The organism is Roseivivax sp. CAU 1761 (assembly GCF_054482755.1).
This window is the reverse complement of sequence record NZ_JBTLRM010000006.1, coordinates 77071-130424: the sequence shown is the minus strand read 5'-3', so window position 1 is coordinate 130424 and position 53354 is coordinate 77071. Positions and strand designations below refer to the sequence as shown.

Annotated in this window: 55 protein-coding genes, 1 tRNA gene and 1 pseudogene; 20 read left to right on the top strand and 37 right to left on the bottom strand. The window is 72.9% G+C overall.

Annotated elements, in window-relative coordinates; genetic code table 11:
- On the top strand, window positions 1-1761 hold the full coding sequence (locus ACXYMW_RS06180) for a peptidoglycan-binding protein (protein ID WP_459034418.1): 1761 nt from the start codon (window positions 1-3) through the stop codon (window positions 1759-1761).
- A 242-nt stretch (window positions 1762-2003) separates the two neighbouring features.
- Here the strand turns inward: ACXYMW_RS06180 and ykgO are convergent, their stop codons facing one another.
- Together ykgO and ACXYMW_RS06170 are read right to left on the bottom strand one after the other, a co-directional pair.
- Window positions 2004-2129, bottom strand: a complete 126-nt coding sequence (gene ykgO / locus ACXYMW_RS06175) for a type B 50S ribosomal protein L36 (RefSeq protein WP_028287243.1) — start codon at window positions 2127-2129, stop codon at window positions 2004-2006.
- A gap of 89 nt (window positions 2130-2218) precedes the next feature.
- Window positions 2219-2293, bottom strand: a tRNA-Val gene (locus tag ACXYMW_RS06170).
- Between the two features lie 160 nt (window positions 2294-2453).
- Between ACXYMW_RS06170 and ACXYMW_RS06165 the strand changes: the two genes are divergently transcribed.
- Entirely contained in the window at window positions 2454-3317 is an 864-nt protein-coding gene (locus ACXYMW_RS06165; protein ID WP_459034417.1) for an N-formylglutamate amidohydrolase, read from the top strand.
- Here ACXYMW_RS06165 and lpxK read toward each other — a convergent pair whose 3' ends face one another.
- From lpxK to ACXYMW_RS06145, 4 genes are all read right to left on the bottom strand, one after another.
- Entirely contained in the window at window positions 3318-4322 is a 1005-nt protein-coding gene (lpxK, locus tag ACXYMW_RS06160) for a tetraacyldisaccharide 4'-kinase (RefSeq protein WP_459034416.1), read from the bottom strand. It lies immediately after the preceding gene.
- Window positions 4322-5542, bottom strand: a complete 1221-nt coding sequence (locus ACXYMW_RS06155; RefSeq protein WP_459034415.1) for a 3-deoxy-D-manno-octulosonic acid transferase — start codon at window positions 5540-5542, stop codon at window positions 4322-4324. The genes lpxK and ACXYMW_RS06155 overlap by 1 nt, the downstream gene beginning before the upstream one ends.
- 4 nt (window positions 5543-5546) lie before the next feature.
- Window positions 5547-5786 carry a DUF4170 domain-containing protein gene (locus tag ACXYMW_RS06150; protein ID WP_459034414.1) on the bottom strand — a complete coding sequence of 80 codons (240 nt, stop codon included), beginning with the start codon at window positions 5784-5786 and terminating at the stop codon, window positions 5547-5549.
- Between the two features lie 101 nt (window positions 5787-5887).
- A complete protein-coding gene (locus ACXYMW_RS06145) occupies window positions 5888-6556 on the bottom strand; it encodes a DUF2270 domain-containing protein (RefSeq protein WP_459034413.1) in 669 nt (222 codons plus the stop codon).
- A gap of 200 nt (window positions 6557-6756) precedes the next feature.
- On the opposite strand from ACXYMW_RS06145, the gene ACXYMW_RS06140 reads away from it, so the two are divergent.
- Window positions 6757-7050 carry an antibiotic biosynthesis monooxygenase family protein gene (locus tag ACXYMW_RS06140; RefSeq protein WP_459034412.1) on the top strand — a complete coding sequence of 98 codons (294 nt, stop codon included), beginning with the start codon at window positions 6757-6759 and terminating at the stop codon, window positions 7048-7050.
- A 108-nt stretch (window positions 7051-7158) separates the two neighbouring features.
- Here the strand turns inward: ACXYMW_RS06140 and ACXYMW_RS06135 are convergent, their stop codons facing one another.
- Complete coding sequence (locus ACXYMW_RS06135; RefSeq protein WP_459034411.1) at window positions 7159-7947, bottom strand: inositol monophosphatase family protein; 789 nt, start codon at window positions 7945-7947, stop codon at window positions 7159-7161.
- Window positions 7934-9280 (bottom strand): TldD/PmbA family protein, encoded by a 1347-nt coding sequence (locus ACXYMW_RS06130; protein WP_459034410.1) that lies wholly within the window; start codon window positions 9278-9280, stop codon window positions 7934-7936. The genes ACXYMW_RS06135 and ACXYMW_RS06130 overlap by 14 nt, the downstream gene beginning before the upstream one ends.
- 197 nt (window positions 9281-9477) lie before the next feature.
- On the opposite strand from ACXYMW_RS06130, the gene ACXYMW_RS06125 reads away from it, so the two are divergent.
- Complete coding sequence (locus ACXYMW_RS06125) at window positions 9478-10095, top strand: class I SAM-dependent methyltransferase (RefSeq protein ID WP_459034409.1); 618 nt, start codon at window positions 9478-9480, stop codon at window positions 10093-10095.
- Between the two features lie 117 nt (window positions 10096-10212).
- Here the strand turns inward: ACXYMW_RS06125 and ACXYMW_RS06120 are convergent, their stop codons facing one another.
- Both ACXYMW_RS06120 and rsmD read right to left on the bottom strand, forming a co-directional pair.
- Window positions 10213-11706: a hypothetical protein gene (locus ACXYMW_RS06120; RefSeq protein ID WP_459034408.1), complete on the bottom strand. Its 1494-nt coding sequence runs from the start codon at window positions 11704-11706 to the stop codon at window positions 10213-10215.
- A gap of 122 nt (window positions 11707-11828) precedes the next feature.
- Window positions 11829-12392 carry a 16S rRNA (guanine(966)-N(2))-methyltransferase RsmD gene (rsmD, locus tag ACXYMW_RS06115; protein WP_459034407.1) on the bottom strand — a complete coding sequence of 188 codons (564 nt, stop codon included), beginning with the start codon at window positions 12390-12392 and terminating at the stop codon, window positions 11829-11831.
- A 187-nt stretch (window positions 12393-12579) separates the two neighbouring features.
- Between rsmD and ACXYMW_RS06110 the strand changes: the two genes are divergently transcribed.
- Window positions 12580-13077: a redoxin family protein gene (locus ACXYMW_RS06110; protein WP_459034406.1), complete on the top strand. Its 498-nt coding sequence runs from the start codon at window positions 12580-12582 to the stop codon at window positions 13075-13077.
- Between the two features lie 46 nt (window positions 13078-13123).
- On the opposite strand, the gene ACXYMW_RS06105 is transcribed toward ACXYMW_RS06110, so the two are convergent.
- From ACXYMW_RS06105 to ACXYMW_RS06070, 8 genes are all read right to left on the bottom strand, one after another.
- Complete coding sequence (locus ACXYMW_RS06105; RefSeq protein WP_459034405.1) at window positions 13124-14002, bottom strand: DUF2189 domain-containing protein; 879 nt, start codon at window positions 14000-14002, stop codon at window positions 13124-13126.
- A 148-nt stretch (window positions 14003-14150) separates the two neighbouring features.
- Window positions 14151-14441 carry a 4a-hydroxytetrahydrobiopterin dehydratase gene (locus ACXYMW_RS06100; protein WP_459034404.1) on the bottom strand — a complete coding sequence of 97 codons (291 nt, stop codon included), beginning with the start codon at window positions 14439-14441 and terminating at the stop codon, window positions 14151-14153.
- Complete coding sequence (locus ACXYMW_RS06095; protein WP_459034403.1) at window positions 14438-15637, bottom strand: GNAT family N-acetyltransferase; 1200 nt, start codon at window positions 15635-15637, stop codon at window positions 14438-14440. Before ACXYMW_RS06095 ends, ACXYMW_RS06100 begins: the two co-directional genes overlap by 4 nt.
- A 46-nt stretch (window positions 15638-15683) precedes the next feature.
- On the bottom strand, window positions 15684-16466 hold the full coding sequence (locus tag ACXYMW_RS06090; protein ID WP_459034402.1) for a glycerophosphodiester phosphodiesterase family protein: 783 nt from the start codon (window positions 16464-16466) through the stop codon (window positions 15684-15686).
- Window positions 16463-16930: a RidA family protein gene (locus ACXYMW_RS06085; protein ID WP_459034401.1), complete on the bottom strand. Its 468-nt coding sequence runs from the start codon at window positions 16928-16930 to the stop codon at window positions 16463-16465. Before ACXYMW_RS06085 ends, ACXYMW_RS06090 begins: the two co-directional genes overlap by 4 nt.
- A 145-nt stretch (window positions 16931-17075) precedes the next feature.
- Complete coding sequence (locus ACXYMW_RS06080) at window positions 17076-18386, bottom strand: HlyD family type I secretion periplasmic adaptor subunit (protein WP_459034400.1); 1311 nt, start codon at window positions 18384-18386, stop codon at window positions 17076-17078.
- On the bottom strand, window positions 18383-20119 hold the full coding sequence (locus tag ACXYMW_RS06075) for a type I secretion system permease/ATPase (RefSeq protein ID WP_459034399.1): 1737 nt from the start codon (window positions 20117-20119) through the stop codon (window positions 18383-18385). Before ACXYMW_RS06075 ends, ACXYMW_RS06080 begins: the two co-directional genes overlap by 4 nt.
- Window positions 20120-20347: 228 nt before the next feature.
- On the bottom strand, window positions 20348-20938 hold the full coding sequence (locus ACXYMW_RS06070) for a transglycosylase SLT domain-containing protein (protein ID WP_459034398.1): 591 nt from the start codon (window positions 20936-20938) through the stop codon (window positions 20348-20350).
- Between the two features lie 249 nt (window positions 20939-21187).
- On the opposite strand from ACXYMW_RS06070, the gene hspQ reads away from it, so the two are divergent.
- On the top strand, window positions 21188-21514 hold the full coding sequence (gene hspQ / locus ACXYMW_RS06065) for a heat shock protein HspQ (RefSeq protein ID WP_459034397.1): 327 nt from the start codon (window positions 21188-21190) through the stop codon (window positions 21512-21514).
- Between the two features lie 61 nt (window positions 21515-21575).
- On the opposite strand, the gene ACXYMW_RS06060 is transcribed toward hspQ, so the two are convergent.
- The 10 genes from ACXYMW_RS06060 to ACXYMW_RS06015 form a co-directional block, all read right to left on the bottom strand.
- Entirely contained in the window at window positions 21576-22619 is a 1044-nt protein-coding gene (locus ACXYMW_RS06060) for a threonine aldolase family protein (RefSeq protein ID WP_459034396.1), read from the bottom strand.
- Window positions 22620-22634: 15 nt separating this feature from the next.
- Entirely contained in the window at window positions 22635-23108 is a 474-nt protein-coding gene (locus ACXYMW_RS06055; RefSeq protein ID WP_459034395.1) for a YcgN family cysteine cluster protein, read from the bottom strand.
- Window positions 23105-24067 (bottom strand): bifunctional riboflavin kinase/FAD synthetase, encoded by a 963-nt coding sequence (locus ACXYMW_RS06050; RefSeq protein WP_459034394.1) that lies wholly within the window; start codon window positions 24065-24067, stop codon window positions 23105-23107. Before ACXYMW_RS06050 ends, ACXYMW_RS06055 begins: the two co-directional genes overlap by 4 nt.
- Before the next feature lie 148 nt (window positions 24068-24215).
- Window positions 24216-24659 carry a MaoC family dehydratase gene (locus ACXYMW_RS06045; RefSeq protein ID WP_459034393.1) on the bottom strand — a complete coding sequence of 148 codons (444 nt, stop codon included), beginning with the start codon at window positions 24657-24659 and terminating at the stop codon, window positions 24216-24218.
- A gap of 183 nt (window positions 24660-24842) precedes the next feature.
- Window positions 24843-25715 carry a TIGR01459 family HAD-type hydrolase gene (locus tag ACXYMW_RS06040; RefSeq protein WP_459034444.1) on the bottom strand — a complete coding sequence of 291 codons (873 nt, stop codon included), beginning with the start codon at window positions 25713-25715 and terminating at the stop codon, window positions 24843-24845.
- 64 nt (window positions 25716-25779) lie between these two features.
- On the bottom strand, window positions 25780-26415 hold the full coding sequence (gene gph, locus ACXYMW_RS06035) for a phosphoglycolate phosphatase (RefSeq protein ID WP_459034392.1): 636 nt from the start codon (window positions 26413-26415) through the stop codon (window positions 25780-25782).
- Window positions 26416-26510: 95 nt separating this feature from the next.
- Window positions 26511-27434, bottom strand: a complete 924-nt coding sequence (locus tag ACXYMW_RS06030; protein WP_459034391.1) for a manganese-dependent inorganic pyrophosphatase — start codon at window positions 27432-27434, stop codon at window positions 26511-26513.
- Between the two features lie 97 nt (window positions 27435-27531).
- Window positions 27532-28185 carry a YggS family pyridoxal phosphate-dependent enzyme gene (locus ACXYMW_RS06025; protein WP_459034390.1) on the bottom strand — a complete coding sequence of 218 codons (654 nt, stop codon included), beginning with the start codon at window positions 28183-28185 and terminating at the stop codon, window positions 27532-27534.
- Window positions 28176-29645, bottom strand: a complete 1470-nt coding sequence (locus ACXYMW_RS06020; RefSeq protein WP_459034389.1) for a sulfotransferase family protein — start codon at window positions 29643-29645, stop codon at window positions 28176-28178. Before ACXYMW_RS06020 ends, ACXYMW_RS06025 begins: the two co-directional genes overlap by 10 nt.
- Before the next feature lie 103 nt (window positions 29646-29748).
- On the bottom strand, window positions 29749-30780 hold the full coding sequence (locus tag ACXYMW_RS06015; protein WP_459034388.1) for a porin: 1032 nt from the start codon (window positions 30778-30780) through the stop codon (window positions 29749-29751).
- 299 nt (window positions 30781-31079) lie between these two features.
- Here ACXYMW_RS06015 and ACXYMW_RS06010 point away from each other — a divergent pair, with 299 nt between their 5' ends.
- A complete protein-coding gene (locus tag ACXYMW_RS06010; RefSeq protein ID WP_459034443.1) occupies window positions 31080-31529 on the top strand; it encodes a DUF3576 domain-containing protein in 450 nt (149 codons plus the stop codon).
- Between the two features lie 44 nt (window positions 31530-31573).
- On the opposite strand, the gene ACXYMW_RS06005 is transcribed toward ACXYMW_RS06010, so the two are convergent.
- On the bottom strand, window positions 31574-32833 hold the full coding sequence (locus ACXYMW_RS06005; RefSeq protein ID WP_459034387.1) for a glycosyltransferase: 1260 nt from the start codon (window positions 32831-32833) through the stop codon (window positions 31574-31576).
- 171 nt (window positions 32834-33004) lie between these two features.
- On the opposite strand from ACXYMW_RS06005, the gene leuS reads away from it, so the two are divergent.
- The 4 genes from leuS to ACXYMW_RS05985 are packed head-to-tail and all read left to right on the top strand — an operon-like array spanning window position 33005 to window position 37707.
- Window positions 33005-35578: a leucine--tRNA ligase gene (leuS, locus tag ACXYMW_RS06000; RefSeq protein ID WP_459034386.1), complete on the top strand. Its 2574-nt coding sequence runs from the start codon at window positions 33005-33007 to the stop codon at window positions 35576-35578.
- Window positions 35565-36068, top strand: coding sequence for an LPS assembly lipoprotein LptE (gene lptE, locus ACXYMW_RS05995; RefSeq protein ID WP_459034385.1), 504 nt, complete (start codon window positions 35565-35567; stop codon window positions 36066-36068). The genes leuS and lptE overlap by 14 nt, the downstream gene beginning before the upstream one ends.
- Window positions 36065-37090 carry a DNA polymerase III subunit delta gene (gene holA, locus ACXYMW_RS05990; protein WP_459034384.1) on the top strand — a complete coding sequence of 342 codons (1026 nt, stop codon included), beginning with the start codon at window positions 36065-36067 and terminating at the stop codon, window positions 37088-37090. Before lptE ends, holA begins: the two co-directional genes overlap by 4 nt.
- Window positions 37091-37116: 26 nt before the next feature.
- Entirely contained in the window at window positions 37117-37707 is a 591-nt protein-coding gene (locus tag ACXYMW_RS05985; RefSeq protein WP_459034383.1) for a glutathione S-transferase family protein, read from the top strand.
- A gap of 88 nt (window positions 37708-37795) precedes the next feature.
- Here ACXYMW_RS05985 and ACXYMW_RS05980 read toward each other — a convergent pair whose 3' ends face one another.
- A complete protein-coding gene (locus ACXYMW_RS05980; RefSeq protein ID WP_459034382.1) occupies window positions 37796-39010 on the bottom strand; it encodes a TIGR03862 family flavoprotein in 1215 nt (404 codons plus the stop codon).
- 62 nt (window positions 39011-39072) lie between these two features.
- On the opposite strand from ACXYMW_RS05980, the gene ACXYMW_RS05975 reads away from it, so the two are divergent.
- A complete protein-coding gene (locus ACXYMW_RS05975; RefSeq protein WP_459034381.1) occupies window positions 39073-39378 on the top strand; it encodes an HNH endonuclease family protein in 306 nt (101 codons plus the stop codon).
- Here the strand turns inward: ACXYMW_RS05975 and cobD are convergent.
- The 4 genes from cobD to ACXYMW_RS05955 form a co-directional block, all read right to left on the bottom strand.
- Window positions 39375-40346, bottom strand: a complete 972-nt coding sequence (cobD, locus tag ACXYMW_RS05970) for a threonine-phosphate decarboxylase CobD (RefSeq protein ID WP_459034380.1) — start codon at window positions 40344-40346, stop codon at window positions 39375-39377. The genes ACXYMW_RS05975 and cobD overlap by 4 nt on opposite strands.
- A gap of 76 nt (window positions 40347-40422) precedes the next feature.
- On the bottom strand, window positions 40423-41364 hold the full coding sequence (gene cbiB / locus ACXYMW_RS05965; RefSeq protein WP_459034379.1) for an adenosylcobinamide-phosphate synthase CbiB: 942 nt from the start codon (window positions 41362-41364) through the stop codon (window positions 40423-40425).
- Complete coding sequence (locus tag ACXYMW_RS05960; protein ID WP_459034378.1) at window positions 41361-42212, bottom strand: propanediol utilization protein; 852 nt, start codon at window positions 42210-42212, stop codon at window positions 41361-41363. Before ACXYMW_RS05960 ends, cbiB begins: the two co-directional genes overlap by 4 nt.
- Window positions 42209-42787 (bottom strand): histidine phosphatase family protein, encoded by a 579-nt coding sequence (locus ACXYMW_RS05955; RefSeq protein WP_459034377.1) that lies wholly within the window; start codon window positions 42785-42787, stop codon window positions 42209-42211. The genes ACXYMW_RS05960 and ACXYMW_RS05955 overlap by 4 nt, the downstream gene beginning before the upstream one ends.
- A gap of 58 nt (window positions 42788-42845) precedes the next feature.
- Here ACXYMW_RS05955 and cobU point away from each other — a divergent pair, with 58 nt between their 5' ends.
- From cobU to cobS, 3 genes are read left to right on the top strand one after another with little or no spacing between them, the layout of a single operon-like run.
- Entirely contained in the window at window positions 42846-43400 is a 555-nt protein-coding gene (gene cobU, locus ACXYMW_RS05950; protein WP_459034376.1) for a bifunctional adenosylcobinamide kinase/adenosylcobinamide-phosphate guanylyltransferase, read from the top strand.
- Window positions 43397-44410, top strand: coding sequence for a nicotinate-nucleotide--dimethylbenzimidazole phosphoribosyltransferase (cobT, locus tag ACXYMW_RS05945; protein WP_459034375.1), 1014 nt, complete (start codon window positions 43397-43399; stop codon window positions 44408-44410). Before cobU ends, cobT begins: the two co-directional genes overlap by 4 nt.
- The gene (cobS, locus tag ACXYMW_RS05940) at window positions 44410-45153 is read left to right on the top strand and encodes an adenosylcobinamide-GDP ribazoletransferase (protein ID WP_459034374.1); all 744 of its coding nucleotides are present in this window, start codon (window positions 44410-44412) and stop codon (window positions 45151-45153) included. Before cobT ends, cobS begins: the two co-directional genes overlap by 1 nt.
- Window positions 45154-45166: 13 nt before the next feature.
- Here cobS and ACXYMW_RS05935 read toward each other — a convergent pair whose 3' ends face one another.
- Window positions 45167-46222: a hypothetical protein gene (locus ACXYMW_RS05935; protein WP_459034373.1), complete on the bottom strand. Its 1056-nt coding sequence runs from the start codon at window positions 46220-46222 to the stop codon at window positions 45167-45169.
- 28 nt (window positions 46223-46250) lie between these two features.
- Window positions 46251-46721, bottom strand: a complete 471-nt coding sequence (gene greA / locus ACXYMW_RS05930; RefSeq protein WP_459034372.1) for a transcription elongation factor GreA — start codon at window positions 46719-46721, stop codon at window positions 46251-46253.
- Window positions 46722-47027: 306 nt separating this feature from the next.
- On the opposite strand from greA, the gene ACXYMW_RS05925 reads away from it, so the two are divergent.
- The 3 genes from ACXYMW_RS05925 to ACXYMW_RS05915 all read left to right on the top strand — a co-directional run bounded on the left by ACXYMW_RS05925 (window position 47028) and on the right by ACXYMW_RS05915 (window position 51370).
- On the top strand, window positions 47028-48680 hold the full coding sequence (locus ACXYMW_RS05925) for an electron transfer flavoprotein-ubiquinone oxidoreductase (RefSeq protein ID WP_459034371.1): 1653 nt from the start codon (window positions 47028-47030) through the stop codon (window positions 48678-48680).
- Between the two features lie 124 nt (window positions 48681-48804).
- Complete coding sequence (locus ACXYMW_RS05920) at window positions 48805-50529, top strand: tetratricopeptide repeat protein (RefSeq protein ID WP_459034370.1); 1725 nt, start codon at window positions 48805-48807, stop codon at window positions 50527-50529.
- Window positions 50522-51370 (top strand): 4-(cytidine 5'-diphospho)-2-C-methyl-D-erythritol kinase, encoded by an 849-nt coding sequence (locus ACXYMW_RS05915; protein ID WP_459034369.1) that lies wholly within the window; start codon window positions 50522-50524, stop codon window positions 51368-51370. The genes ACXYMW_RS05920 and ACXYMW_RS05915 overlap by 8 nt, the downstream gene beginning before the upstream one ends.
- 34 nt (window positions 51371-51404) lie before the next feature.
- On the opposite strand, the gene ACXYMW_RS05910 is transcribed toward ACXYMW_RS05915, so the two are convergent.
- Window positions 51405-52406 carry a polyprenyl synthetase family protein gene (locus ACXYMW_RS05910; RefSeq protein WP_459034368.1) on the bottom strand — a complete coding sequence of 334 codons (1002 nt, stop codon included), beginning with the start codon at window positions 52404-52406 and terminating at the stop codon, window positions 51405-51407.
- A 58-nt stretch (window positions 52407-52464) separates the two neighbouring features.
- On the opposite strand from ACXYMW_RS05910, the gene ACXYMW_RS05905 reads away from it, so the two are divergent.
- The gene (locus ACXYMW_RS05905) at window positions 52465-52677 is read left to right on the top strand and encodes a putative signal transducing protein (RefSeq protein ID WP_459034367.1); all 213 of its coding nucleotides are present in this window, start codon (window positions 52465-52467) and stop codon (window positions 52675-52677) included.
- Window positions 52677-53354 (top strand): annotated as a pseudogene (locus tag ACXYMW_RS05900) (tRNA1(Val) (adenine(37)-N6)-methyltransferase); the annotation flags it as partial. The gene ACXYMW_RS05905 and the pseudogene ACXYMW_RS05900, both read left to right, overlap by 1 nt.

Sequence of the window (53354 nt, the reverse complement as noted above, 5' to 3'; positions counted from 1 at the left end):
ATGCTTCGAACGACCCTGACCAGCCTGCTGGCGCTGACCATGGCGGCCGGTGCGGCCCTGGCCGAGGGCGATGCCCTGATCGTGGGCAACGCCGATTACACGGTGCTCGACCGGTTGCGCGGCGCCGAGCGCGTGGTCTCGGCCGCCGAGCCGCTGGAAGAAGCCGGGCTGCGCGTGGTGTCGGTGGCCGAGGCCGATGCCGAGGCGGTGCGCAAGGCGCTGGTGCAGTTCGTCGACGGCATCGACGCCGAGACCGACCGCGTGGCGGTGATCCTGTCGGGACGCTTCGCGCACAATGCCGGCGACGTCTACCTGATGCCGGTGGGGCTCAAGACGCCGCTCTCGGAGGCCACGGTGATGACCGGCTCGCTGCCGCTCTCGGTGGTGCTCGCGGTGCTCGCCGACTATCCCGGCCGCGCCGTGCTGATGCTGGCCGAGGGCGAGAGCGGGCCGCTCGGCGCGCGTTTCCTCGAGGCCGGGGCCGGGGCCATCGACCTGCCGCAGGGCGTCAGCCTGATCCGCGGCAAGCCCGACCTCGTCGCCGAGCTGGCGCGCACCGAGCTGGTCAAGAAGGACGGCCGCCTGATCGAGGCGGCCCGCGAGGCCGGGCTGGCGGTCGAGGGCTTCGCGCCGCGCGATTTCGCCTTCCTCGGCGCCGCGTCGGCCACGCCGCCCTTCCAGCGCCCGGGCCCCGAGCCGCGGATGGCGCCGGAGCCCGAGCCCGAGGAGATGGCCCCGCAGATCGCCGCCCGCCAGCGCGGCGAGACCGGCAGCACCGCGGCGCCGCGCCGCGACCCGGAGGAGGAGCGGCTCTGGACCCAGATCCTCGACCGCGACCAGATCGCCGGCTACGAGGCCTACCTCGCGGATTACCCCGACGGCCGCCATGCCGCCGAGGCGCGCCAGCGCATCGCCGAGATCCGCCGCGCCGCGCCGCCCGATCCGGAGACGGCCGAGGCCGATCTGAACCTGCGCCGCGACGCCCGGCGGGATATCCAGCGCGACCTGTCGCTGCTCGACTACAACACGCGGGGCATCGACGGCGTGTTCGGCCGCGGCACCCGCTCGGCGATCCGGCAATGGCAGGAGGCCAACGGCCAGCCCGCCACCGGCTACCTGACCCGGGCCCAGATCGACCGGCTCGACGCGCAGGCCGCGCGGCGCCAGACCGAGCTCGAGGCCGAGGCCCAGGAGCGCCGCACCGCGCAGGAGCGCCGCGACCGCATCTACTGGGAGGAGACCGGGGCCGCCGGGGACCGCGCCGGGCTGCGCGCCTATCTCGAGCAATTCCCGGACGGCGTCTATGCCGAGGAGGCGCAGGACCGGCTCGACGACATCGAGGCGGATCGCCGCGAGGCCGCCGAGGCGCGCGAGCGCGAGGCCTGGCAGGCGGCGCGCGACACCGGCACCATCGCCGGCTTCCGCAGCTACCTCGAATCCTATCCCGACGGTGCCTACGCCGCCGAGGCCGAGCGCGAGATCGCGGTGCGCCAGCAGACCGCCCAGGGCGGGCAGGGGGCATCGCGCGCCGAGGCCGAGGAGGCGGCGCTGAACCTGCCGCCGCCGGCCCGCCGCATCGCCGAGGACCGGCTGCAATCGCTGGGCCTGAAGCCGGGCAAGATCGACGGCGTCTTCGACGACAGCACCCGGCGGGCGATCCGGCGCTACCAGGATGCGCGGGCGCTCAACGTGACCGGCTATCTCGACCAGGCGACGGTGGTGCGGCTGCTGGCCGATTCGCTGCTCGGCTCGCTGCGCTGAGGCCGGCCCGGTCCCGGGCGCGGGGCCGGCCGCGCCGGCGCTCCGGGCGCCCGGAAACCGCGGATGGCAGGGAAAGATGCGGAGAGATCAGACGCGCGCCGTCCCGCCCGGGGCGGCGCTTTTGCGCCCGGGGGCGGGCGCAACAGCGCCACGGCATCGCCCGCCAGGCTGCCCGCAAACGCCGAAAAGGCCGCCCGAAGGCGGCCCGTTCCTGCAATCGCTCGGGCCCCGGAGGGCCGCAATCAGCCCTGGCGGGCCTTGAAGCGACGCTGGGTCTTGTTGATAACGTAGACGCGGCCCTTGCGGCGCACCACGCGGCAATCGCGATGGCGGCTCTTGAGCGAACGAAGCGAGTTGCGAACCTTCATCGGTCGTGTCCTCAATGTCGCGGCAGAGGCTCGCGCCTTGCCTTGTTGGCGGGCGCCCCGCGGCGCCGGGCGCCGTCGAAGCGGTGAAATGGTGGGCGGTACTGGGATCGAACCAGTGACCCCTACGATGTCAACGTAGTGCTCTACCGCTGAGCTAACCGCCCGTTTTACCGATGCAAAATGCCCCGCTTGCGCCCCGTTCAGACAAATGGGGCGCGGAAGCTCCGCGCCGGTGGAGCGGTCTATAAAAGGAGTCGTCAGGGGGATCAAGGGGCTTTTGGCAGATCATCGTTCCGGTCTATGTATGGCTCCAAGAGGGTCCGGATGCCGAAAGTCGCCTACCATCTGTTTCGCCCGGAGGCGCTGACCTCCTGCGTGGTCTTCGCCTCGCCGCATTCGGGGCGGGACTATCCGTGGTCGTTCCTGCGCCACACCCTGCTCGACGAACATTCGATCCGCTCCTCCGAGGACGCCTATGTCGACCGGCTCTTCGACTGCGCGCCGCGCTACGGCGCACCGTTCCTGAAGGCCGGGGCGCCGCGCGCCTATATCGACCTCAACCGCTCCGCCGAGGAGCTCGATCCGGCGCTGATCGAGGGCGTGCGCCGCTCCGGGCACAATCCCCGCGTCGCCTCGGGGCTGGGCGTGGTGCCGCGGGTCGTCGCCAACGGCCGGGCGATCTACCGCGGCAAGCTGCCTCTCGCCGAGGCCGACCGCCGGCTGCGCGGCTACTGGCACCCCTATCACCGCACCCTGCAGACCCTGCTCGACGAGGCCCGGGCGGGCTTCGGCGAGGCGGTGCTGGTCGATTGCCATTCGATGCCGCACGAGGCGGTGGACGGGGTGGCGCGGCAGGGCGGGCGGCGTCCCGACATCGTCATTGGCGACCGTTTCGGCGCCTCCGCCGGGGCCCATGTGGTCGACCGGATCGAAAGCGCCTTCGTCGCGGCGGGCTTCGCGGTGTCGCGCAACACGCCCTTCGCCGGCGCCTACATCACCCAGCATTACGGCCGGCCCTCGCGGCGCCAGCACGCGGTGCAGATCGAGATCGACCGCTCGATCTACATGGACGAGACGACGGTGCGCCCGAACCGGCATTTCCACGCCGTGCGCCAGACCCTGCGCAGCATCGTGTCCGACATCGCCGCCATCGGGCGCGACGGCGCGCAGCGCGTCGCAGCGGAGTGATCAGGCGGCGCTGCGCAGCGCCGCCAGTTTCGCCGCGAGCGGCGCCGCATCGGCGAGCTGCAGCCGCACCGGCAGGGTCAGCACCTTCTGGCGGAACTCCGCGGGCAGGCGCACGGCGTCCTTCTCGGTGGTGACGAGCTGCGCGCCGAGGAGCCGCGCCTCGGTCTCGAGCCGGGCCATCAGCGCCGGCGTCAGAGGCTGGTGATCCTCCAGCGCCTCGGCCCGCAGCAGCCGGGCGCCCAGTCCCTCGAGCGTGGCGAAGAACTTTTCGGGATGGCCGATCCCGGCAAAGGCCAGCGCCGGCAGGCCGGCCCAGTCCATGCCGGTCTCTAGCGGGCAGAGCGCGCCGGTGAGATGCGGCAGCCCGGCGGGCAGCGCCGCGCCCCAGGCGGCACGGAAGCGCCGCTGCGCCGGCTCCGGCCCGATCGACAAGAGCAGGTCGGCACGGGCCAGCCCGGCCGCCACCGGTTCCCGCAGCGGCCCGGCCGGCAGGCAGCGGCCATTGCCGAAGCCCTTGGCCGCGTCCACCACCACGATCGCGAGATCCTTGCCCAGGGCCGGGTTCTGGAAGCCGTCGTCGAGGATCAGCAGCTCGGCGCCGTCGGCCGCCGCCGCCCGCGCCCCGGCGGCGCGGTCGCGCGCCACCCAGACCGGGGCGAAGGCCGCGAGCAGCAGCGGCTCGTCGCCGACATCGGCGGCGCCGTGGCGCGCCGGGTCGACCCGCACCGGCCCCTCCAGCCGTCCGCCATGGCCGCGGCTGAGGATCTGCGGCTGCCGCCCGTGGGCGAGGAGCTGCTGCGCCAGATGCATCACCGTGGGCGTCTTGCCGGTGCCCCCGGCATTGAGGTTGCCGACGCAGATCACCGGCGGCCCGGACCCGGGCGCGGGGCTGCGGGCAACCCGGCGCGCGGTGGCGCGCGCGGTCAGCCCGCCCAAGGGGGCCAGAAGCCGGGCGCGCCAGTCCGGCGCGTCGGGCGGGGTGAACCAGAAGCCCGGCGCCCGCATCAGGCGCGCTCCGCCCGGGCGCGCGCGTCGAAGCTCTCGGCGATCTTGGCGATCACCGGGTCGGTGGCCGCGGCCCCCTGGCTCACCACGTCCCAGCCGGCATGCGCCATGGCCGCGGCGCGGTCCGGCGCCACCAGCTGCGAGACCGCCCCGGCCAGGGTGTCGACATCGCGCACGATCCGTGCCGCGCCCGCGCCGACCAGCGTGGTGTAGGCGTCGAGATGCTGGCCGACATTCGGGCCATAGAGGATCGCCGTGCCGAGCGCGGCGGCCTCCAGCGGGTCGGTGCCGCCGAAGCCCGAGACCAGCGAGCCGCCGAGAAAGGCGAGCGGCGCGAGCCGATACCACAGGCCAAGCTCCTCGGGCCCCTCGCAGAGCAAGATCTGGGTGAATTCGTCGAAGCTGTCGCCGGCATCCCAGTTGCAGAAGCGCAGGCCGCTTTCCTCGGCCGCGCGCCGCGCCTCTTCGGCATCCTCGGGCCCCTGCGGCACCAGAACCAGCAACAGGCGATGGGCGTAGCGGGTGGCGCGGCGATGCGCCTCGATCACGTAGGCCGCCTCGATCCCCCGGGTGCGCGCGCCGAGCCAGACCGGCCGGGCCGCGAGGTCGCCCAGCAGCCGCGACAGCAGCGTCTCGCTGCAATCGAGCGGCAGCGTCGTCTCGGTCAGCCGGCCGACCAGCGACACCCGCTCGGCCGGCAGGCTGGCCCGGGCGAGCCGGCGCTCGGCCTCGGCATCGGGCAGGAAGACGTGGTCGAAGAACTGCAGGGTCGCCGGCACGCTGTCGGGCAGCCAGCGCGGCGCCGGGCTGTCGAGCGGCCCGGTGCCGGGATCGGCGAGGATCAGCGTCACCCCCTGCCGCCGCGCCGCCGCGATCAGGGCGGGGCGCAGCTGGCGGCCGGCCCAGAGGCAGACATCGGGGGTCATGGCCTCGAGGAAGCGCCGGGCATCGGACATGGTTTCCTGCGGCAGCGCCACGGTGCCTTGGGCCCCGTCCCACTCGCCGGTCCGCACCACGGTCAGTTCCGGGCGCTGCTGCAACAGCCGCGCCGCCAGCGCGGCGAGGCTGCGCGAATGCAGACGGTCGTCGCCGTGGATCCACAGGCAGCCGCCCGGGCGCCGCGGCGTCTGGCCCTCGGGCGGGGTCCAGGCGACGGCGCCGGCGGCCCGGTTGCGCGCCAGGGCGAGGTAGGCCTGCATCGAGAAGGCGCGGCGGCTCACCGGGTCAGCCGAGTTCCTCCGTCGGCGAGGCCGGGACCTCCTCGTCGCGGAGGCGGTGCAGATGGGCGATGAAATAGCGCATATGGGCGTTGTCCACGGTCTTCTGCGCCCAGTCCTTCCAAGCCGCGTAGGCGGTCTCGTAGCTCGGGAAGATGCCGACGATGTGGATGTCGTCGACGTTGCGGAACTGGTTCTTCGCGGGATCGGTCAGCTCTCCGCCGAAAACGAGGTGAAGGCGTTGCATCTGGGCTCCTGTGGCTGGTCCTCCCCGGGTGGCGCGCAGCCTAGTCGCGCCGCCGGCGAGGTCAAGCCGCGCGGGCCCGGGGCCGGTCCCCGCGCGGCGCGTCAGCCCATGCCGGTCCGGGCGGCGCGGCGGCGCGCGCGGCGGGCGTCGTTCTGCCAGCTGAGCGCCGCGGCGATGCCCCAGGTCAGGCAGTAGAAGATGCCCAGCACCAGCACGATGACTCCGGGCACCGGGCCGATGCGGGCGCGCTCCACGAATTGCGCGAAGCTGATCACCGGCTCGGGATGCACCACCAGTTTGCCGATATAGGCGCCGGCCTGGATCAGCAGGATCCAGAAGTAGTTCCGGCGGATGCGCCGGCCGACCGCGACCCAGGTCGAGACGTGGTAGCGCGGCGACCAGTAATCCTCGGCGAGGGTGCGCTGCCAGCCATCCTCCATGTGCAGATCGCCATCCTGCAGCATCGGCGCGAAGAAATGCGTCTCCATCCAGCGGCAGCGGGCGCGCCAGACGTTGAAGTAGCGGTAGCGCCGGGATTCCAGCATCAGGAAGAAGAAGATCAGGATGCCGGTCAGGAGCAACGGCAGCGGCGAGGCCTGCGGCGAGGCGTAGGAGATCGACAGCGCGATGCCGAGCGTCACCACCGACCAGTTGGTCGTGGTGTCGAGCCGGGTCCGCCACAGGGTCGAGCGGTAGACCTCGGCGCGGTAGAGATGGGCGATGGCGCCGATTTCGGCGGAATCGAGCTTCTTGCGGTCGTCGTCAGGCACCCTGAACGTCTCCTCCCCGTGCCCCCGGGCGAATCTTGGCACGGCGATCGCCGATCCGGCAAGGTTGCCGGGGCCGGAGGCGTGCGGGCGGGGCACGGGGCCGGCGCAGCGGCGGCGCGCCTCAACGCCGGCGCGGCCGTGCTATGCTGGGGACGGGGCAGGCGGGGCATCCATCGCATGGCACGGGGGAGGGCGAAGAGATGATCATGCGCATTTTCCAGGTGACGACGAAACCGGGGAAGGAGGCGGAGTTCGAACGCTTCTTCACCGAGACGGCGATACCGCTGATGCGCGGCACTCCGGGGATCGCGCAGGTCCTGCCCGGCGCGCCGCGGCCCGAGACGCCGCGCGACTTCAGCTTCGTGATGATCTGGGACTCGCTCGAGGCGCTGCAGGCCTTTGTCGGCGAGGATTACACCACGCCGCATATCGATCCAGCGGAGGCCGAGCTGGTCGAGAGCCGCACCATCACGCATTACGACCTGGTGGACTAACGCAGCCTTGGCCATCTGGCGTCCCGGGCAGGCCGCGGCGGTCCGGCGGGCCGCCCGGCGGTCATGGCAGGCTCCGGCGGCGCGCCGCCCGCGCCGGGCCCGACGCCACTACAGCGGGGCCCGGCCCGCCACCGCGTCGCGCAGGTCGGCCCAGACGGGCTGCGGCCCCGCCAGCACCCCGTCGAGCCGCGCATGTTCGGAATTGAAGGCCAAAGCCGCGCCCTGGCGGTCGCTGATCCGGGCGCCGGCCTCCTCAATGATCAGGGCCCCGGCGGCGATGTCCCATTCCCAGGTGTCGCGGAAGGTGACCATGGCGTCGTAGCGGCCCTCGGCCACGAGGCAGAGCCTGTAGGCCAGCGACGGCCGGTAGCCGCGGTCGATCCGCGGCACGCCGCGGGGCCAGAATCGCGGCGCCATGTTGGGCTTGGTCGCCAGCATCCGCGCGCCGTGCAGGCGTTGCCGCGCCGAGGCGGCGATCGGCGCGCCATTGAGCTGCGCGCCGCGCCCGCGCTCGGCGGTGTAGAGCTTGTCGACCAGCGGCAGGTACACGCAGGCGGCGGTGATCGCCCCGGCCTCGCAGATGGCCAGCGAATGCGCCCAGATGCGGTCGCCGTCGATGAAGCTGCGGGTGCCGTCGATCGGGTCGATGATGAAGGCGGCCGGCGCCAGCCGGCGGGTCGGGTCGTGGGCGCTTTCCTCCGACAGCCAGCCATAGGCCGGGCGCTCGGAGAGCAGCAGATCGGCCAGCACCCGGTCGACGGCCAGGTCGGCGCTGGTCACCGGCCCCTGGCCGCCGGGCTTCTCGGCCACGTCGAGCGGCTTGCCGATATGGCGCGTGGCGGTCTCGGCGGCGGCCCGGGCGGCGCGGATCAGCAGGTCGAGATCACTCCCCGGCAAGCGTCAGACCCTCGACCAGCAGCGACGGCACGATGCGCCCGGTCCAGGGTCGGGCATCGTTGGCCGGGCGGAGGCTGCGCAGCATCTCCGGCAGCGCGCCGGCGATGGTCACGCCCGAGACCGGGTAGACCGGCGCGCCGTTCTCGATCCACATCCCCGCCGCGCCGCGGGAGTAATCGCCGGTATTCGCGTTGATGGTGGCGCCGATCATCGAGGTGACCAGGAGCCCGGTCCCCATCTCCGCCATCAGGTCGGCGCGGCTGCGCGCCGATTGCGTCAACTCCACCGTCCAGTTCGCCGGCGCCGGCCCCGAGGTGAGGCCGCGCGCGGCATTGGCGGTGGGCGCCCGGCCGAGCTTGCGGGCATTGGCCAGGTCGAGCGTCCAGCCGGTCAGCATGCCGTCCTCGACGATGGCGCGCGGCCGCGTCGCCAGGCCCTCGGCATCGAAGGGGCGGGAGGCCGAGGCCCGCGGCCGGTGCGGATCCTCGATCAGGCTGAGCCCGCGCGGCAGGACCTCGCGGCCCAGCGCGTCGCGCAGCCACGACCCGCCGCGCGCCACCGCGGCGCCGTTGGCGGCCGCCAGCAGGTGCCCGATCAGCGAATCCGCCACCCGCTCGTCGAACAGCACCGGGTAGGCGCCGGTCTTGGGGCGGCGGGGGGCGAGGCGGGCCAGGGCGCGTTCCGCCGCCACCCGGCCGATCTCCTCCGCCGTCCGGAGGTCGGACTGGAAGACGCGGAAATCGCCGTCGTAATCGCGCTCCATGCCGCTGCCCTCGCCGGCGATGGCGACGCAGGACAGCGATCGGCCGGTGCGGCTGTAGCCGCCGGAAAAGCCGTTGCTCGCGGCCAGGTGCAGGTGCTGGCGGGAATAGCCCGCGGAGGCGGAATCGATGCGCGTGATGCCCTGTTGCGCCATCGCGGCCGCCTCGGCGGCGCGGGCATCGGCCTCCAGCGCCTGCGGATCGGGCTCGGGCGCCGGGTCGGCCAGTTCCAGCGCCGCGGCGTCGCGGTCGCGGGCCAGATCCGCGGGGTCGGCGAGGCCGATATGCGGATCCTCGGGCGCCACCTGCGCCATCGCCACGGCGCGTTCGGCCATGGCGGCGATGCTGGCGCCGCGCAGGTCGGACCCGGCCACCGTGGCGCTGCGCTGACCGATCAGCACGCGCAGCCCGATCTCCACCGATTCCGACCGCTCGGCCTGTTCCAGCGCGCCACCGCGCACGTCCACCGAGAGCGACGTGCCCGCCCGGGCGAGCGCATCGGCGGCGTCGGCGCCGGCCGCGCGGGCGGCATCGAGAAGCTGGTCGGCGAGGGCGGCGAGGTCGTGATCCATGGGCGGTCCCGGCTGCGAGCGTTCCGCTCCGAGGTAGTCCCCGCCGCGGCGTGGCGCAAGGGCGGCGGCGGGGCGCGCCCTGTCGCTGCGTCAAGGGTCGCCCTTGCAACCGCCCGCCGGCGCCATATACCTCCACGGGACCGCCAAGCCCCCGACCACCCCAGGCGCGGCCCGTCCCGGATGCGAAAGGTGAGAGAGTGAGAAGCGAAGCCGTAACGACGTCCTATGCCCGCTGGGCGCCGATCTACGACAAGACCTTCGGGCGGATCACCCAGGCCGCGCGCCGATCCACCGTCGACTACATCAACGCCATTCCCGCCCATGACGTGCTCGAGGTCGGCGTGGGCACCGGGCTGGCGCTGCCGCATTACGCCCGCGACCGGGCGATCACCGGCATTGACTTCTCCGGCGAGATGCTGGCCAAGGCCCGCACCCGGGTGGCGCGCGAGGCGCTGAACCACGTCGCGGCGCTGCGCCAGATGGATGCCCGCAACCTCGACTTCCCCGACGCCAGCTTCGACGCCGTCGCCGCCATGCACATCATTTCCGTGGTGCCCGAGCCCCAGCGCGTGATGGCCGAGATGACGCGCGTGCTGCGGCCCGGCGGGCGGCTGGTGGTGACCAACCATTTCGCCAGCGAAAGCGGGCCGCTGGCGCATATCGAGCGCGGCATCGCGCGGTTTGCCGACGTCATCGGCTGGCATTCGGACTTCCCGCTCGAGATCGTCGTCGGGACGCCCGGCCTGCGCATGGTCGAGCAGCGCCGCGAGGCGCCGATCGGCATGATGACCATGGTGGTGCTGGAAAAGCTCTGAGCCCGCGGTCCTGCCCGACGCGTCCGGCGCGTCGCGGCGACCGCCCGGCAACGGCAAGGGGCCGGCCCGTTCGGGCCGGCCCCTGTCATTTGCGCGGGCGGCGCCGGCGCGGCCGGGTCAGCAGGACTGGCTGAGCTGGACGTGGCCGCGGTCGACGCTGTCCACCGACAGGCTGCAGCCGGTCTCGCCGATCTCGACCGCCTCGCCGGTCTTCAGGGTCTGGGTGCCGATGCCGTTCACCGCCAGCCGGGCGCCGTCCTCGGTCACGCCGGAGACGAAGACCCGCATGGCGCTGTCGCCCTCGCCGAGGATCACCGTCTCGCCGATGCCGTGGCCCTCGGGCGGCGCGGTCTCCGCGGTGGCCTCGGGCAGGTCCTCGCCGCATTCGGCGCTCATCTCGACGCCGCGATCGGCGACCCGGTCGAGCGTCACGCGGCAATTCACGTCGCCGGTCGAGATGCGCAGCGCGTCGCCGGTGGCGGCGGTGACCATCTTGCCGTTGACGTTGAGCCGGGCGCTGCCGGCCTCGTCATCGACGCGCGAGACGAAGATGCGCACCGCGTCGTCGGCGAGCCGCACCATGCTGCCGGCGCGCACCACGGTTTCGGTCGGGCCCTCCGCGGCCTGCTCCTCAGCCGGCTGTGCCTCCGCGGCCTCGCCCTCGGCCGGCTGCGTCTCGGCGGCCTCGCCTTCGGCCGGGGCGTCGGAGCCCGCGGCCTCCTGGCCTTCGGTCTGCTGCCCCTCAGCCGGCTCACCCTGGGCCTGCTCACCTTCGGCTTGCTGGGCCTGCTCGCCTTCGGCTTGCTGGTCCGGCGCGTCCTCGGCCGACTGGGCTTGCGCGCCGTCCGCCTGCTCGCCTTCGGGCTGCGCACCCTCGGCCTGCTGAGTTTGCGCCCCCTCGGCCTGCTCGCCCTCGGACTGCTCGCCTTCGGCCTGCTCGCCTTCGGTCTGCTCGTCCGCGGCCTGCTCGCCTTCGGGCAGGGCGGATTGCCGGGCGATCTCGGCCAGGTCCTCGCCCTCGCCCTCGGGGGCGCCTTCGGCGGCGCTGTCCTGCGCGCCGTCACCGGACGCGCCGGAGCCGCCCTCGGCCGGGGCGGCCGCGCCGTCCTGCGCCTGGCCTTGCGCCTGCTCCTCGCCCTGCGGCGCGGCGTCGGTGTTGCTCGGCGCCGGGGCCGGGCGGGCCGCGAGTTCGGCCAGCCGCTCCTCGAGCCCGGCGATCATCTCGCGCAGCTCGCCCTGCCCGGAGCGCGTCTCCTCGAGCGCCGAGGTCACCTCGCCCCGGAAGCCGTCCATGTTCTGCTGCATGCCCTGCATCATCTCGCCCTGGTCGGGCGCCTCGGCCATCGCGGCCTCGATGCCCTCGACCTGGCCGGCAAGGCCCGCCACGGTTTCCTGCAGGCCGCCGACGCTGTCCTGCAGCCCCGTCACCCGCTCGCTCAGGGTGCCGATCTCCGAGCCCACCGCCGTGCTGGCGGCGGTGGCCGGCGCGACCGCGTCGGTCACGCTGCCGCGGATCGTCTCGATGTCCGGACCGCTGGGCGCGACGATGGTGCCGACGAGCATGCCGACGACCAACCCGGCCAGCGAGCCGCCGATGACTTTCTGGTCCATGTGCGTGCGTTCCTCCGATGTTTGTCTGACTCGTGCCGGGCCGGCGCGCCGCGCAGGCGGACCCGGCTTCGACCCTGAGACTTGCATCAAGTCGGCCGTTTGGAAAGGGTCGGGCCCGGTTCTCAGGTCCCGGCGGCGGCGAGCAGGGTGATGTGGCTGTCGCCGTAGCGCCGCGCCTCGAGGGGCGAGAACCCCTCCGGCGCGGCCTGGGCGCCGCGTTCCTCCCAGACCACCAGCGCCCCCGGCGCGACCCAGCCCGCGGCGCGGGCGGCGGCCAGAGCCGGGGCACCTAGATCGCGGCCATAGGGCGGGTCGAGGAAGATCAGCGTCGCCGGCGCCGCCGCGGCGGGCAGGCGGCGGGCATCGACGGCGAGGATGCGCGCGGCCTCGCCGCAGCCCAGCCGCGCGACATTGTCCCGCAACAGCGCAAGGGCGCGCCGCCCGTTCTCCACGAAGGTCGCCTGCGCGGCGCCGCGCGACAGCGCCTCGAGCCCCAGCGCCCCGGTCCCGGCGAAGAGGTCGAGCACCCGGGCCCCGTCCAGCGGATCGCCGAACCGGCCGCCCTCGAGCACCGAGAACAGGCTCTCGCGCACCCGGTCGGTGGTCGGGCGCAGGGCGGCCGCGGGATCGCCCTTGCCGAGCGCCGCCAGCGGGCGGCCGCCATAGCGGCCCGCGACGATCCTCACGCCGTCCGCCCCCCGGCCGTGACGGCGGGATCGTGCCGTTCCGCCCCGTTGCGCGCGCCGTGCCTCGCACCGTTTTGCGCCCTGGGCCACGCTCTGCCCGCCTGCATTGCCGAACCTCGCCGTTGCATTCCCGGCGGCGACCCTACATTCCGGTGCGGATGAATGCCAATCGCGGGAGGAAACGCATATGGCCATTGCCGAAGGTGACAAACTGCCGGGCGCGACGCTGTTCCGGCTGGGCGCGGACGGGCCGGAGCCGGTCGAGTTCTCGGACCTCCTGGCCGGGCGCCGGGTGGTGATCTTCGCGGTGCCGGGCGCCTACACGCCGACCTGCCATTCCGCCCACCTGCCGTCCTTCGTGCGCACCCGCGACCGCTTCGCCGAGAAGGGCGTGGACAACATCTTCTGCCTTGCCACCAACGATGCCTTCGTGCTGTCGGCCTGGGCCCGCGAGACCGGCGCCGACGCGGCCGGGATCGGCATGCTCTCCGACCCCGAGGCCGCCTTCACCCGCGCCATCGGCATGGAGTTCAGCGCCCCGGCCCGCGGCATGGTCGCGCGCTCCAAGCGCTACGCCATGCTGGTCGAGGACGGCGTGGTGCGGGTGCTGCACGAGGAAGAGGGCCCCGGCGTCTGCGAGACCTCGGGCGGCGAGTCGATGCTGGCCGCGCTCGAGGCGGCCTGACGGTCACGGCGCGGCCCGGGGCGGGCTGCGCCGGTCCCTTAGCTGCCTAGTGCGGCGCCGGGCGCACCGCGCGGCGGTAGAGATGCCAGGTGGCGTGGCCGAGCAGCGGCAGCACCAGGGTCAGCCCGATCAGCGCCGGCAGGATGGCGAGGATCAGCAGCGTCGTCACGATCGCGCCCCAGCCCAGGATGACGCCGGGATTGCGCCGGGTCACCCGCAGCGAGGTCGCCACCGCGTTGGCCAGGCCCACCGGGCGGTCGAGCAGCAGCGGGAAGGCCACGACGCTGGTGGCCAGCACCAGGAGCGCGAAGCAGAAGCCCACGGCGCAGCCCACCAGGATCATCGTCCAGCCGGGTCCGGTGGTCAGCGTGGCGGTGGCGAAGGCGGCCAGCGAGGCCGGCGGCTGGGGCCCCAAGGTCAGCACGAAGATCCCATAGGCCACCGCCAGCCAGACGACCATCACCGCGATCAGGTAGAGACCGAGCGCCAAGACCGCGCCGAAGGCGGGCCGCGTGATGACGTTGAGCGCCGTGCCCCAGTTCGGCTGGCGCCCCATCTCGCGTTGCCGGCTCATCTCGTAGAGCCCGAGCGCCGCCAGCGGTCCGACCAGCGCGAAGCCCGAGAGCAGCGGGAAGATCAGCGGCACCAGCCCTTCCTGGCGGGCCATGCCGATCAGCACCAGACCGATCACCGGGTAGACCAGGACGATGAACAGCGCGTCGGTGCGGCTGGCCATCAGGTCGTCCCAGCCGGCCCGCAGCGCGGCGCCGAGATCGGCGTAATCGAGCCGGGCGATCTCGGCATCGGTGACGGGCGGCGCCGCGGCGTCGCCGACGAGCTCGCGGCGGGTGTCGGTGAGATGGGCCGAGCCGCGCAACGCCTGCCGCGCGGCCCAGGTGACGGGATTGCCTATGGTCTTGTCCATGATGCGGGTCTCCGGAACAGGGCGTCGCGCGACGCCGGGCATCCCCCGGCGCGGCACAGACGATCCACCCGGGGCCGGGGGAGTCCGATCATAGCACGCGGCGCGCCGTTCGCGCACAGGTTTGCAGGCGCGGGGCGGCCGCCCGGGCTCAGAGCGCGTCGAACTTGCGCGCCAGCTTGGCGTCCTGGGCCGACAATCCGTCCACATCGTGGGTGGTGAGCGTCACCTCCACGCGGTTGTAGACGTTGCGCCATTCCGGGTGGTGGTTCCACTTCTCGGCCCAGATCGCCGCGCGGGTCATCCAGCCGAAGGCGCCGACGAAATCGTCGAACTTGTAGGTCTTGGTGATCGCGTCGCGGCCCTCGACCATCTGCCAGCCGGCCTCGAAGAGCGGCTCCAGCATGGTCTTGCGGGCGGTCTCGCTCATTTTCTCGCTCATGGCTGCTCCTCGATCGCGGGGCGGCGGAACGGGCCGAAGCTGGTGAGGATCTCGATGTCCTCGTCGACCGCCCGCCGTTCTTCCTCAAGATATCGCGCCACCGCCTCGGCGAAACCCTTGTCGCCGATCCAGTGCAGGGAATGGGTTTCGGTCGGCATGTATCCGCGGGCCAGCTTGTGCTCGCCCTGCGCCCCGGCCTCCACGGTGGCGAGGCCCTGGGCGATGGCGAAGTCGATGGCGCGGTAGTAGCAGGCCTCGAAATGCAGGCAGTCGTGATGCTCCACGGCGCCCCAGTAGCGGCCATAGAGCGCGTCGCGCCCGATGAAGTTCAGCGCCCCGGCGACCCAGGCGCCGTCGCGGCGCGCCATCACCAGCGCGATGTCGTCGCGCAGCCGCTCCTGGGCCAGGTCGAAGAAGGCCCGGGTCAGGTAGGGCCGGCCCCATTTGCGCGCCCCGGTATCCTGGTAGAAGCGCCAGAAGGCGTCCCAGTGCTCGGGCCGCAGAGCGTCGCCGGTCAGGGTCACGATCTCGCCGCCGAACTGGTTGGCGATGCGGCGCTCGCGGCGGATGGTCTTGCGCTTGCGCGACGAGAGATCGGCCAGGAAGGCGTCGAAATCGGCGTAGCCGCGGTTGCGCCAGTGGAATTGCTGGGTGGTGCGCCGCAGCAGCCCGATGCGTTCCCCGGCGATCGCCTCGGCCTCGGTGCAGAAGGTGACGTGGAGCGAGGACAGCCGGTTCTCGGCGGCGATCTGCACCGCGCCCTGGAGCAGAGCCGAGAGCCCCGCAGCCTCGGCCCCGGGGCGGGTCAGGAAGCGCCGCCCGGTGGCCGGCGTGAAGGGCACGGCGATCTGCAGCTTGGGGTAGTAGCGGCCGCCGGCGCGCTCGTAGGCATGGGCCCAGGAATGGTCGAAGATGTATTCGCCCTGGCTGTGGCCCTTGCCGTAGAGCGGCGCGCAGCCGACGATCCGGCCGTCGATCTCGGCGGTGAGGTAGAGCGGGTCCCAGCCGCTGTCGCCGCCAACCGAGCCGCTGTCCTCCAGCGCCTTGAGGAAGCGGTGCGTGGTGAACGGGTCGGCCGGGCGGCCGCCCTCGCCGGCCTCGGGGCAGGCGCAGGCATCCCACTCGGCGGCGGGGATCGCCGAGAGGCTGCGGTGGGTGGTGACGGTGACGGTCGGCGACGGGCTCTGGTCGGTCATGCGGGTTCCTGTCCTCGCACCGGATCTGTGCCCGGCCGGGCCGGGATCAAGCGGCGTAGCCCTCGAATGTGACATTGTCGGCGTGGCGGCGGGCGGCGGTCTCGGCGGCGGGCGACCGGATGGTCCAGCACAGGATGGCAAGCCCGCGGGCGCGCAGCGCCGCCAGCCGCGGATTGCCGAGATCCGCGGCCTCGTGGCTGACGAAGGCGCAGCCGAGCCGGCCGGCATCCGGAATGGCGCGGAGCCGCGCCCGGCGCCGGGCCGGAACGCCGGGCCAGCCGGCGCCGTCGAAGGACGCGGTGACGAGGCCGCGCGGGCAGCCCGGCGCGGCGCGCGCGAAGGCGGCCACGCTGTGGGGGTTGAAGGACATCACCGCCACCGGGCCGTCATAGCCCGCCAGATCGGCCGCCGCGGCCCGCTCCAGCGCGCCGACTTGGCGGCCCAGCCCGCCGTCCTGGTCCTTGATCTCCACCAGCAGCGGCACCCGGCCGGCCACCAGGGCCAGGATCTCGGCGAAGCTGGGGATCGTCTCGGCGCCGCCGCGGAGGCCGATCCGCGCCAGCTCCGCCGCGCTGCGTGCCGCGACCGGGCCGCGCTCCGCGGTGAGCCGGTCGAGCCGGGCGTCGTGGAACACCATGGCGCGGCCGTCGGCGGAAGGCTGCAGGTCGATCTCGATGCCGTAGCCCGCGGCGATGGCCGCCGTCACGGCGGCGCGGGAATTCTCCGGCCGCCCGGCCCGCGCCGCATGCAGCCCGCGATGGGCGATCGGCCGGGACAGGAAGGCCGGGGGCAGCGCCGGGGGCCCGGCGGGGCGGTCGCGGGCGGTCACGGGGCGATCTGGAAGATCCCCTCGATCTCGACCGCCACGCCGAAGGGCAGGGAGGCCGCCGAGACCGCGGAGCGGGCATGCCGGCCGGCGTCCCCGAGGATCTCCACCAGCACGTCCGAGGCGCCGTTCACCACCTTGGGCTGGTCGGAGAATTCCGGCGTCGAATTGACGAAGGCGGTGAGCTTGACGACCCGCTTGAGGCGGCCGAGATCGCCGTCGCAGGCGGCGCGGACCTGGGCCAGCAGCGACAGCGCGCAGGCCCGGGCCGCGGCGGCGCCTTCCTCGACGGTCAGGTCGTGGCCGAGCTTGCCGGTGATCATGCCCTCGGGGCCCTGGCTGATCTGACCGGAGACGTGCAGCAGGTCGCCGACCAGCACCCGCGGCACGTAATTCGCCGCCGGGGCGGGCGCGTCGGGCAGGGTGAGGCCAAGCTCGGTGAGGCGGGCGTCGATCGTGTCGGTCATGCGGGAAGCCTTTCGCGTCGCTGCGGTCCGCGCGCAGGCTAGAGCGCGGCCGCGGCGAGGGAAAGCCGTCGCGCGCGCCGGCGCGGCAGTTTCGCGCGCCGGCGGGCAGGCTGGGCAGGCTGGGCAGGCCGGGTCCGGCGCGCGGTCAGCTCTCGCGGAAGGCCTTGACGAAATAGTCGGTGAAGGGCTTCACCAGATAGGCCAGCGGGGTCCGGTCGTCGGTGCGCAGGAAGGCCTCCACCGGCATGCCCGGGATCAGCGTCGTGCCCTCGGGCAGGCGGTCCACCTGGCCCTCCGAAATGACGATCTCGGCGCGGTAGTAGCGCACCTTGCTGGTCTCGTCCTCGAAGGCGTCGGCGGAGATCTGGGTCACCGTGCCGAACAGCTCCGGCGTGCGGCGCTGATCGAGCGCCGAGAAGCGCAGCGTGACCTCCTGGCCGACGAAGGTCTGGTCGATGTGGATCGGCAGCACCTCCGCCGCGATCACCAGGGGCCGGTCCTGCGGCACGATGAACATCACCGGGTCGGCGGCGCGGATCACCGAGCGCGGGGTGTAGACGTTCAGGCCGTAGACCACGCCCGAGACCGGCGCGGTGATGTCGAGCCGGGTCAGCCGCTCCTGCAGGGCGCGGCGCTGCTCGGCCAGTTCGCGTTCGCGGTACTGCATGTCGCGCAGGGTGGTGATCGCCTCCTCGCGGCGCCGCGTCTCGAGCGAGAGGATCTGGATGTCGATCTCGGTGATGCGGCCCTCGGCCTGGGCCTTGGCGGCGGTCAGCTCGCCGACGCGGCCGGCCAGGTTGGCCTCCTCGCGTTGCAGGGCGAGCACCCGGCTGGCCTGGGCCAGGCCCCGGTCGAGCAGCGATTGCTGGTCCGCCAGCTCGCCCTCGATCAGCGTCAGCTGGCGCTGCAGCGCCTCCTGCTGGGCGTCGATGCCGATGATCTGGTCGGCGATCTGGTCGGCGCGCTTCGCGAGCTGCTCGACCTCGCGGTCGACGCTCTCCTTGCGGGCCGAGAACAGGTTGCGCTGGCCCTCGACCGCCTCGGCGATCTCCTCGTCGCTGGCCTCGGCCTCGAGCAGCATGTCGGGGAAGACCACGTCCTCGGCCTCGTCGCGTTCGGCCTGGAGGCGGGCGCGGCGGGCCATCAGCTCGAAATACTGGTCCTGCACCACCGCCAGTTCCGAGCGCAGCAGCGTCGGGTCGAGCCGGATCAGCACGTCGCCCTTGGCCACCGTGTCGCCCTCGTCGACGAGGATCTCCTCCACCACGCCGCCATCGGGGTGCTGGACGATCTGGCGGTTCTGGTCGACCTCGATTTGGCCCGAGGCGACGATGGCGCCGGAGATCTCGGTGGTCGCCGCCCAGGTGCCGAAGCCGCCCACCAGCAGCAGCACGACGCCGACGCCGAGGATCATCGGGAAGCGCAGGGAGAAGTCGCGGCCGGGATCGTCGTTCATCGCACGCCTCCGGGCAGGGCCGCCGTCTTCTGGATCTGTTCGTGGTTGCGGACCATCTTGCGCAGCACCTCGTCCTTCGGTCCGAAGGCCGCGCGGCTGCCGTTCTCGAGCATCAGCAGCATGTCGCATTCGGCGATCGCCGCCGGCCGGTGCGCCATGATCAGCACCGACTTGCCGGCCGCCTTCATCTCGCGGATCGCCGCGTTCACCGCCTCGCTGCCGTCATTGTCGAGGTTCGAGTTCGGCTCGTCGAGGACCAGGATCACCGGGTCGCCGTACATCGCCCGGGCCAGGCCGATGCGCTGCATCTGGCCGCCCGAGAGCCGCCCGCCGGTGGCGGTGACGCGGGTGTTGTAGCCGTCCGGCAGCTTGAGGATCATTTCGTGCGCGCCGGCCTTCTTGGCCGCCTCGACCACCTTGGCGTCGTCCGGGACGCGCGACAGGCGGGCGATGTTCTCGGCGATCGTGCCCTCGAACAGGGTGACGCGCTGCGGCAGATAGCCGATATGTTCGCCCAGCACGTCGGGGCCGTACTGGTCGAGCGTCGCGCCGTCGAGCCGCACCCGGCCGCCGGCCGGGCGCCAGACGCCGGTCAGGGCACGCGCCAGCGTCGACTTGCCGGCGCCCGAGGGCCCGATCACGCCCACCGCCTGGCCCGGCTGCACGGTGAAGGAGACGATGCGCAACGCCGCCTGTTGCTCGCCCGGAGGCAGCACGGTGAGCTGCTGGACCTCGAGCTTGGCGCGAGGCTTCGGCAGCTGCGTGCGCTCCGGCTCGGCCGGCGCCTCGCTGAGCAGGATGGCGAGGTTCCCCCAGCCCTCGCGGGCCCGCTCCACCAGCGGCCATTGCCCGATCGCCAGCTCGATCGGCGCCAGCGCCCGGCCCATCAGGATCGAGCCGGCGATCATCGCGCCGGGCGTGAGCTGGCCCTGCAGCACGAGATAGGCGCCGAGGCCCAGCATCCCCGATTGCAGCAGCAGCCGCAGCGCCTTGGTCAGCGAGGTGAAGCTGCCCACCAGGTCGGCCGAGCCGATCTGCCCGGTCAGCGAGTCGCGCCGCGCCACCGCCCAGCGGAAGAAGGCGTCGCGGCGCATGCCGAGCGCCTGCACCATCTCGGCCTCGCCGCGAATTTGCTCGGAGATCTGGTCGGCGCGGTGGGTGGCGATGTGCGACTTGATCGTCGGGGTGCGGCTGACGCCCTGGTTGATCATCGCGATCACCACCAGCACCGCGCCGCCGCTGACCGCGAGGTAGCCGAGCCAGGGATGGAAGATGAAGATGCCCAGCAGGAAGAACGGCGTCATCGGGATGTCGAAGAAGGCCATCAGCACCGGCGAGGCCATCAGGCGCTGCACCGATTCGAGGTCGCGCAGCCCGGTCTGGGCGATCTTGTCGGGCTTGACCGAGGAGCGCCGCATCACCGCGTCGAAGACCCGCATGTCGAGCCGCGACTGGAAGCGTGCCGCGACCCGGCCCATGACCCGGCCGCGCACGTAGTCGAGCAGGCCCATCATGCCGTAGAGGAAGACCACCAGGATCGTCAGCGCCACCAGGGTCGCCACCGAGCGCGAGCCCAGGACCCGGTCGTAGACCTGCAGCATGTAGAGCGGGCCGGTCAGCATCAGCAGGTTGACGAAGATGCTGAAGATCGCGACGAACCAGAAATAGGGGCGGTTTTCCCGGCGTGCCGCCCGCAATTCCTCGCGGCCGGCATAGCTGTCCTGAGGTCTCATCGCGCGCCTTCCATCCTCTGCCGGTGCGGTCCCGGTGCGGTCCTGATGCGGTCCCGGGCCGGTCGCGGCACAGCGCGGCACCGCAACCGGCGACCGCTACATGGATACCGTCGGAGAGCGACCCGCGTCACGCCTTTTTACGGCAGGAATGCGGCAAAATGTTGTCCGGGGGCCGGTTCAGGCCCCCGGGAAGCGCCGTTTCGGCCGGCCGGAGCCGGCCGCGCCCGGTCAGCGCGCGTAGCGGCAGGAGGCCAGTTGGCCCTGATACATCCGGGCCCGGTTGTCGACCTTGTCGGCAACCCGGACCAGCCACGCCTTGGAATTGTAGCTGCCGCGGGCATAGCCGCTGCGGCCCTCGTGATAGGCCAGATACTGGTTGCGCGCGTCCCAGAGCGGGATGCCCAGCCCGTCGCGGGTCTGGCGCATGTACCAGCCCATGAAGTCGGTGGCGTGGTGGATGTCGTCGCGGCGGGTGCGGCGCCCGCCCTGCTGCTGCTGGTATTCCTCCCAGGTGCCGTCGAGGGCCTGCGAGTAGCCGAAGGCCGAGCTCTGGCGGCCGATCGGGATCACGCCCAGCGAATACTGGAAGGGCGTGCGGGCATCGCCCACGAACTTGCTTTCCTGGTGGATGGTGGCCATCTGGACATGCACGGGGACGCCCCATTTGCGCTCGGCCGCCTTGAAGGCGCGGTAATATTGCGGCCGCTCGCGCACGATGTCGCAGGCATTGTCGAGGTTGCTGGGGGGCTCGGACGGGCCGCCGCCACCGCAGGACGCGGCCAGCAGCACGATCGCAAGCGTGCGGAAAATTCTGCTCATCTGCCTCTCGCTCCGATGGTTCGGTGCTTTTTTCGGGCAGTGTAGCGAATGCACGGGCCGGACGAAATCACATTTCGGTTGCGCCCGGCGGCGTGGCTTGCAATTGCCGGGTTCCGTTCCAAGTCTGGGCAGGTTGGCCGGCTCCACTGTCGGGGGGAGGGCCACAGAGTGTTTCCACGGGAACTGAGGCAGAAAGTTGGACAAAATGCGGCCGGCCGCGCTAAATTCGGTCGCATGAGGACAGAAGCGATGCAGACACAACGCGCTAAGTACAATCTCGGCCAGGTGGTGCGCCACCGCAAGCACCCGTTCCGGGGCGTCGTCTTCGACGTCGATCCGGAATTCAGCAACACCGAGGAATGGTACGAATCGATCCCGGAGGAGAGCCGGCCGGTGAAGGACCAGCCGTTCTATCACCTCCTCGCGGAGAACGAGCAGAGCTTCTACGTGGCCTATGTGTCGGAGCAGAACCTGGTGGCCGACTATTCCGGCGAACCGGTCGAGCATCCCGACATCGCCGACCTGTTCGGCGCCTTCCAGAACGGCGCCTACGAGCTGCATTTCCAGATGAACTGACGCCAGCGGGCGGCCGGATGGCCCGGCCGCGTCTGGGTCCTGCCGTTGCGCGAAGGTGCGCTCAGGCGGCGCCTGCGATCTCCGCGAAGCGGGCGATGTCCTCGGCGCTGACCGACCAGTCGCAAACCAGCCGCGCGGTCAGCCTCTCGTCCGGATCCGCGCCGTCGAGCTCGCCCTCCCAGAGATAGTACTCCGCCCCCGCCTCCCGCAGCGCCCGGTGCGCCCGGCGCGGCAGGTCGGCGAACAGGATGTTGCCCGCCGGCGGGTTGCGCAGCTCCGCCGTGCCGTCGAGCGCCGCCGCCAGGTCGCGGCAGGCGGCATTGGCGCGCCCGGCGAGGTCGCGCCAGAGATCGCCTTCGAGATAGGCATCCATCTGCGCCGCGAGGTAGCGGTGCTTGGAGAACAGGTGGCCGCCGCGCTTGCGCCGGAGCGCGAATTCGCGGTGCCGCGCGGGATCGAAGAAGATCACCGCCTCGACCCCCATCAGCCCGTTCTTGGTGCCGCCGAAGACCGCCACGTCGATGCCGGCCTTCCAGGTCATCTCGGCCGGGCTGCAGTCCAGCGCCACGCAGGCATTGGCGAAGCGCGCGCCGTCGAGATGCGTGGCGAGCCCGAACTCGCGCGCCACCGCGGTGAGCGCGCGCAGATCCTCGAGGGCGTAGAGGTTGCCGCGTTCGGTGATCTGGGTGATCGAGACCGGGCCGCGCTGCGGCCCGTGCACGCCGCGGCTCTCCTCGGCGGCGATGGCGGCGCGCAGCGCCTCCGGGGTCATCCGGTCGCCGCCGGGCACCAGGGTCAGCTTGGCGCCGCCGGTGTAGAATTCCGGCGCATTGCACTCGTCCTCGTGGATATGGGCCACCGGCGCGCAGAACACCGTCTCGAAGGGCCGGCAGAGCGTCGCCAGCGCGAGGCAGTTGGCGGCGGTCCCGGTGGCGACCAGCTCCACCGCGGCCTCCGGCGCCTCGAAGAGGGTGCGGATCCGCGCGCGCACGCTCTCGGTCAGGTCGTCGGCGCCGTAGCCCGGCCGGTGCCCGTCATTGGCCCGCGCCAGCGCCTCGAGCACCGAAGGGTGGACCGGGCCGGCATTGTCGGAGGCAAAGCGCATGGAAACTCCTGCAGATCAGAGCGGTTCGTCGATGATGTGGTCTTCCCACTCATCCTCGGCGACCTCGAATTCCGGCACCGTGGCATCGCGCACCGAGACCCCGGCCGCGTGCACGCTCTCGGCGCTGCCGGTGCGGAGCGGGTGCCACTCGGGCAGCGTCCCGCCCTCCCAGAGCAGCTTGTAGGCGCAGGTCTGCGGCAGCCAGTAGGCGTGCTGGGCGATCGTCTCGGGCGTCAGCACGATGCAATCGGGGACGAATTGATGCCGCGTCTCGTAGCTGGCGCAGCGGCAGGTCGCGTCGTCGAACAGCCGGCAGGCGACCCGGGTCAGCGCCACCTCGCCGGTCTCCTCGTCCTCGAGCTTGTTCAGGCAGCACTTGCCGCAGCCGTCGCAAAGCGCTTCCCATTCGCGGCGGCTCATCTCGGAGAGCGTCTTGCGCTCCCAGAAGCGCGGCGCGAGGCCCTGGCGCGGGATCGGGTCGGCGCTCACGGCCCGGCTCCTGCCGCCGCCAGCGGCGCCAGCCGGGCGAGGCTGTCGCGCGCCGCGGCGCAATCGGCCTGCATCTGCGCGACCAGCGCGTCGACGCTGTCGAACCGCGCCTCCGGGCGCAGGAAGTCGATCAGCGCCACCGAAAGGTGCCGGCCGTAGAGATCACCCGCGAAATCGAACAGGTAGGTCTCGAGATTGGCGCGGTTCTCGCCGAACATCGGCCGCACCCCGATCGAGGCGGCGCCGTGCCAGGCGCCCTGCTGCGGCCCGTCGAGCACGTCGACATGCACCGCGTAGACCCCGAAGCGCGGCGGGTGCAGGCCGTCGATCGACATGTTGGCGGTGGGAAAGCCCAGCTCGCGGCCGCGGCGTTCGCCGCCGATCACCGGGCCCTCGATGCGGTGCCAGTGGCCGAGCAGGGTCTTGGCGTCCTGCGGCCGGCCCTCCGACAGGGCCTGGCGGATCGCGGTCGACGAGACCCGGTGCGGCCCGGCCTCGACGAGATCGGCCACCGTCACCCCGAAGCCGAACCGCGCGCCGAAGTTCTGCAACTCGTCGACGCCGCCGGCCCGGCCCTTGCCGAAGCGGAAATCCGCGCCGGTCACGGCCTGCGCAAGGCCGAGCCCGTCGGCCAGGACATCGCGCGCGAATGCCTCGGGGCTGAGTCCGGCCAGGCGGGCGTCGAACGGCAGCTCGAACAGCGTGTCGACGCCCAGCTTCTCGAGCCGGTGGGCCCGGGCCTCGGGGTTCATCAGCCGGAAGGGCGGGGCGTCGGGGGCAAAGAACTCGCGCGGATGCGGCTCGAAGGTGACGACGCCGAGGGGCGCGTCGGGACGCGCCGCGCGGGCCTGCCGGATGACCTCCAGATGGCCCAGATGGACCCCGTCGAAATTGCCGATCGCGGCGCTGGCGCCGCGGGCCTCGGGGGGGACGTGAAAGGCGTCGCGACAGATCCGCATGGGCGGGAGGGTTAGCCGCGCCGTCAGGGGGGCGCAAGGGGGCGCGACGGGCGGTCCCAGGCGCGGCAGCGGCGCCGGCAGCGCAGGTTCGGGGGGCGCCGGTGGCGGCGGGAAGGGTCACGTCGACGGCGCGCGGAGGCGCCCGGGATCAGTCGAACTTGCGCGACGGGGCGAGCACCGTGGCCTCGCCGATCAGGACCTTCTTGCCGTCCACCGCGCAATGGCAGTTCAGCTTGACGCGACGCTTGGCGAGGTCGATCTCGATGACCTCGACCTCGGCATGGACCAGGTCGCCGGGCCGTACCGGGCCGAGGAATTTCAGCGTTTGACCCATATAGACCGTGCCGTGGCCCGGAAGCTGCTCGCCGATCACCGCCGAGATCAGCCCGGCGGTCAGCATGCCATGGGCGATGCGGCCCTCGAAGATGGTGTCGCGGGCATACTCGTCGTCGAGATGCACCGGGTTCCGGTCGGTGGAGACCTCGGCGAACATCTCGATGTCGCGGTCGGTCACCTCCTTGCGCAGCGACCGGGTCATGCCGATCTCGATATCCTCGATGCAGATCGTGCCGCGCGGCAGGTTGTCGAACATGTCAGCCTCCATCCGAAGCGCCCCGGTAACAAACCGACGCCGAACGCGCCGCGTATTGCAACTTTATTACTTCGCGGATGCAGAAAATCAAGGCCGACCAAGGCCGCATGGCGCGGCGCGGACGTTGTGTCACATCACCCGTCCGGGTGGGGCCGCCCCGACAGACGGGGCGGCGGGGCGCTTTCAGCGCAGGAAACCGATGGCGAAGGTCGGCGAGATCTGCTCGGCGCGGAGGTAGCCGGTCAGCGCCGCCGCCTCGGGCTGGGTCGCGGTGCGGGTTTCCTGCGCCGCCAGCCCGCCGGTGATGAAGAGCGAATCGATGTCCTCGCCGAGCGCCCCGGCGATGTCGGTATGCGGCCCGTCTCCGATGGCCAGGATGCGGTCGTTCGAGGGCACGTGGCCGAGCTCGGACAGCCGCAGCCGGGCGAGATCGTAGATCGGCGGATGCGGCTTGCCGAAATACAGGCTCTCGCCGCCCATCTCGGTGTAGAGCCGGGCCAGCGCCCCGGCGCACCATTCCCGTTTCTCGCCGCGGTCGACGACGATGTCGGGATTGGCGCAGAGCAGTTTCAGGCCCTTCTGCTTGGCGAGCAGGAATTGCGGGCGCAGGTCCGCCGGGTCGGCCTGCGGGTCGAAGGGGCCGCAGCAGACGATGCCCTCGGCCTCCTCGAGCTCCACGGTCTCGATCGGCACCGGGTTCTCGATCACCTTGAGCGGCTCGAAGAAGCTGTTGTCGTGGCGCTCGCCGATGAACCAGACCTTGCGGCCCACGGCGCCCCGGAACATCGCCGCGCGGGCCGAGTCCCCCGAGGTGGCGATGGTGTCCCAGGCATCCTCGGGCACGCCCATGCGGCCGATCTGGGTCTCGACATGGCGCCGGGCGCGCGGCGCGTTGGTCAACAGCACCACCTTGCCGCCGCGGGCGCGGAAGCCCTGCAGCGCCGCCACCGCCTCGGGATAGGCGGTGACGCCGTTGTGCACGCAGCCCCAGAGGTCGACGAACAGCGCGTCGTAGCGGTCGGAGATCTCGGAGAGGGCGGTGATGATCTGGGTCATGGAAGCCTCGGCCATTGCGTCCGGCCCGGTATGGCGCGGCGCCGGAGAAATGGCCAGACGGGGCTCAGCCGACGAGGCCCGGCAGATCCTCGAAGCGGTCGAAGGCGGCGCGGTGCGGCAGCTCCGCCGCCGGGCGCTGGCGGTAGCCCCGGGTGTAGAGCAGGAAGTCGATGCCGCCGCGCTGCGCCGTCTCGGCATCGGTCTCGCTGTCGCCGACATAGAGCGCCGGCCCGTCTCCCAGCGCCGCGAGCGCGGCGTGCAGCATCGCCGGATCGGGTTTGCGGCTGGGCAGGCTGTCGCCGCCGATCACGCAGGCGAAGTGGCGGCTCAGGCCGAGATGCGCCAGCACCGCGCGGGCCGGTCCGGCGGGCTTGTTTGTGCAGAGCGCCAGACGATGGCCGGCCGCTTCCAGCGCGTCGAGCGCCGCCACCGCGCCCGGATAGGGATGGGTCAGGTCGTGCGCGGTCTCGTAATCGGCAATGAAGGCCTCGGTCAGGCGCGGCAGGTCGGCCTCCGGCAGGCCGCGCGCGGCGGCCATCCGGGCCACGAAGACGGGGGCCCCGGCGCCGATGAAGGAAACCGTCTCCGCCCGGCTCAGCGGCGCCTTTCCCTCGGCGGCGAGCAGCCGGTTGGCGACGCCGCGGATGTCGGGGGCGCTGTCGATCAGCGTGCCGTCGAGGTCGAAGGCAATGCGGGCCATGCAAGCTCCGGGGGAGGCGGGCCGCGCCCGGCGGGCGGGCGCGGCGGCAGGGGGATGGGGCGCCGCCAGGCGGCGGCGCCGGTTCGACGCGCCGGTCAGGCGGCCTTGAGCACCGGGATGATCTGCTTCTTGCGGCTCATCACCCCGGGCAGGACCACGTTGTCGCCGCTGACCGAGACGCCGAAGCTGGCCTCGGCGATGGCCTTCACCCGGTCGTTGGGGACCAGCAGGGTGGCCTCCTCGTTGAGGATGTCGACCACGAAGAGCAGCACCTCGTCGGCGCCGTCCTCCTGGGCCACGCCGGGCATCGCCGCCATCAGCGCGTCCTTGCGGTCGAGCACCTGGCCCGGCGCGGTGGTCTCCAGCACGGACACCCGCAGCTTGGTGCCCTCGACCGCGTATTCCTTGGAATCCATGCGCAGCAGCTCGGACTCGGAGAAGGCCGAGACGTCGGACTTGGCGGCGAACATCTCCGCCGCGTAGGCGTGGATGTCGATGCCCAGATCCTCGGCCATGGAATGCGCGATCGCCTTGTCTTCCTTGGTGGTGGTGGGCGAGCGGAATTCCAGCGTGTCGGACAGGATGCAGGTCAGGATGGCGCCCTTGATCGCCTCGGGCGCCTGGGCGAGGTCGTCGCCGATCATCTTGCGCAGGATCGTGGCGGTGCAGGCCAGCGGCTCGATGCGGATCTCGATCGGGCCCTTGGTCTCGAGCCCGCCGACCAGCTTGTGATGGTCGATGATGGCGCGGATGTCGGCCTTGTTGATGTCGGCCGGCAGTTCGGCGGGGTTGTTGGTGTCGACGATCACCACCGCCTGGCCCTCTGCCACCTCCGAGATGATCTCGGGCTTGTCGAGCTTCCAGCGCTCGAGCATGAAGGCCGCTTCGGTGTTGGGCTCGCCCAGCAGGACCGGCTTGGCGTCCTCGCCGCGGACCTGGCTGAGATACCACGCCCAGATGATCGGGCTGCCGGTGGAATCGGTGTCGGGCGACTTGTGGCCGAAAACCTGGATGGTCATGCAATGTCCTCTGGTGGAAGCGGATTCGCGCGCGTGTATAGGCGCGCCGCGGCGCCTTGTCACCCGAGGCCCTGGTCGCATGTCGCCTCGGCCGGGCTCAGCCGTAATCGCGCTCCCCGAAGATCGCCGAGCCGACCCGGACATGGGTGGCGCCGAGCGCGATGGCCTGCTCGAAATCCGCCGACATGCCCATTGACAGGCCGTCGAGCCCGTTGCGCGCGGCCAGCTTGGCCAGCAGCGCGAAATGCAGCGACGGCGTCTCCTCGACCGGCGGGATGCACATCAGCCCGCGCACCGGCAGCCCGAGGCCGCGGCATTCGGCCACGAAGGCGTCGGTCTCGGCGGGCAGGATGCCCGCCTTCTGCGGCTCCTCGCCGGTGTTCACCTGGACAAAGAGGTCGGGGCAGCGCCCGACCTCGTCGGCGAGCCGGGCCAGCGCGGTGGCGAGCTTCGGACGGTCGAGCGAATGGATGGCGTCGAAGAGCTCCACGGCGCGGCGCGCCTTGTTGGACTGCAGCGGCCCGATCAGGTGCACCGCGACGTCGGGGTAGCGGTCGCGGAAGCCCGGCCACTTGCCCTCGGCCTCCTGCACCTTGTTCTCCCCGAACAGCCGGTGCCCGGCGTCGAGCACCGCCTCCACCCGCGCGTCGGGCTGCACCTTGGAGACCGCCACGAGGGCGATGTCGGCCGGATCGCGGCCGGCCTCGCGGGCGGCCGTGGCGATGCGGTCGCGGATGTCCTTCAATCCCATATGTCGTCTTCCCAGGCTTCGAAGAAGGGGCCGAGCTCGGCCTCGTAGCGGCGCCAGCCGCCGACCGACCCGGCATGGATCGGGCGCCGCGCCTGCGCCACGCTGAGCGTGCGCACCGGCCCGTTCCCGGCGGCGGCGGGGTCGGCGCATTCCGGCGTCCAGTCCTGCCCGGCCGCCGCGATCAGCGCCCGTGCGCCGTCCTCGGGGCGCTGCACCAGATCCTCGTAGCGGTATTCCGTCAGCCGGTCGCCCAGCCGGTCGCGCCAGAATGCGATGCTGTCGCGGTAAGCGCGGATGGCATGGGCGATGTCGGCCAGATCGTTGCCGTAGCGGTGGGTGCCGGTGCGGAAATGGTTCTTGTAGATCGACACCGCGACGTCGCGCGGGTCGCGGTGGATGGCGACGAAGCGGGCCTGCGGCAGGGCGCGGGCGAGAAAGCCGTAGACCAGGTGCGACTGGATCGACTTGTCGGTGACGGCGCCGCGGGTGGCGCCGGTGTCGCGGCGCAGCCCGGTGCGGTAGGCGGCGGCAAGTTCGGCCAGCCGGGCCTCGGGAACGCGGGCCAGCGGGGTCATCTGGCCCTCGTGGACGAAGCCCTGCCAGACCAGCCGCAGGGCATGCGCCAGCTCGCCGCCGGCGCGGATCCCGGGGTGGCGGGCGATCACCCGCTCGGCCAGCGTGGTGCCCGAGCGCGGCAGTCCGGTGACGAAGACCGGCCAGGGCGCGGCGTCCGCGGCGATCGGAGTCAGGTCGGCGCCGTCCTGGGCCAGCCGGATGGCGCGGTCCTCGGCCAGCCGGGCGGCGCGGTCGTAGGGCGCGAGCTTGCGCTGCAGGCGGTTGGCGCGGTGCAGGTGGTCGAAGACCTCGCCATACGCGCCCAGATCCTCCAGCGCCTTGGCCATGGCGAAATGCCCGTTGAGGCGGGACTCCGCCCCCGGGTCGCGGTGGTTCAGCAGCTTGCGCAGCCGGTCGAGCAGCGGCTCGTCCGGTCCCACCTTCAGGGTCGCGAAAAGGGTGCGGTAGAGCACGCCCTCGCGCGGGTGGCGCTCGATCAGCCGGCGCAGCAGCGCCTCGGCCTCGGCGAAGCGGCCGATCTGCTGCAAAAAGATCGCCTTGTCGGTCTCGGCGTGCAGCCGCGGCTTGCTGGCGGCGATGCGGCGGTCGTGCAGCTTCAGCGCCCGGTCCTCGGCGCCGATGGCGGCGAAGGCGGCGATGCCGGCCTCGATCAGCTGCGCGTCGCCGGGGCGGGCCGCCAGCGCCCGGTCGAGATGCGCGGCCCGGGCGGCGAGATCGCCGGCATCGTGGGCCAGCTGCGACAGCTGCGCGTGCAGCTCGGGCGCGTCGGGGGCATGGGTCAAAAGCGCGGTCAGCGCCTCGCGCGCCGCCTCTGCCCGGCCGGCGCGGGCCAGCGCGATGGCGCGGGCATAGCGGTCTTGCAGCTGGGCGGGGCGGGGGGACATGGCGCGGCGCTCTCCTTCCGTCCCGGGTGTAGGAGCGGACGGCGCAAAAGAAAAGAGCGGGCGCAGGGCCCGCTCTTTCCCGAAAGTCCGATCTCTTGGGAGATCAGAAGTCCATCCGGAGACCCAGCGAGTAGGTGTCGGAGTCGGTGGTGCCAGCGGCACGCTCTGCTTCGCTCCAGCCGTAGCCGGCCTGGGCGCGGAGACCGCCGCCGAGGTCGTAGGACGCTGCGAGGCCCCAGCCCTTGTTGGTGTCGCCGTCGATGCCGGCATAGTCGTCGAACTCGCCGTAGTTCACGCCGACTGCCAGGGCGTTCATCTCGTAGCCAACGCCAAGACCCCAGTGGGTGGTGTCCTCGAGGCCGCCTGCATCCCAGTCGAAGGTCGAGTAGGTGGCGCCGACCGACAGGCCGCTGGCGAAGCCGGCGGTGGCTGCAACGGAGGTCAGGTTGCCGTAGTCGTCCTGGGTCTGGTAGCCGAGGCCGGTGTTGATCGACACGCCCGAGTACTCAGCGGCGTAGGACACGCCCACACCGTAGATGGTGTCGGAGTCGTTGGATTCGTCGACCAGCGGGGTTGCCGGATCGTCGCTGATGTCGCTGCCGTTGTTCTCCTGCTCGGCCGACAGCGAGAAGGTGAAGGCGGAGTAGGTGTAGTCGAAGCGGGCGACCTGACCGTCGGAGTTGGTCGACTGCGCGCCGAAGGTGCGGTTGCCGTCGAAGAACTCGTTGCCTGCGTCGAAGCCGAGGTGCTCGGTCTCGTCGTCGGCGAGCGAGCCGCCGGCCAGGTTCATTTCCGGAACGCGGGCGTCGATCGCGCCGTCGGTGTCGCCCATGGTCAGGGTGGCGCCGGCGAAGGAGACGAAGATCGATTCACCGCTCTGGAAGGCCGGGTTCTCGGAGAGGGCGCCGTCGCCGCCTTCGTCGAGGTCGATGTTCGCACCGAACGACAGGCCGTTGTCCGACTCGCCGGTCATGGTGAAGGTGACGTCGATGTCGGTGAAGAACTGAGCGTCGTCGTTACCGTTGTCGAAGATACCCATCTCGGCCCAACCGGTGATCGCGACCCCGAGGTCCTGAGCGGAGGCGACGCCCGCCGTTGCAACCAGCGTGGTGGATGCAAGAAGAAGCTTTTTCATGTGTTCCCTCATGTGTCTTTAAGGCACGTACCAATCCGGAAGCCCGGCCTTGATGGAAGTGTCTATGCGCCTTCGCGGCCCGCCCATGCAACCCGAGGCCGGGAGGGGCCGGGAACAAGCTTTCCTTTGATGCACAATTGCCACAAGCCCGGCGCGGGCCTGCCCCGAGCGGCCGCTCCGGCGCCGCTTGCCCGGGCCGCGCCTGGCTTGTAAGGAAGACCGGCGCAGCCGGCGAAATCAGGGCGGGAGCAGGGACGATGACGGCAAAAGGGTGGCGGACCGCACTCGGTCTGGTGGCGATGACGGCAACGCTCGCGGCCTGTTCGCCGCGCCAGGAGCCGGTCGAGACCCGGTCGGCCCGGGAGATCGCCGACCAGGAGATCTACGGCGCCCAGGGGGCGCCGGAATCGACCATCTGGGACATCTTCCTGCGCCGCGGCGACGCCTCCGAGATCGGCGCGGTGAACCGCTATATCTGGAACGCCGCGCTCGAGACGCTGAGCTTCCTGCCGGTGGAATCGGTCGATCCCTTCACCGGGGTGATCACCACCGGCTACGGCGTGCCGCCGGGCGGCGGCCAGCCCTACCGCGCCACCGTCTACGTCACCGACCCGGCGCTCGATGCGCGCGCCCTCAACGTCGCGGTGATGACGCGGCAGGGCCCGGCCAGCGCCGCCACCGTGCGCGCCGTCGAGGATGCCATCCTGACCCGCGCCCGGCAGCTGCGCCAGGCCGACGCGCGGTTCTGAGCCGGGCCTGACCTGACCGGTCCGGCCGACGGCCCGGCGCGCCGTCAGACCAGCGGCGGGCGCGGCGCCCGGGCCGCCAGATCCGCCACCCAGTCGAGCTGCTGCGGCAGCGCCACCCGGCGCAGGTCGTAGCGCTCCACCACGCGGGCGCGCGCCGCGGCGCCCAGCCGGGCACGGGTCGGGGCATCGTCGAGCAGGGCGCAGAGCCGCTCCACCAGCGCCGTCTTGTCGAAGAAATCCACCAGCCACCCGGTGGCGTCGTGCTCGATCGCCTCGCGCACCGGCGCGGTGTCGGAGGCGAGGATGGCGCATTCCGCGCTCATCGCCTCGAGCAGCGACCAGGACAGCACGAAGGGATAGGTCAGGTAGACGTGGACCCGGCTGACCTGCAGCACCGACAGGAAGCGGCGATACGGCACCCGGCCGAGGTAATGCACGCGCTGCCAGTCCGCCTCGTCGATGCGGTCGCGCACCTCGTCGATGAAGATCTGTTTCCAGGTCTGGCCCTTGGGAGCCGGGGCGCCGTAGCTGACCTCGTCGCCGCCGATCATCACGATCTGGGCCTCGGGGCGGCGGGCCAGGATCTCGGGCAGGGCGCGCATGAAGCGGTGATAGCCGCGATAGGGTTCGAGATTGCGGTTGATGAAGGTCACGACCTCGTCGTCGCGGGTCAGCACGCGGCCGCCCTCGAGATCGAGCCGGGCGGCGGGATCGGGGCGCACGTTCTCGGTGTCGATGCCGTCATGCAGCACCGTGATGCGGTCCTGCCAGACCTCGGGAAAGGTGCCGGCCTGGAACCGCGTCGGGCTGATCCCGGCATCCATGACCTCCTGGTGGAGCCGGTTGTTGAGGTTCTTCATGCGCAGCCGCAGCGGGTCGGTGACCTTCTGGCGGCTGGGGAATTCCGGGTCGAAGGCGGTGAATTCCGGCGCCGCGAGGTGATAGAGTTCGCAATAGAGACCCATGCGCGCCTCGGGCCAGACATCCTTGAGAAACAGGCTTTCGCCCCAGCCGTGATGGGCCAGGATGACGTCGGGCGAGAACCCCTTGTCGCGCAGCTCGGTCGCGGCCTGCCAGCAGGCCGTGCCGCGCAGCAGCTTGGTCTCGAAATCCACCAGCCAGGGGTGCAGGTTGGGGGTCGAGCGGCCGTTGATGACGTAGGGCGCGATCGCCACGCCGTTCCAGCGCCCGGCCTCCTTGACCCGCGGCGTCAGGGCCAGAACCCGGTGCCCGGCCGCCGCCAGCGCCGGCGCGAGGTGCTTGTACTGGCCGGGAAAGTTCTGATGGATCACCAGGATGTTCATGCCGGTTTCGCCCGCTGCCGTCGCCCGTCAGACGGTTGTCGCACAGGGAATCGCGTCTGGGAACGGCAAACCCGGCGGGCGCGCCGCGGCGCCGGCGGGCTGGCGACTGGACGCCGCGCCCGGCGCGGCCTATCACGCGCCCCAGCCCCGAGACGACCAGAGGAACGGACGATGTCCCGCTACGCGCCCGCCGAGATCGAGCCGAAATGGCAGAACGCCTGGGAAAAGGCCGGGACCTTCCGCGCCACCCGGGACCAGGACCGGCCGAAATACTACGTGCTCGAGATGTTCCCCTATCCGTCGGGGCGCATCCATATCGGCCATGTGCGCAACTACACGATGGGCGACGTGGTGGCCCGCTACAAGCGCGCCACCGGGCACAACGTGCTGCACCCGATGGGATTTGACGCCTTCGGCATGCCGGCCGAGAACGCCGCCATGGCCTCGGGCGGGCACCCCAAGACCTGGACCTACGACAACATCGACACCATGGTCGCGCAGATGAAGCCGCTGGGCTTCTCGCTCGACTGGGAGCGGATGTTCGCGACCTGCGATCCGGAATATTACGGCCAGCAGCAGGCGCTGTTTCTCGACTTCCTCGAAAAGGGCCTGGTCTACCGCAAGAACGCGGTGGTGAACTGGGACCCGGTCGACATGACCGTGCTGGCCAACGAGCAGGTCGAGAACGGCCGCGGCTGGCGCTCCGGCGCGCTGGTCGAGCGGCGCGAGCTGACGCAGTGGTTCTTCCGCATCTCGGACTATTCCGCCGATCTGCTGGACGCGCTCGATGGCCTCGACGACTGGCCGGCCAAGGTCAAGCTGATGCAGGCCAACTGGATCGGCCGCTCGCGCGGGCTGCAATTTGCCTTCTCGACCATCGACGCGCCCGAGGGCTTCGACTGTGTCGAGGTCTACACCACCCGTCCCGACACGCTGATGGGCGCGAGCTTCGTCGGCATCTCGCCCGACCACCCGCTGGCCCGGCATCTCGAGAAGGACAGCGCCGAGGTGGCCGAGTTCTGCGCCGAATGCCGCCGCATGGGCACCTCGGAAGAGGAGCTCGAGAAGGCCGAGAAGCGCGGGCTCGACACCGGTCTCCGGGTCCGCCACCCGTTCGACACGAGCTGGGGGCTGCCGGTCTACATCGCCAACTTCATCCTGATGGATTACGGCACCGGGGCGATCTTCGGCTGCCCGGCGCATGACCAGCGCGACCTCGATTTCGCCCGGAAATACGAGCTGCCGGTACGCTCGGTCTTCGGCCCGGCGATGGGCGAGGAGGGCACCTTCATCCCGCCCGAGGAGGGCGGCCCGGCCTACGTGCCCTCGAAGCCCGCCATCGTGCGCTACATCCGCGGCTTCGCCGGCGAGGAGGCGATGTCGGGCGAGACCGCGGTCGAGGCGGCGATCGCCTTCTGCGAGGAGAACGGCATCGGCCAGGGCGTGACCAAGTACCGCCTGCGCGACTGGGGCCTGTCGCGGCAGCGCTACTGGGGCTGCCCGATCCCGGTGGTGCATTGCGAGGCCTGCGGCGTGGTGCCGGAGAAGAAGGAGAACCTGCCGGTCACGCTGCCCGACGACGTCTCCTTCGATCAGCCCGGCAACCCGCTCGACCGGCACCCGACCTGGCGCGACGTCTCCTGCCCGTCCTGCGGCGCCCCGGCGCGGCGCGAGACCGACACGATGGACACCTTCGTCGATTCGTCGTGGTATTTCGCGCGCTTCACCGCGCCGCGCGTCGGCACGCCCACCGACCCGGCCGAGGCCGAGTACTGGATGAATGTGGACCAGTATATCGGCGGCATCGAGCACGCCATCCTGCACCTGCTCTATGCCCGGTTCTTCGCGCGGGCGATGCACGAGACCGGGCACCTGCCCGCAAGCGCGCGCGAGCCCTTCGACGCGCTGTTCACCCAAGGCATGGTGACGCACGCGATCTACCAGACCCGCGACGGCGACGGCCGCCCGGTCTACCACTTCCCCGAGGAGGTCGAGCTGCGCGACGGCCGCGCCTTCCTGCAAGACGGCCGCGAGGCCGAGATCGTGCCCTCGGCCAAGATGTCGAAGTCGAAGAAGAACGTCGTCGACCCGGTGGCGATCATCGAGCAATACGGCGCCGACACGGCGCGCTGGTTCGTGCTGTCGGACAGCCCGCCGGAGCGCGACGTGGAATGGACCGCCTCGGGCGCCGAGGCGGCGCACAAGCACCTCGCCCGGGTCTGGCGCATCGCCGCCGAGGCCGCCGCCTCGGAGGCCGGGGCGCAGGACGGCGACGCCGATCTGCTGCGCGAGATGCACCGCGCCATCCACGAGGTCACGACCGGCATCGACAGCTTCGGCTTCAACGCCGCCATCGCCCGGCTCTACGCCTTCACCAACGCGCTGTCGAAGGCCCAGGCCGGCGGCGCGGCGAAGCGCCAGGCGGCGCGCAGCCTGGCCATCCTGATGGCGCCGATGACGCCGCACCTGGCCGAGGAGATGTGGGCCATGCTGGGCGGCGAGGGGCTGGTCGCCGAGGCCGCCTGGCCGGTCGCCGACGAGGCCATGCTGGTCGATGACACGGTGACCCTGCCGATCCAGATCAACGGCAAGCGCCGGGCCGAGATCGTGGTGCCGAAGGAGATGCCCAAGGACGAGGTTGAAAAGCTCGCGCTGGGGCATCACGCTGTGCTCAAGGCGCTGGACGGCGCCGCGCCGAAGAAGGTGATCGTGGTGCCCGGACGGATCGTCAATGTCGTCATGTGACCGCCGCCGGGCGCTGGCCGCGCTGGCCGGCGCGGCGCTGGCCGCCGGGCTCGCGGGCTGCGGCTTCGCGCCGGCCTACGGCCCCGGCGGCGGCGCCGGGGCGCTGCTCGGCCGGGTCGCGCCGGACCAGCCCGAGGGCCGCCCCGGCTACCTGCTGGTGCGCCGGCTCGAGGAGCGGCTGGGCCGCGCCACCGCGCCGGCCTACCGGCTGGCCTACGAGATCGATCTCGGCCAGAGCGATCTCGGCACCACCTCGACCGGCACCACCACGCGGTTCCGCCGCATCGGCTCGGTCAGCTACCGGCTGATCGACGCGGCGAGCGGGGCGGAGCTTCTCTCCGACCGGGTCGAGAGCTTCACCGGCTATTCCGCCACCGGGTCGAGCGTCGCCACGCTGGCGGCCGAGCGCGACGCGCTGGAGCGGCTGATGACCATCCTCGCCGACCGCATCGTCGATCACCTCGTGGTGGCGGCCGCCGACCTGCCATGAAGCTTTCGCCCCGCGACGCGCCGGCCTATTTCCGCAAGCCCGATCCCGACAGGGCCGGTCTGCTGATCTTCGGCGAGGACGCGATGCGGGTGGCGCTGCGTCGCCAGGAGGCGGTGGCGGCGCTGATCGGCCCCGAGGGCGAGGCCGAGATGCGGCTGACCCGCCTGCCGGCCGCCGAGCTGCGCCGCGACCGCGCGGCGCTCAGCGACGCGGTCAAGGCGCAGGGCTTCTTCCCGGGGCCGCGCGTGGCCTTCGTCGAGGACGCCAATGACAGCGTCGCCGAGCCGGTGCTGGCGGCGCTCGCGGAATGGCGCCCGGGCGACGCGGTGATCGTGGTCACCGCCGGCAGCCTGAAGGCCACCTCGAAGCTGCGCAAGGGCTTCGAGGCCGATCCCCGGAGCTATGCCGCGGCGATCTACAACGACCCGCCGAGCCGCGCCGAGATCGAGGCCGACCTTGCCCGGGCCGGGCTCGAGGCGGTCGACAAGGCGGCCTCGGAGGCGCTCTTCGCGCTGGCCCGCCAGCTCGATCCGGGGGATTTCCGCCAGACCGTCGAGAAGCTCGCGCTCTACAAGATCGGCGATGCCACGCCGCTCGGCGCCGATGAGGTGGCGCTTCTGGCGCCGGCCTCGACCGAGGCGGCGCTCGACGACGTGCTGCACGTGGTGGCCGAGGGCCGCAGCGCCGAAATCGGGCCGCTGATGCAGCGCCTCGCGGCGCAGGGCACCAACGCGGTCACCCTGACCATTGCCGCGCTGCGCCATTTCCGCATCCTGCACGCCGCCGCAGCGCATCCCGGCGGCGCCGCGCAGGGCATCGCCCGGGCCCGGCCGCCGGTCTTCGGGCCGCGCCGCGACCGCATGGCGCGCCAGGCCCAGGGCTGGGGCGTGGCGCGGCTCGACCAGGCGTTGCGCATCCTCACCGAGACCGACCTGGCGCTGCGCTCGGCCGGGCAGCGGGCGCCGGCCATGGCGCTGGTGGAACGGGCGCTCATTCGGCTGGCAATGCTGGGCCGGCGCTAGGCCGGGGCGCGAAGAGGGAGAACGTGATGACGCTGACCTTGCTGGGAACCGCCAAGAGCCGGGCCTTCCGGCCGCTCTGGCTGCTCGAGGAGCTTGGGCTGGAGTTCCGCCACCAGCCGGCGCCGCCCCGGAGTGCCGAGGTGCGCGCCGCCAACCCCACGGGCAAGGTGCCGGTGCTGCTCGACGGCGATCTCGCGGTGCGCGATTCGACCGCCATCCTGCATTACCTGGCCGACCGGCACGGCGGCCTCACCCATCCTGCGGGCAGCCCCGCGCGGGCGCGCCAGGATGCCTGGACCTTCCGCATCCTCGACGAGCTCGACGCGGTTCTGTGGACCGCGGCGCGGCACAGCTTCATCCTGCCCGAGGCCGAGCGGGTGGCGGCGATCAAGCCGGCGCTGAAGGCGGAATTCGCCCGCAACCTGGCGCGCATCAGCGCCGAGATCGAGGGCCCCTTCCTGATGGGCGAGACCATGACCCTGCCCGACATCCTGCTGGTCCATTGCGGCGGCTGGGCCAAGATCGCCCGCTTCGACGCGGCGCCCGAGGCGTTCCGCGCCTATGCAAGGGAGCTGCGCGCCCGCCCGGCCTACCAGCGCGCCGCGGCGCGGGACTGATCCGGCGGACGCGCGGGCCTTGCGGCCCGCGCGGCAGGTCCTGTCGCCCGGGCGCCTGCGGCCCCCGGGCTCCGGCGGGCGCGGGGCGTCACGGGCGGTTCAGATCGGCGGCGTGGCGCCCGGCCCAGAGCCCGGTGGCGAGGCAGGCGGTCAGCAGGTAGCCGCCGGTCGGCGCCTCCCAGTCGAGCATTTCGCCGGCCGCGAAGGTGCCGGGCCGGGCGCGGAGCTGCAGATCGGGGCCGAGCGCCGCCCGCCGCAGCCCGCCGGCGGTGGAGATCGCCTCGTCGAGCGGGCGCAGCCCGCCATGCGGCACCGGCAGCGCCTTCACCAGCGCCGCGAGGCCCGCGGGGTCGGCGGGCAGCGGGCGGGCGCATTCCAGGACCAGCGCCCGCGCCGCCGCATCGAGCCCCAGCCCTTTGCGCAGCCGGTTGCCGGCGCTGTCGCCGCCGCGCCCGGCCGCCAGCCTGCGGGCGATCACTGCGGCGCTGCGGTCCGGCAGCAGGTCGATCTCGAGCCCGGCGCCGCGGCGCAGGGCCGGGCCCAGCGGGTAGAGCCCGCCGCCCTCCAGCCCGCCTTCCGCGATCACCGCCTCGCCGCGAGTCTCCAGCTCGCCGGCGCGGAAGACCGCGTTCTTGATCGGGGCGCCGAAATGCGGCGCCATATGCCCCGACCAGGCGCAGACGAGCCCGGCATTGGCAGCGGCGAAGGGCGCCAGGTCCAGCCCCTCCGCCGCCAGCGTCGCCGCCCAGGCGCCGTCCGAGCCGAGCCGCGCCCAGCTCGCCCCGCCGAGCGCCAGCACGGTGACCCGGGGCGCGAGATGCGCCGCGCCCTCCGGGGTCTCGAAGCGGCAGGCCGCGCCCTCCCAGCCGGTCCAGCGCCAGCGCGTCCGCACCTGCATGCCGGCCGCGCCCAGCCGTGCCAGCCAGGCGCGCAGCAGCGGCGAGGCCTTCATGGCGCGCGGAAAGACCCGCCCCGAGGAGCCGGTGAAGACCGGCTGGCCCAGCGCCTCGGCCCAGGCGGTGACGGCCGCGGGCGGCAGGGCGCGGATCATCGGCGCGAGCCAGGGCGCGGCGTCGCCATAGGCGGCGAGGCAGGTCGCGACATCCTCGTCCTTGGTCAGGTTCAGCCCCGACTTGCCGGCCATCAGGAACTTGCGGGCGAGGCTGGGCTTGTGCTCGGCCAGCACTACCTGCCGTCCGGCGGCGCTCAGCGTCTCGGCGGCCATCAGCCCGGCCGGGCCGCCGCCGATCACCAGGGCGTCGCAGGGCTCGGCCCCGGGCGCGGGGGAATCGGGTCCGGTCATCGCGCCGGTCTGGCCCGGACCGGGCGGCAAGGCAAGGGGCGGCAAGGCAAGGGGTGGCGCGGATGGCGGAGGACGAGATGCCGGTCTGCCCGCTCTGCGGCCGGCCGATCCCGCCGGGGGCGAAGCAGAGCTGGCATCACTTGGTGCCGAAGCTGAAGGGCGGCAAGGCGGGGCCGGTGGTCCTGCTGCACCAGATCTGCCACAACGAGATCCACACCACCTTCACCGAGGCCGAACTGGCCCGCGACTTCGCCAGCATCGCCGCTTTGCGGGCGCATCCGCGGATGGCGCGCTTCCTGGCCTGGGTGGCGAAGCGGCCGCCGGACTTCCACAAGCGCAGCGCCGGCGGGCGCCGCAAGCGCCGCTAGGCGCGCAAGCCCGCCACGGCCCGGGCCAGCCGGTCCCAGCCATGGCCGGGCGGCAGGCCAAGGCGCAGCCACTCGGCGCGGTAGGGAAAGGCGCGGGTCCAGATGCGCGCCCGGGCCAGCGCCGCCTGCGCCGCGGCGGCGCCGCCCGGCACCGCATAGCTGCGAAAGAGCGGCGTGCCGCCGACCGGGGCCCAGCCCGCGGCCCCGGCCAGCGCGTCGAGCCGCGCCGCGTCGCGCGCCAGCCGGGCGCGGGTGGCGGCCTGCCAGGCGGCATCGCCGAGCGCCGCGCGCCCGGCCACGATCGCCGCGCCGCAGACCGGCCAGGGCCCGGCGGCCTCGGCCAGGCGCCGGGCGAGGTCGGGTGCCGCCAGCGCGAAGCCCAGGCGCAGCCCGGCCAGGCCGTAGAACTTCCCGAAGGAGCGCAGGATCAGCGCGTTGGGCGGCGGCGCGGGGGCCAGCGACAGGTCGGGTTCGGGGTCGGCGAAGCTTTCGTCGACCACCAGGAGCCCGACCTCGCGGGCCAGGGCGGAGAGCGCCAGTGGCGTGCTGCGGCGGCCGTCGGGGTTGTTCGGGTTGACGATCACCGCGACGCCCGCGCCGGCAAGCGCCTCCGGCCGGGCCACCTCCTCCACCGCGCGCCCGGCGGCGCGGAAGGATGCGGCGTGTTCGTTGTAGGTCGGCGCGAGGATGCGCACCGGCCCGTCCGGGGCGATTCGCGGCAGCAGCTGGATCGCCGCCTGCGCGCCCGCCATCGGCACCGCCGCGAGCGGCGTGGCATAGGCAAGCCGCGCGGCCTCGGCCAGCGCCGCCATCTCGCTGCGCGTCGGCAGCGCGGTCCAGGCCTCGGGCGGCAGCGGCGGCAGCGGGTAGGGCTCTGGGTTGATGCCGGTGGACAGGTCGAGCCAGTCGGCCCGGGCGCCGCCATGGGCGGCCATCGCCGCGTCGAGATTGCCGCCGTGATCGCGCATCTGCCGCCTCCTTCGCGGCGGAGGAAGCACTTCCCGGGCGCCGGGGCAAGCCCCGGCGGCGCCGTGGGCCCGGGAGTCAGGCCAGGGCGAGCGCCGCCAGCGCCAGGCCCAGCGCCAGCAGCGCGCGGCGGTAGAGTACCAGCCCGGAGTTGAGCTCGGCGGGCCCGGGATCGCGGCCCTCGGGATGGAGCCAGGGCTCGCGGGCCACGCCCTCGGGATAGATGCGCGGCCCGGAGAGGCGGCAGCCCAGCGCCCCGGCCATCGCCGCCTCGGGCCAGCCGGCATTGGGCGAGCGATGGGCGCGGGCATCGCGCCGCATCACCCGCCAGGCGCGCCGCGGCGCCGGCGCCACCAGCACAAGCGCCAGTCCGGTGAGCCGCGCCGGCAGCCAGTTCGCGAGATCGTCGAGCCGGGCGGCGGCGCGGCCGAAATCGAGGTGCCGGGCGCTGCGGTGGCCGATCATCGAATCGAGCGTGTTGACCGCCTTGTAGCCGGCGATCCCCGGCAGGCCGAAAACCGCCCCCCAGAAAAGCGGCGCCACCACCCCGTCCGAGGCGTTCTCGGCCAGGCTTTCGAGCGCCGCGCGGGAGACCCCGGCGGCGTCGAGCCGGGCCGGGTCGCGGCCGACGATCATCGCCACGGCGCACCGGGCCGCGGCGAGATCGCCGCGCGCCAGCGGGCGCGCCACCGCCGCGACATGGGTGTCGAGCGCGCGCGCCGCGACCAGCGGCCAGGCCAGCGCGCCGGTCAGGACGAGGCCGGGCCAGCCGCCGGGCAGCGCGGCCTGGATCAGCCAGGCCGGCAGGATGGCGGCGGCGAGGGTGAGCGCCACGGCGGCGCGGCCGGCGGCACGGCGGCGCGCGGCGGCGTCGCCCTCGCGGTTCAGGCGCGCATCGAGCGCCGCGATCAGCCGGCCGAGCCAGGTGACCGGGTGGCCGATCCGGGCATAGACCCGGTCCGGCCAGCCGATCGCCGCGTCGATCAGCAGCGCCGCCAGCATGGCGCCGGCGAAGCTCATGCCGCCCCGGTGCGGAAGCGCAGCACGCGGGCGTAGCCGGCGGCGCGGAGCGCCTCGGCCGCGCCGGGCGGCACGTGGCCGGGGGGGAAGACCAGTCCGCCGGCCGAGCCGGTATGGGCCCGGAGCCAGCCCAGCGCCCCGGTCGCGGCGGCGAGGCCGGGCAGCGGATCGTCGGTGGGTCCGCGCCGGCGGCTGGTGCGGCGCGCGCTTTCCGAGGCCAGCGCCGCCAGTGCCGCCAGATCGCCCCGCGCCGCCGCCTCCCGCCACTCCGCGACAAGGTCGGCGATGTCGGGAAAGTCGGTATCGGCGGGATCGGTGCGCTGCGGCGCGCCGCGGAAGCCGCCCACCACCTCCGCCGCGGGGGGGCGGGGCAGGCGGTCCAGGATGCGGGCGCTGCGCGGCGCCCAGAGCAGGGTGTCGGGGGCGGCGTGCATCAGCGGGTCGCTGGCGCCCTCGGCGGCGAGGCAGGCCGCGGCCAGCGCCTCGGGCGTTGCGCGGGCCCCGGCGGCGCGGGCCAGTGCCACCAGCGCCGCGGTCGAGGCCCCGGCGCCGCCGCCGGGGGGCATGTCGGCGGCGAAGGCGTAGCGGCCCGCCGCCGGGCGGCCCAGCGCTGCGAGCAGGCCGCGCGCCTGCGCCTCGGTCAGGATCGCCGGCCCCTCTGTTTCGAGGCCGAAGGCCCCGTCATGGCGGCGCACCGTGACCGCGAGGTCCGGGCAGGGAACGGTGACGAGCGCCAGCGGGCCGCCGGGACCCAGGCGCCCCTGCAGCCATTCGCCGAAATGCCCGCTCACCCGCGCGGCGCGGCTCTCCGCCGCGGCGCTCGCGCCGGGCGCCAATGCCGCGCTCATGCCGGGGCCTCGTTCACCGAGATCACCGAGAGGCCGCCTTCATGGCTGCGGAACCGGCTGACCGAGAGCGGCGCCACCTCGAAGGCCAGCGCCGGGCCGGGCGCGCCGATGGCCAGCGCCAGCGCGGCGCGCACCGTGCCGGCATGAGCCACGAGCACCGCGGCGCCGCCGGCCTCGGCGGCGCGGGCCGCCCAGTCGCGCAGCGCCGGCGCGATGCGGGCGCAGGCGGCGGCGAAGCTCTCGCCGCCGGGCGGCACCCGCGCCGCCAGCTCGGCCCCGGAGAGCGGGCCCAGATCGGGCAGGGCGGCGAAGGGCAGGCCGTCCTCGGCGCCGAAATCCTGTTCCCAGAGCCGCGCATCGCGCGCCGCAGCGGGCGCGCCCAGCGCCGCGGCGGTGGCGGTGCAGCGCCGCGCCGGGCTGCTGGCCCAGAGCCGCACCGGCGCCAGCCGGGCCTTCAGCGGCGCCAGCCGCGCCGGGTCGATGCGCGCCCCGGCATCGGTGCGGCCGCAAAGACGCCCCGGCGGGTCGGTCGGCGCGTGCCGCACGAGGATCAGCTCACCGCTCCTGTCGCCCATGCCGCACCCGGCCATTGCGCCTTCCCCTTTTTCCGGAAACCTGCTTTGTCACGCGCCGATGGCAAAGTCGATCCTGATCACCGGCGGCGCGCGCTCGGGCAAGAGCGCGCTGGCCGAGGCCCGCACGCTGGCATTCGCCGGGCGCGCGCTCTATCTCGCGACCTCGCCGGAGCCCGGCTCCGACGCCGAGATGGCGGCGCGGATCGCCGCCCACCGGGCGCGGCGCGGCACCGCCTGGGAGGCCCGCGCGGTGCCCCTGGCGCTCACCGAGGCGCTGCGCGACAGCGATGCCGCCGGCCTGCCGCGGCTCGTCGATTGCCTGACGCTGTGGCTCTCCAACCTGATGCTGGCCGAGACCGATTGGCGCGCCGCGGTAGACGAGCTCGCCGCGGCGCTGCCCGGCCTTGCCGCCCCGGTGGTGCTGGTGAGCAACGAGGTGGGGGCCGGCATCGTGCCCGAGACGCCGCTCGGCCGCCGCTTCCGCGACGCCGCGGGCGAGGTCAACCAGCAGGTCGCCGCCGCCTGCGACGAGGTCTGGCTGGCGGTGGCCGGCCAGCCGCTGCGCCTGAAGCCCGCCGCCCATCCGTTCCTGCCCGAGGGAGACCCGCAATGACGCCGCTCGACCCGCTCGAGGACCTCGCCGAGATCGCCGCGCTGCTGGCGCGGCTGCCCGGCCCCGATGCCGCCGCCGAGGCCGCCGCCCGCGCCCGCCAAAGCGAGCTCACCAAGCCGCCGGGATCGCTCGGGCGGCTCGAGGATCTGGCGGCCTTCATGGCGGGCTGGCAGGGCCGGGCGCGGCCGCGGATCGCGCAGGCCCAGGCGCTGGTCTTCGCCGGCAATCACGGCATCTGCGCCCAGGGCGTGAACCCGTTCCCGCAGGCGGTGACCGCGCTGATGGTGGAGAATTTCCGCGCCGGCGGGGCGGCGATCAACCAGCTCTGCGGCGTGGCGGGCGCCCGGCTCGAGGTGCATCCGCTGGATCTCGACCGGCCGACCGCGGATTTCACCGCCGGCCCGGCGATGTCGCCCGGAGAGTGCCTGGCGGCGCTCAAGACGGGCGCCGCGGCGGTCGATCCGGAGGCCAACGTGGTGATCCTGGGCGAGATGGGGATCGGCAATTCCACCGTCTCGGCGGCGCTCTGCTGCGCGCTCTTCGGCGGCGCCCCGGCCGATTGGGTCGGACGCGGCACCGGCTCGGACAGCGCCGGCATGGCGCGCAAGGCGCAGGTCATCGCCGCCGGGCTCGCGCGGCACGGCGGGGCCGATCCGCTGGCCACGCTGGCGGCGCTCGGCGGGCGCGAGCAGGCGGCGCTGTGCGGCGCCGTGCTGGCGGCCCGCATGGCGCGCATCCCGGTGATCCTCGACGGCTATATCTGCACCGCCGCGGTGGCGCCGCTCTTCGCCGCCGCGCCCGGCGCGCTCGACCATTGCCTGGTCGGGCATCAGAGCGCCGAGCCCGGCCATCGCCGCCTGCTGGACCGCTTGGGCAAGACCGCGCTGCTCGATCTCGGCATGGCGCTGGGCGAGGGCACCGGCGCGGCGCTGGCGCTTTCCGTGCTGCGCGGCGCGCTGGCCTGCCATGACGGCATGGCGACCTTCGCCGAGGCGGGAATCGGCGCGTGATGCGGCCGCGGCCCGCCGCCCGGCTGGCCGAGCTGCGGCTGGCGCTGATGCTGATGACCCGGCTGCCGGCGGGGCGCCTGGCCGAACCCGTGCCGGGCGCCGCAGAGGCCGGCTGGGCGCTGCCGCTCACCGGGCTGGCGGTGGGCCTGCCGGTCTGGGCGGTGCTCGCCGCCGCTGCCGCCCTGGGCGTGCCGCCGGCCAGCGCCGCGCTCCTTGGCTTCGGCGCGGCGGTGCTGCTGACCGGCGGGCTGCACCACGACGGGCTGGCCGATTTCGCCGACGGCCTGGGGGGCGCGACCCAGGCGCGGCGGCTGGAGATCATGCGCGACAGCCGCATCGGCAGCTACGGCGTGCTGGCGCTGCTGGTCGCCTCGGGGCTGGTCGTGGCCGGGATGGCCGGCGCGCCGCAGCTTTCCGGCCTGCTGCTCGTTGCGCTGGCCAGCCGCTGGCTGATGCTGGCGGCGCTGGTCCTGCTGCCGCCGGCGCGGCCCGACGGGCTGGGGCGGATGGCCGGGGGCGTGGCGCCCCGCGCGCTCTGGCCGGGCGGGGCCGCGACGCTGGCGGTGGCGCTGTGGGCCGGCCCGGCCGCGCTGCCGGTGCTGGCGGTCATGGGCGCCGTCGCGCTCATCCTGGGCGCGCTGGCGCGGCGCCGCCTCGGCGGCCAGACCGGCGACGTGCTGGGCGCGGTGCAGCTTGCGACCGAGGCGGCGGGCTGGACGGCGCTCCTGGCGGTGGCGGGCTGAGGCCCGGGCGGCCTCAGTCGAAGGTGCCGGCGACCCGGCCCAGCAGCATGAAGGCGCGGGCCGAGCGGGTATCGGCGAGCGCGCCGATCTCGGCATCGCTGGCCGCGGGCTCGAACCGCGCCACGCCGCGGTCGAAGAGCCGCAGGAAATGGTGCGCGGCGTCGCGGAAGATCGGGTCGCGCTTCATCCGGGCGGCGATGCGGTCGAGGCTCTCGGCATCGCGCAGCCCGCCAAGGGCGGCGATCTCCCGGCCCCGCACGCCTTGCGCGAAGCGCCGCCAGAGCTCGGGCCGCGCCCGGTCGGGGCGCAGATCGTCCATGTAGATGCCGTCCTCGCTGAGCAGGGTCAGCACGTCCTGTGCCGCCTGCACGAGCTGCGCCGAGGGCCGGTCGCGCAGCGCCCGGCGCAGCGCCGCGAAGCCCTCGCGGTCTTCGGCGGTCTCGGGGAAGCTCAGGGCGCGGATCAGGTCGGCATTGGACAGCGGCGTGCCGCCGGTGCCGGCCGGCGTGCCGAGCGCCAGCGCCGGCTGCTCGGCGGCCGCGGCCGCGGCGCCGTCCTCCGCCGGCGCCGTCTCGCCGGGCTCGGCCGCGGCGCGGCGCGGCGCCGGGGCGGGTGCCGCGGGGGGCGGCGCAGGCGCGGCGGCGCCCTCGAGCCCGGCCAGCGCCGCCTCGAGCCGCCGCTGGGTGGCGGCGATCTCGTCGAGCCGGCGCATCACCGCGCCGCCCTGGGCATCGCCGCGGCCCTTCTGGGCCTCGCTGACATAGGTCTGGCGGAGCGCGTCGACCGCGGCTTCGAGCCGGGCGCTCTCGGCACGCATGATCCGGGTGGCGCGCAGGGAGGTTGCCGCCACCGCGAACAGGGCCGCCGGCAGGAACACCACCATCAGAACCAGCAGGAAGCGGGTCTCGTCGGCCTCGTTGCCGGGGAACAGCAGCAACCAGCCGCCGGCCAGCACCAGCCACAGCCCGGACCCGGCGGCCAGCGCGACCTCGAGCGGCGAGGGCCCGGCGCTTTCGGCGCGGGAGACCAGCCCCAGGGGGGCGGGGCGGGATTCGTCGGACGCAGCCATGCGGGTGCCTCGCGCCAGTCGTGGAGGGTCAGATATAGGCGATCTTGAGAATCTCGTAGGATTTCTCGCCGCCCGGGGTGCGGACCTCGACGCTGTCGCCCTCGTCCTTGCCGATCAGGGCACGGGCGATCGGCGACCTCACGTTCAGCAGGCCCTTCTCGATATTGGCCTCGTGCTCGCCGACGATCTGCCAGGTCTTCTCCTCGTCGGTATCCTCGTCCACCACGGTCACCGTGGCGCCGAACTTGATGGAGCCCGACAGGGACTTGGGATCGATCACCTCGGCGAGGCCGAGAATGCCCTCGATCTCCTTGATCCGGCCCTCGATGAAGCTCTGCTTCTCGCGCGCCGAATGGTATTCCGCGTTCTCGCTGAGGTCGCCGTGCTCGCGGGCCTCGGCGATCGCCCGAATGATCGCCGGCCGCTCCTCGGACTTCAGCGTCTTCAATTCGGATTCGAGCGCGGCATGGCCGGCGCGGGTCATCGGTATCTTGTCCATAGGTCGCCCAACGATTCGGAAGCGGCCGGCGCTGCGGCCGGCCGTGGTGTCAGTGGGTCACCTGACCCGAACGCAGCACGGGATTCAAGGGGCACCGGCCGCTTCCGGCGACGCGCGGCGCGCTGGGCGCGGATTCCGGGGGCTGACCGCCGGGGCGGCGCGCCTCCGGAGAGGGGCCATAGGCCGAGCCTCGGGCAGGGCATGCGGGGACGCCGTGTCACAATTGACCCGCTGCGGCGCAGCGTTTACCCCATGACGCAACTTTATTGCACGGGAGGGGCGGGCAACCGCACCGAGGGAGCGACCATGACCGAAACTGCGCGCGAAGCGATGGAATACGATGTGGTGATCGTCGGCGCCGGCCCGGCCGGGCTGTCGGCGGCGATCCGGCTCAAGCAGCTTGACCCGGAGCTTTCGGTGGTGCTGCTCGAGAAGGGATCCGAGGTCGGCGCCCACATCCTGTCCGGCGCCGTGCTCGATCCCTGCGGGCTCGACGCGCTGATCCCCGACTGGAAGAAAAAGGGCGCGCCGCTCACCGTGCCGGTCAAGGAAGACAATTTCTACCTGATGGGCGAGGCCGGCGCGGTGCGCCTGCCGAACTTCGCCATGCCGCCGCTGATGAACAACCACGGCAATTACATCGTCTCGATGGGCAATGTCTGCCGCTGGATGGCCGAACAGGCCGAGGCGCTGGGTGTCGAGATCTTCCCGGGCATGGCCTGTTCCGAGATCGTCTACGGCGCCGCCGGAGAGGTGAAGGGCGTGGTGGCCGGCGAATTCGGCCGCAACCCCGACGGCACGCCGGGGCCGGGCTACGAGCCGGGCATGGAGCTGCACGGCAAGTACGTCTTCCTCGGCGAGGGCGTGCGCGGCTCGCTGTCGAAGCAGGTGATCGCCCAGTTCGAGCTCGACCGCGACGTCGAGCCGCAGAAATACGGGCTCGGCATGAAGGAGATCTGGGAGATCGACCCGGCCAAGCACCGCGAGGGCACGGTCACCCACACCATGGGCTGGCCGCTGGGCAAGAATGCCGGCGGCGGGTCGTTCATCTACCACCTCGACAACAACCAGGTCTATGTCGGCTTCGTGGTGCACCTGAACTACGAGAACCCGTATCTCTACCCCTACATGGAGTTCCAGCGCTTCAAGCATCACCCGATGGTGGCGGAGCTGCTGGCCGGCGGCAAGCGGGTGGCCTATGGCGCCCGAGCGATCTCCGAGGGTGGCTGGCAGTCGATGCCCAAGATGGTGGCGCCCGGCGTGGCGCTGCTCGGCTGCTCGGTCGGCATGGTCAACGTGCCGCGCATCAAGGGCAACCACAACGCCATGCTGTCGGGCAAGGCGGCGGCCGAGGCGGCGCATGCCGCTCTGCAGGCCGGCCGGGCCTCCGACGAGCTGGCCGATTACGAGACCGAGGTGCGCCAGGGCGCCATCGGCGCCGACCTCAAGAAGGTGCGCAACGTGAAGCCGCTCTGGTCGAAATACGGCCTCACCGCGAGCCTGACGCTGGGCGGGCTCGACATGTGGACCAACACCATGGGCTTTTCGCTGATGGGCACGCTGGGCCACGGCAAGACCGACGCCCAGGCCACCGGCGAGGCGAGCCGCTTCAAGCCGATCGACTATCCCAAGCCCGACGGCAAGCTGAGCTTCGACCGGCTGACCAACGTCTCCTTCGCGATGACCAACCACGAGGAAAGCCAGCCCTCGCATCTTAAGCTGAAGGACCCGGCGGTGCAGGTCGAGGTCGATTACAAGCGCTTCGGCGGGCCGTCGCAGCGCTACTGCCCGGCCGGGGTCTACGAGTTCGTGGAGAGCGAAGCCGGCGGCGATCCGCGCTTCGTCATCAATTTCCAGAACTGCGTGCACTGCAAGACCTGCGACATCAAGGACCCGGCGCAGAACATCGTCTGGACCACGCCGCAGGGCGGCGACGGGCCGAACTATCCCAACATGTGAACCGGCGATCTGACACAAGCGTGAGCGGGGCGGGGCCGATGGGTCCCGCCCCTTGCGTTGCGTGCCTGCGCGCCGGGCGATAGTCTCGCCCCGACACCATGCAAGCCGAGGAGTTGCGGGCAGGATGACAGGCGCGGCGAGGAATTGGACGGCGGGGCTGGTCGTGGCGGCGGTGCTCGCCCTGCCCGGAGCGGGCGCGGCGCAGGGCCTGGCGGGCGAGTATCTGGCCGCTCGCGCGGCCGGCATGGCGGGCGATTTCGCCAATGCGGCGCGCTATTACGACCGCGCGCTGGAGGCCGACCCGGAGCGCGCCGAACTGGCCGAACAGGCGGTCTTCGCGCATCTGGCGCTGGGCCAGTTCGACCGCGCCGCGACGCTCGGGGAGCGCATCCGGGAGGCCGGCGAAAGCAGCCAGATCGCCCAGATGGCCGAGCTGCTGCGCCGGCTCGACAACGAGAATTACGACGCCGCGCTGCGCCAGATCGCCGACGACCAGGGCATCGGCTCGCTGATCGACGGGCTGATCACCGCCTGGGCCGAACTCGGCCGCGGCGACATGTCGGCGGCGCTGGTGGCCTTCGACAAGCTGGCGCAGATGCAGGGCGTGGCGCCGCTGGCGAGCTATCACAAGGCGCTCGCCCTGGCCTCGGTGGGCGATTACGAGGGCGCCGAGGCGATCTTTGCCTCGGGCGCCATGGGCAGCACCCAGCGCTCGCGCCGCGCGGTGATGGCCCGGGCCGAGGTGCTGAGCCAACTCGACCGCGCCGGCGAGGCGGTGACGCTGATCGACGAGGCCTTCACCGCCGGCATCGATCCCGGCCTGCGCGACCTGCGCGCCAAGCTGGCCGACGGCGCGCGGGTGCCGTTCAGCCATGCGCGCAGCGCCAAGGACGGCATGGCGGAGGTGTTCTACACCCTGGCCGGCGCCTTCCAGAACGAGATGAGCACCGATTTCCTGCTGCTCTATGCCCGGTCCGCGGCGCATCTGCGCCCCGATCACACCGACGCGCTGCTGCTGACCGCCGAACTGCTCGGCGATCTCGGCCAGCATGACCTCGCGGTCGAGGCCTATCGCAAGGTGCCGCGCGACGACCCGTCCTATCACGCCGCCGAGCTGGGCCGCGCCCAGGCGCTGCGCCAGAGCGACCGGATGGATGCCGCCATCGAGGTGCTGGAAAGCCTGGCCGACACCCATGGCGACCTGCCCATCGTGATGTCGACGCTGGGCGACCTGATGCGCACCGAGGAGCGCTACCCCGAGGCGGTGGCCGCCTACAGCGCCGCCATCGACAGCTTCGCGGAGCCCGACCGGGCGCAGTGGTTCCTGTTCTACGCCCGCGGCATCAGCCACGAGCGCCAGGACGAATGGGCGAAGGCCGAGGCCGATTTCCGCCAGGCGCTCGAGCTCAACCCGGAACAGCCGCAGATCCTCAACTATCTCGGCTATTCTCTGGTCGAGCAGCAGCAGAAGCTCGACGAGGCGCTCGACATGATCGAGCGCGCGGTCGCGGCGGAGCCGGATTCGGGCTACATCGTCGACAGCCTGGGCTGGGCGCTCTACCGGCTTGGCCGCTACGACGAGGCCGTGGGCCACATGGAGCGCGCGGCCGAGCTGCTGCCGGTGGACCCGGTGGTCAACGACCATCTGGGCGACGTCTACTGGGCCGTGGGCCGGACCCGCGAGGCGGAATTTATGTGGCGCCGGGCGCTGAGCTTTGTCGGAACCGAGAACGTGTCGGAAGATGCCGATCCCGAGCGTATCCGGCGCAAGATCGAGATCGGGCTCGACCGGGTCCTGGCCGAGGAGGGCGCGCCGCCGCTGGACGTCGCCGTCGACGCGCGTGATTGAAGCCTTCGCCCCGGCCAAGGTCAATCTCACGCTGCACGTCACCGGACAGCGGGCGGACGGCTATCACCTGCTCGATTCGCTGGTGGTCTTCGCCGATATCGGCGACCGGTTGCGGGTGCGGCCGGCCGAGCGGCTGTCGCTGCGCCTGACCGGGCCGATGGCCGACGGCGTGCCGGCGGGCCCCGAGAACCTCGTCTGCCGCGCGGCGGAGCTTCTCGACCCGGTGCGCGGCGCCGCGATCGAACTGGAAAAGCATCTGCCGGCGGCGGCCGGGATCGGCGGCGGCTCCTCGGACGCCGCGGCGGCGCTGCGGGCGCTGGCGGAGCTCTGGGGCATGCCGCTGCCGCGGCAGGCGGCGGTTCTGGGCGCCGACGTGCCGATGTGCCTCGACCCCCGGGCGGCGCGGATCTCCGGCGCCGGGGAGGGCGTGGTGCCGGTGCCCGACCTGCCGGACCTGCCGGCGCTGCTGGTCAATCCGCGCGTCGCGGTGCCCACGGCGCAGGCCTTTGCCGGGCTCGGGCGCCGCGACAACCCGCCGATGCCGGCCACCCTGCCGCGCTTTACCGGGGTGCGCGAGGTCGCGGCCTGGCTGGGCGAGCAGCGCAACGACCTGCTGGCGCCGGCGCGGCGCATCGCGCCGCAGATCGACGCCGTGCTGGAGGCGCTGGACGGCGCCCTGCTGGCGCGGATGAGCGGCTCCGGGGCGACCTGTTTCGGCCTCTACCCGACGCTGGAGGCGGCCAGCGCGGCGGGCCACGCGCTGCGCCGCGCGCATCCCGAATGGTGGGTCGCCGAGACCCGGCTGAACGCCCCGGTGCCGGCGCCCGAGCCCGCCGGCTGAACGCCGCGGGGCGGCCGCGGCCGCGGGCCGCGGATCAGCTGACCCGCGCCACCACGTAATCGGCCAGATCGGTCAGCATGGCGCGCAGATCGCCCGCGGGCAGCGGCGCGAGCGCCGCCTTGGCGCGGTCGGCCCAGGCATGGGCGTCGGCGCGGGTCGCGTCGAGCGCGCCGTGCCGCTCGAGCAGCGCCAGCGCCTGGTCGAGATCGCCCGCCTCCTGGCGGCCCTTCTCGATGGTGCGGACCCAGAAGGCGCGTTCCTCGGCATTGGCGGCGGCCACCGCCTTGATCACCGGCAGGGTCAGCTTGCGCTCGCGGAAATCGTCGCCGACATTCTTGCCGGTGGCGCGCGCATCGCCCTGGTAGTCGAGCAGGTCGTCGGCGATCTGGAAGGCGATCCCCAGCGCGTCGCCGTAATCGTGCAGCCCCGCCACCTGCGCGTCCGTGGCCCCGGCGATCACCGCCCCGGCCTCGGTGGCGGCGGCGAACAGCGCCGCGGTCTTGCCGCGCACCACCTGCAGGTAGACGCCTTCGTCGGTGGCGAGGTTGGAGGCGGCGGTGAGCTGCAGGACCTCGCCCTCGGCGATCGTCGCGGAGGCGTTGGCGAGGATGTCGAGCACCCGCAGCGAGCCCGGCTCCACCATCAGCTGGAAGGCGCGGGCGAAGAGGTAATCGCCGACCAGCACGCTCGACTTGTTGTCCCAGAGCAGGTTGGCGGTGGGCCGGCCGCGGCGCTGGCGGCTCTCGTCGACGACGTCGTCGTGCAGCAGCGTCGCGGTGTGGATGAACTCCACCGTGGCGGCGAGGTGGATGTGGTGGGGGCCGCCATAGCCCAGCATCCGCGCCGCCGCGAGGGTCAGCATCGGGCGCAGGCGCTTGCCGCCGGCCTCGACCAGATGCGCGGTGACCTCGGGGATGCGGGGGGCGTGTTCGGAGGCCATGCGCTCGCGGATCAGCGCGTTGACGGCCGCCATGTCGTCGGACAGCGCGGCGGCGAGACGGTCGTGCGGCTTCATGGTCGGATGATCGAGGCTCATATCTGCGTGCTCCCCCGGCAGTCTCGACAGATCCCGGTCCGATGGCTAGACCGGAGGCATGGAAGAGCTCTTGCGCACCACCGACATCACCGTGATCCCGCGCGCGCGCAGCCTGCTCGACGGCGAGGGTATAGACAGCTTCGAACTGGACGTAAACATGAGCGTTCTCGAGGGCTCGATCGGGATTCTGCCGCGCCGCCTGATGGTGCGCAGCGCCGACCTGCCGCGCGCCCGGAGGGTGCTCTGGGAGCACGGCATCGAGCTGTCCTGATGCCCGGCGATCCGCGGCCGGCGGAGCGGCCGGAGCAGTGCTTTGCCGAGGCCGATCTGACCCGCGACGCCTTTCTCGGCGGGCGCCTCGATCTCTGGCAGCCGCGGACCGGCTACCGGGCCGGGATCGACCCGGTGCTGCTGGCCGCCAGCGTGCCGGCGCGGGGCGGACAGGCGGTGCTCGACCTCGGCTGCGGCGGCGGCGTGGCGCTGCTGTGCCTCGCCGCCCGGGTGCCGGGTCTGGACCTCGCCGGGGTCGAACGCCAGCTCGCCTATGCCGATCTCGCCCGCCGCAACGCCGCCGCGAACGGGCTGGCGGCCGAGATCGCCTGCGCCGATCTGGCCGCGCTGCCGCCCGGCCTGCGGGCCCGCGGCTTCGACCATGTGCTTGCCAACCCGCCCTATTTCGACCCCAAAGCCCGCAGCGCCGCGCGCGATCCGGGGCGCGAGGCGGGGCTTGCCGGGGAGACGCCGCTGGCCGATTGGGTGCGGGTGGCGGCGCGGCGCACCCGGCCGGGCGGCAGCGTCACCTTCGTGCAGCGCATCGAGCGCCTGCCCGAGCTGCTGGCCGCCTTCGCCACGGATCTGGGGTCGCTGGCCGTGTTGCCGCTGGCGCCCCGGGGGGGGGGGGGGGGGGGGGGGGGGGGGGGGGGGGGGGGGGGGGGGGGAGGGGGCGAG

What these genes read in the sequence shown, in the direction of transcription:
- ACXYMW_RS06180 (WP_459034418.1), top strand. Translation starts at nt 1, where the DNA reads ATGCTTCGAACGACCCTGACCAGCCTGCTGGCGCTGACCATGGCGGCC.
- ykgO (WP_028287243.1), bottom strand. Translation starts at nt 2,129, where the DNA reads ATGAAGGTTCGCAACTCGCTTCGTTCGCTCAAGAGCCGCCATCGCGAT.
- ACXYMW_RS06165 (WP_459034417.1), top strand. Translation starts at nt 2,454, where the DNA reads ATGCCGAAAGTCGCCTACCATCTGTTTCGCCCGGAGGCGCTGACCTCC.
- lpxK (WP_459034416.1), bottom strand. Translation starts at nt 4,322, where the DNA reads ATGCGGGCGCCGGGCTTCTGGTTCACCCCGCCCGACGCGCCGGACTGG.
- ACXYMW_RS06150 (WP_459034414.1), bottom strand. Translation starts at nt 5,786, where the DNA reads ATGCAACGCCTTCACCTCGTTTTCGGCGGAGAGCTGACCGATCCCGCG.
- ACXYMW_RS06140 (WP_459034412.1), top strand. Translation starts at nt 6,757, where the DNA reads ATGATCATGCGCATTTTCCAGGTGACGACGAAACCGGGGAAGGAGGCG.
- ACXYMW_RS06130 (WP_459034410.1), bottom strand. Translation starts at nt 9,280, where the DNA reads ATGGATCACGACCTCGCCGCCCTCGCCGACCAGCTTCTCGATGCCGCC.
- ACXYMW_RS06120 (WP_459034408.1), bottom strand. Translation starts at nt 11,706, where the DNA reads ATGGACCAGAAAGTCATCGGCGGCTCGCTGGCCGGGTTGGTCGTCGGC.
- ACXYMW_RS06110 (WP_459034406.1), top strand. Translation starts at nt 12,580, where the DNA reads ATGGCCATTGCCGAAGGTGACAAACTGCCGGGCGCGACGCTGTTCCGG.
- ACXYMW_RS06105 (WP_459034405.1), bottom strand. Translation starts at nt 14,002, where the DNA reads ATGGACAAGACCATAGGCAATCCCGTCACCTGGGCCGCGCGGCAGGCG.
- ACXYMW_RS06100 (WP_459034404.1), bottom strand. Translation starts at nt 14,441, where the DNA reads ATGAGCGAGAAAATGAGCGAGACCGCCCGCAAGACCATGCTGGAGCCG.
- ACXYMW_RS06095 (WP_459034403.1), bottom strand. Translation starts at nt 15,637, where the DNA reads ATGACCGACCAGAGCCCGTCGCCGACCGTCACCGTCACCACCCACCGC.
- ACXYMW_RS06085 (WP_459034401.1), bottom strand. Translation starts at nt 16,930, where the DNA reads ATGACCGACACGATCGACGCCCGCCTCACCGAGCTTGGCCTCACCCTG.
- ACXYMW_RS06080 (WP_459034400.1), bottom strand. Translation starts at nt 18,386, where the DNA reads ATGAACGACGATCCCGGCCGCGACTTCTCCCTGCGCTTCCCGATGATC.
- ACXYMW_RS06075 (WP_459034399.1), bottom strand. Translation starts at nt 20,119, where the DNA reads ATGAGACCTCAGGACAGCTATGCCGGCCGCGAGGAATTGCGGGCGGCA.
- ACXYMW_RS06070 (WP_459034398.1), bottom strand. Translation starts at nt 20,938, where the DNA reads ATGAGCAGAATTTTCCGCACGCTTGCGATCGTGCTGCTGGCCGCGTCC.
- hspQ (WP_459034397.1), top strand. Translation starts at nt 21,188, where the DNA reads ATGCAGACACAACGCGCTAAGTACAATCTCGGCCAGGTGGTGCGCCAC.
- ACXYMW_RS06060 (WP_459034396.1), bottom strand. Translation starts at nt 22,619, where the DNA reads ATGCGCTTTGCCTCCGACAATGCCGGCCCGGTCCACCCTTCGGTGCTC.
- ACXYMW_RS06050 (WP_459034394.1), bottom strand. Translation starts at nt 24,067, where the DNA reads ATGCGGATCTGTCGCGACGCCTTTCACGTCCCCCCCGAGGCCCGCGGC.
- ACXYMW_RS06045 (WP_459034393.1), bottom strand. Translation starts at nt 24,659, where the DNA reads ATGTTCGACAACCTGCCGCGCGGCACGATCTGCATCGAGGATATCGAG.
- ACXYMW_RS06040 (WP_459034444.1), bottom strand. Translation starts at nt 25,715, where the DNA reads ATGACCCAGATCATCACCGCCCTCTCCGAGATCTCCGACCGCTACGAC.
- gph (WP_459034392.1), bottom strand. Translation starts at nt 26,415, where the DNA reads ATGGCCCGCATTGCCTTCGACCTCGACGGCACGCTGATCGACAGCGCC.
- ACXYMW_RS06030 (WP_459034391.1), bottom strand. Translation starts at nt 27,434, where the DNA reads ATGACCATCCAGGTTTTCGGCCACAAGTCGCCCGACACCGATTCCACC.
- ACXYMW_RS06025 (WP_459034390.1), bottom strand. Translation starts at nt 28,185, where the DNA reads ATGGGATTGAAGGACATCCGCGACCGCATCGCCACGGCCGCCCGCGAG.
- ACXYMW_RS06020 (WP_459034389.1), bottom strand. Translation starts at nt 29,645, where the DNA reads ATGTCCCCCCGCCCCGCCCAGCTGCAAGACCGCTATGCCCGCGCCATC.
- ACXYMW_RS06015 (WP_459034388.1), bottom strand. Translation starts at nt 30,780, where the DNA reads ATGAAAAAGCTTCTTCTTGCATCCACCACGCTGGTTGCAACGGCGGGC.
- ACXYMW_RS06010 (WP_459034443.1), top strand. Translation starts at nt 31,080, where the DNA reads ATGACGGCAACGCTCGCGGCCTGTTCGCCGCGCCAGGAGCCGGTCGAG.
- ACXYMW_RS06005 (WP_459034387.1), bottom strand. Translation starts at nt 32,833, where the DNA reads ATGAACATCCTGGTGATCCATCAGAACTTTCCCGGCCAGTACAAGCAC.
- leuS (WP_459034386.1), top strand. Translation starts at nt 33,005, where the DNA reads ATGTCCCGCTACGCGCCCGCCGAGATCGAGCCGAAATGGCAGAACGCC.
- lptE (WP_459034385.1), top strand. Translation starts at nt 35,565, where the DNA reads ATGTCGTCATGTGACCGCCGCCGGGCGCTGGCCGCGCTGGCCGGCGCG.
- holA (WP_459034384.1), top strand. Translation starts at nt 36,065, where the DNA reads ATGAAGCTTTCGCCCCGCGACGCGCCGGCCTATTTCCGCAAGCCCGAT.
- ACXYMW_RS05985 (WP_459034383.1), top strand. Translation starts at nt 37,117, where the DNA reads ATGACGCTGACCTTGCTGGGAACCGCCAAGAGCCGGGCCTTCCGGCCG.
- ACXYMW_RS05980 (WP_459034382.1), bottom strand. Translation starts at nt 39,010, where the DNA reads ATGACCGGACCCGATTCCCCCGCGCCCGGGGCCGAGCCCTGCGACGCC.
- ACXYMW_RS05975 (WP_459034381.1), top strand. Translation starts at nt 39,073, where the DNA reads ATGGCGGAGGACGAGATGCCGGTCTGCCCGCTCTGCGGCCGGCCGATC.
- cobD (WP_459034380.1), bottom strand. Translation starts at nt 40,346, where the DNA reads ATGCGCGATCACGGCGGCAATCTCGACGCGGCGATGGCCGCCCATGGC.
- cbiB (WP_459034379.1), bottom strand. Translation starts at nt 41,364, where the DNA reads ATGAGCTTCGCCGGCGCCATGCTGGCGGCGCTGCTGATCGACGCGGCG.
- ACXYMW_RS05960 (WP_459034378.1), bottom strand. Translation starts at nt 42,212, where the DNA reads ATGAGCGCGGCATTGGCGCCCGGCGCGAGCGCCGCGGCGGAGAGCCGC.
- ACXYMW_RS05955 (WP_459034377.1), bottom strand. Translation starts at nt 42,787, where the DNA reads ATGGGCGACAGGAGCGGTGAGCTGATCCTCGTGCGGCACGCGCCGACC.
- cobU (WP_459034376.1), top strand. Translation starts at nt 42,846, where the DNA reads ATGGCAAAGTCGATCCTGATCACCGGCGGCGCGCGCTCGGGCAAGAGC.
- cobT (WP_459034375.1), top strand. Translation starts at nt 43,397, where the DNA reads ATGACGCCGCTCGACCCGCTCGAGGACCTCGCCGAGATCGCCGCGCTG.
- cobS (WP_459034374.1), top strand. Translation starts at nt 44,410, where the DNA reads ATGCGGCCGCGGCCCGCCGCCCGGCTGGCCGAGCTGCGGCTGGCGCTG.
- ACXYMW_RS05935 (WP_459034373.1), bottom strand. Translation starts at nt 46,222, where the DNA reads ATGGCTGCGTCCGACGAATCCCGCCCCGCCCCCCTGGGGCTGGTCTCC.
- greA (WP_459034372.1), bottom strand. Translation starts at nt 46,721, where the DNA reads ATGGACAAGATACCGATGACCCGCGCCGGCCATGCCGCGCTCGAATCC.
- ACXYMW_RS05925 (WP_459034371.1), top strand. Translation starts at nt 47,028, where the DNA reads ATGACCGAAACTGCGCGCGAAGCGATGGAATACGATGTGGTGATCGTC.
- ACXYMW_RS05920 (WP_459034370.1), top strand. Translation starts at nt 48,805, where the DNA reads ATGACAGGCGCGGCGAGGAATTGGACGGCGGGGCTGGTCGTGGCGGCG.
- ACXYMW_RS05910 (WP_459034368.1), bottom strand. Translation starts at nt 52,406, where the DNA reads ATGAGCCTCGATCATCCGACCATGAAGCCGCACGACCGTCTCGCCGCC.
- ACXYMW_RS05905 (WP_459034367.1), top strand. Translation starts at nt 52,465, where the DNA reads ATGGAAGAGCTCTTGCGCACCACCGACATCACCGTGATCCCGCGCGCG.